At 67.6% G+C, this 55,253-nt stretch carries 64 protein-coding genes and 1 pseudogene (2 of these 65 cut by a window edge); 18 read left to right on the top strand and 47 right to left on the bottom strand.

Annotated elements, in window-relative coordinates; all coding sequences use genetic code 11:
• Positions 1–1,341 carry the 3' portion of a wax ester/triacylglycerol synthase domain-containing protein gene (locus EJG53_RS16825; protein WP_125045535.1) on the top strand. It extends 18 nt beyond the left edge of the window, so only the last 1,341 of its 1,359 coding nucleotides appear in the window; its start codon lies off the left edge, out of view; it ends in the stop codon at positions 1,339–1,341.
• Between the two features lie 53 nt (positions 1,342–1,394).
• Positions 1,395–2,267, top strand: coding sequence for an alpha/beta fold hydrolase (locus EJG53_RS16820; RefSeq protein WP_125045534.1), 873 nt, complete (start codon positions 1,395–1,397; stop codon positions 2,265–2,267).
• A 957-nt stretch (positions 2,268–3,224) separates the two neighbouring features.
• On the opposite strand, the gene EJG53_RS16815 is transcribed toward EJG53_RS16820, so the two are convergent.
• The 10 genes from EJG53_RS16815 to EJG53_RS43355 all read right to left on the bottom strand — a co-directional run bounded on the left by EJG53_RS16815 (position 3,225) and on the right by EJG53_RS43355 (position 8,912).
• Positions 3,225–3,824 (bottom strand): hypothetical protein, encoded by a 600-nt coding sequence (locus tag EJG53_RS16815; RefSeq protein ID WP_125045533.1) that lies wholly within the window; start codon positions 3,822–3,824, stop codon positions 3,225–3,227.
• A gap of 54 nt (positions 3,825–3,878) precedes the next feature.
• Positions 3,879–4,046: a hypothetical protein gene (locus tag EJG53_RS40635; RefSeq protein ID WP_154806376.1), complete on the bottom strand. Its 168-nt coding sequence runs from the start codon at positions 4,044–4,046 to the stop codon at positions 3,879–3,881.
• Between the two features lie 98 nt (positions 4,047–4,144).
• Positions 4,145–4,618, bottom strand: coding sequence for a phage tail protein (locus EJG53_RS16810; RefSeq protein WP_125045532.1), 474 nt, complete (start codon positions 4,616–4,618; stop codon positions 4,145–4,147).
• 646 nt (positions 4,619–5,264) lie between these two features.
• Complete coding sequence (locus EJG53_RS43890; RefSeq protein WP_371858695.1) at positions 5,265–5,687, bottom strand: DUF6087 family protein; 423 nt, start codon at positions 5,685–5,687, stop codon at positions 5,265–5,267.
• Positions 5,684–6,265: a GNAT family N-acetyltransferase gene (locus EJG53_RS16805; protein WP_218041920.1), complete on the bottom strand. Its 582-nt coding sequence runs from the start codon at positions 6,263–6,265 to the stop codon at positions 5,684–5,686. Before EJG53_RS16805 ends, EJG53_RS43890 begins: the two co-directional genes overlap by 4 nt.
• Positions 6,262–6,630, bottom strand: coding sequence for a DUF6415 family natural product biosynthesis protein (locus EJG53_RS16800; RefSeq protein ID WP_125045531.1), 369 nt, complete (start codon positions 6,628–6,630; stop codon positions 6,262–6,264). Before EJG53_RS16800 ends, EJG53_RS16805 begins: the two co-directional genes overlap by 4 nt.
• Before the next feature lie 61 nt (positions 6,631–6,691).
• Positions 6,692–7,543, bottom strand: a complete 852-nt coding sequence (locus EJG53_RS16795; protein WP_125045530.1) for a helix-turn-helix domain-containing protein — start codon at positions 7,541–7,543, stop codon at positions 6,692–6,694.
• 24 nt (positions 7,544–7,567) lie between these two features.
• Positions 7,568–8,092: a DUF6879 family protein gene (locus EJG53_RS16790; protein ID WP_125045529.1), complete on the bottom strand. Its 525-nt coding sequence runs from the start codon at positions 8,090–8,092 to the stop codon at positions 7,568–7,570.
• Positions 8,061–8,306 carry a hypothetical protein gene (locus tag EJG53_RS16785; protein ID WP_125045528.1) on the bottom strand — a complete coding sequence of 82 codons (246 nt, stop codon included), beginning with the start codon at positions 8,304–8,306 and terminating at the stop codon, positions 8,061–8,063. The genes EJG53_RS16790 and EJG53_RS16785 overlap by 32 nt, the downstream gene beginning before the upstream one ends.
• A 477-nt stretch (positions 8,307–8,783) precedes the next feature.
• Positions 8,784–8,912 (bottom strand): hypothetical protein, encoded by a 129-nt coding sequence (locus tag EJG53_RS43355; RefSeq protein ID WP_280526774.1) that lies wholly within the window; start codon positions 8,910–8,912, stop codon positions 8,784–8,786.
• Between EJG53_RS43355 and EJG53_RS16780 the strand changes: the two genes are divergently transcribed.
• Entirely contained in the window at positions 8,911–9,534 is a 624-nt protein-coding gene (locus tag EJG53_RS16780; protein WP_244955175.1) for an SCO4651 family lipoprotein, read from the top strand. The genes EJG53_RS43355 and EJG53_RS16780 overlap by 2 nt on opposite strands.
• 123 nt (positions 9,535–9,657) lie before the next feature.
• Here EJG53_RS16780 and EJG53_RS16775 read toward each other — a convergent pair whose 3' ends face one another.
• From EJG53_RS16775 to EJG53_RS16740, 8 genes are all read right to left on the bottom strand, one after another.
• On the bottom strand, positions 9,658–10,239 hold the full coding sequence (locus tag EJG53_RS16775) for a hypothetical protein (protein WP_125045527.1): 582 nt from the start codon (positions 10,237–10,239) through the stop codon (positions 9,658–9,660).
• Complete coding sequence (locus EJG53_RS16770; RefSeq protein WP_435844622.1) at positions 10,227–10,706, bottom strand: XF1762 family protein; 480 nt, start codon at positions 10,704–10,706, stop codon at positions 10,227–10,229. Before EJG53_RS16770 ends, EJG53_RS16775 begins: the two co-directional genes overlap by 13 nt.
• Positions 10,696–11,295, bottom strand: coding sequence for a VUT family protein (locus EJG53_RS16765; protein WP_174856418.1), 600 nt, complete (start codon positions 11,293–11,295; stop codon positions 10,696–10,698). Before EJG53_RS16765 ends, EJG53_RS16770 begins: the two co-directional genes overlap by 11 nt.
• Positions 11,274–11,594, bottom strand: coding sequence for a hypothetical protein (locus tag EJG53_RS16760; protein WP_125045526.1), 321 nt, complete (start codon positions 11,592–11,594; stop codon positions 11,274–11,276). The genes EJG53_RS16765 and EJG53_RS16760 overlap by 22 nt, the downstream gene beginning before the upstream one ends.
• A gap of 65 nt (positions 11,595–11,659) precedes the next feature.
• Positions 11,660–11,860, bottom strand: a complete 201-nt coding sequence (locus EJG53_RS16755; protein ID WP_125045525.1) for a hypothetical protein — start codon at positions 11,858–11,860, stop codon at positions 11,660–11,662.
• On the bottom strand, positions 11,857–12,906 hold the full coding sequence (locus EJG53_RS16750) for a major capsid protein (protein WP_125045524.1): 1,050 nt from the start codon (positions 12,904–12,906) through the stop codon (positions 11,857–11,859). Before EJG53_RS16750 ends, EJG53_RS16755 begins: the two co-directional genes overlap by 4 nt.
• Positions 12,903–13,331 carry a head decoration protein gene (locus EJG53_RS16745; protein ID WP_167515122.1) on the bottom strand — a complete coding sequence of 143 codons (429 nt, stop codon included), beginning with the start codon at positions 13,329–13,331 and terminating at the stop codon, positions 12,903–12,905. Before EJG53_RS16745 ends, EJG53_RS16750 begins: the two co-directional genes overlap by 4 nt.
• A 102-nt stretch (positions 13,332–13,433) precedes the next feature.
• Positions 13,434–14,102, bottom strand: coding sequence for a hypothetical protein (locus EJG53_RS16740; RefSeq protein WP_125045523.1), 669 nt, complete (start codon positions 14,100–14,102; stop codon positions 13,434–13,436).
• Between the two features lie 592 nt (positions 14,103–14,694).
• On the opposite strand from EJG53_RS16740, the gene EJG53_RS16735 reads away from it, so the two are divergent.
• Positions 14,695–15,306 (top strand): peptidase inhibitor family I36 protein, encoded by a 612-nt coding sequence (locus tag EJG53_RS16735; RefSeq protein ID WP_167515121.1) that lies wholly within the window; start codon positions 14,695–14,697, stop codon positions 15,304–15,306.
• A gap of 590 nt (positions 15,307–15,896) precedes the next feature.
• Here the strand turns inward: EJG53_RS16735 and EJG53_RS16730 are convergent.
• The 3 genes from EJG53_RS16730 to EJG53_RS16720 form a co-directional block, all read right to left on the bottom strand.
• Positions 15,897–17,627, bottom strand: a complete 1,731-nt coding sequence (locus EJG53_RS16730; protein ID WP_125045521.1) for a hypothetical protein — start codon at positions 17,625–17,627, stop codon at positions 15,897–15,899.
• A gap of 434 nt (positions 17,628–18,061) precedes the next feature.
• On the bottom strand, positions 18,062–19,600 hold the full coding sequence (locus tag EJG53_RS16725) for a terminase large subunit domain-containing protein (protein ID WP_125045520.1): 1,539 nt from the start codon (positions 19,598–19,600) through the stop codon (positions 18,062–18,064).
• A complete protein-coding gene (locus EJG53_RS16720; protein ID WP_125045519.1) occupies positions 19,587–20,135 on the bottom strand; it encodes a hypothetical protein in 549 nt (182 codons plus the stop codon). The genes EJG53_RS16725 and EJG53_RS16720 overlap by 14 nt, the downstream gene beginning before the upstream one ends.
• A 269-nt stretch (positions 20,136–20,404) precedes the next feature.
• On the opposite strand from EJG53_RS16720, the gene EJG53_RS16715 reads away from it, so the two are divergent.
• A complete protein-coding gene (locus tag EJG53_RS16715) occupies positions 20,405–21,016 on the top strand; it encodes a ScbR family autoregulator-binding transcription factor (RefSeq protein ID WP_125045518.1) in 612 nt (203 codons plus the stop codon).
• A gap of 627 nt (positions 21,017–21,643) precedes the next feature.
• A complete protein-coding gene (locus tag EJG53_RS16710) occupies positions 21,644–23,656 on the top strand; it encodes a hypothetical protein (protein ID WP_125045517.1) in 2,013 nt (670 codons plus the stop codon).
• A 726-nt stretch (positions 23,657–24,382) separates the two neighbouring features.
• On the opposite strand, the gene EJG53_RS16705 is transcribed toward EJG53_RS16710, so the two are convergent.
• From EJG53_RS16705 to EJG53_RS16675, 7 genes are all read right to left on the bottom strand, one after another.
• Positions 24,383–24,721, bottom strand: coding sequence for a YidB family protein (locus EJG53_RS16705; RefSeq protein WP_125045516.1), 339 nt, complete (start codon positions 24,719–24,721; stop codon positions 24,383–24,385).
• The gene (locus tag EJG53_RS16700) at positions 24,718–25,092 is read right to left on the bottom strand and encodes an RNA recognition motif domain-containing protein (RefSeq protein WP_125045515.1); all 375 of its coding nucleotides are present in this window, start codon (positions 25,090–25,092) and stop codon (positions 24,718–24,720) included. The genes EJG53_RS16705 and EJG53_RS16700 overlap by 4 nt, the downstream gene beginning before the upstream one ends.
• A 296-nt stretch (positions 25,093–25,388) precedes the next feature.
• Positions 25,389–25,943: a hypothetical protein gene (locus EJG53_RS16695; RefSeq protein ID WP_125045514.1), complete on the bottom strand. Its 555-nt coding sequence runs from the start codon at positions 25,941–25,943 to the stop codon at positions 25,389–25,391.
• 157 nt (positions 25,944–26,100) lie between these two features.
• Positions 26,101–26,367 (bottom strand): nuclear transport factor 2 family protein, encoded by a 267-nt coding sequence (locus tag EJG53_RS16690; protein WP_125045513.1) that lies wholly within the window; start codon positions 26,365–26,367, stop codon positions 26,101–26,103.
• Between the two features lie 339 nt (positions 26,368–26,706).
• A complete protein-coding gene (locus EJG53_RS16685; protein WP_125045512.1) occupies positions 26,707–27,192 on the bottom strand; it encodes a hypothetical protein in 486 nt (161 codons plus the stop codon).
• Positions 27,193–27,235: 43 nt separating this feature from the next.
• Entirely contained in the window at positions 27,236–28,678 is a 1,443-nt protein-coding gene (locus EJG53_RS16680) for a methyltransferase domain-containing protein (protein ID WP_125045511.1), read from the bottom strand.
• Positions 28,675–29,337 (bottom strand): ParB/RepB/Spo0J family partition protein, encoded by a 663-nt coding sequence (locus tag EJG53_RS16675; RefSeq protein WP_218041919.1) that lies wholly within the window; start codon positions 29,335–29,337, stop codon positions 28,675–28,677. Before EJG53_RS16675 ends, EJG53_RS16680 begins: the two co-directional genes overlap by 4 nt.
• Positions 29,338–29,564: 227 nt before the next feature.
• Between EJG53_RS16675 and EJG53_RS16670 the strand changes: the two genes are divergently transcribed.
• Both EJG53_RS16670 and EJG53_RS16665 read left to right on the top strand, forming a co-directional pair.
• On the top strand, positions 29,565–30,293 hold the full coding sequence (locus EJG53_RS16670) for an HNH endonuclease (RefSeq protein ID WP_125045509.1): 729 nt from the start codon (positions 29,565–29,567) through the stop codon (positions 30,291–30,293).
• A gap of 94 nt (positions 30,294–30,387) precedes the next feature.
• The gene (locus EJG53_RS16665; protein WP_125045508.1) at positions 30,388–30,582 is read left to right on the top strand and encodes a hypothetical protein; all 195 of its coding nucleotides are present in this window, start codon (positions 30,388–30,390) and stop codon (positions 30,580–30,582) included.
• 598 nt (positions 30,583–31,180) lie between these two features.
• Here the strand turns inward: EJG53_RS16665 and EJG53_RS16655 are convergent.
• The 5 genes and pseudogenes from EJG53_RS16655 to EJG53_RS42500 form a co-directional block, all read right to left on the bottom strand.
• The gene (locus EJG53_RS16655) at positions 31,181–31,849 is read right to left on the bottom strand and encodes a DUF6461 domain-containing protein (RefSeq protein WP_125045507.1); all 669 of its coding nucleotides are present in this window, start codon (positions 31,847–31,849) and stop codon (positions 31,181–31,183) included.
• Positions 31,850–31,925: 76 nt separating this feature from the next.
• On the bottom strand, positions 31,926–32,834 hold the full coding sequence (locus EJG53_RS16650; RefSeq protein WP_125045506.1) for a NucA/NucB deoxyribonuclease domain-containing protein: 909 nt from the start codon (positions 32,832–32,834) through the stop codon (positions 31,926–31,928).
• A gap of 461 nt (positions 32,835–33,295) precedes the next feature.
• Complete coding sequence (locus EJG53_RS40630; protein WP_154806374.1) at positions 33,296–33,823, bottom strand: LbetaH domain-containing protein; 528 nt, start codon at positions 33,821–33,823, stop codon at positions 33,296–33,298.
• Positions 33,824–33,964: 141 nt separating this feature from the next.
• Positions 33,965–34,909, bottom strand: a complete 945-nt coding sequence (locus EJG53_RS16640) for an XRE family transcriptional regulator (RefSeq protein ID WP_244955637.1) — start codon at positions 34,907–34,909, stop codon at positions 33,965–33,967.
• A 249-nt stretch (positions 34,910–35,158) separates the two neighbouring features.
• Positions 35,159–35,356 (bottom strand): annotated as a pseudogene (locus EJG53_RS42500) (helix-turn-helix domain-containing protein); the annotation flags it as partial.
• A gap of 197 nt (positions 35,357–35,553) precedes the next feature.
• Here EJG53_RS42500 and EJG53_RS16635 point away from each other — a divergent pair.
• Genes EJG53_RS16635 through EJG53_RS16615 form a run of 5 tightly spaced genes read left to right on the top strand, consistent with a single transcriptional unit; the run spans position 35,554 to position 39,916 of the window.
• Entirely contained in the window at positions 35,554–36,288 is a 735-nt protein-coding gene (locus tag EJG53_RS16635; protein ID WP_167515120.1) for an LbetaH domain-containing protein, read from the top strand.
• Between the two features lie 5 nt (positions 36,289–36,293).
• Complete coding sequence (locus EJG53_RS16630) at positions 36,294–37,598, top strand: UDP-N-acetylglucosamine 1-carboxyvinyltransferase (RefSeq protein ID WP_125045502.1); 1,305 nt, start codon at positions 36,294–36,296, stop codon at positions 37,596–37,598.
• Complete coding sequence (locus EJG53_RS16625; protein WP_125045501.1) at positions 37,598–38,629, top strand: serine hydrolase domain-containing protein; 1,032 nt, start codon at positions 37,598–37,600, stop codon at positions 38,627–38,629. The genes EJG53_RS16630 and EJG53_RS16625 overlap by 1 nt, the downstream gene beginning before the upstream one ends.
• A 14-nt stretch (positions 38,630–38,643) precedes the next feature.
• Positions 38,644–39,687 carry a UDP-N-acetylmuramate dehydrogenase gene (locus EJG53_RS16620; RefSeq protein WP_125045500.1) on the top strand — a complete coding sequence of 348 codons (1,044 nt, stop codon included), beginning with the start codon at positions 38,644–38,646 and terminating at the stop codon, positions 39,685–39,687.
• A 4-nt stretch (positions 39,688–39,691) separates the two neighbouring features.
• Entirely contained in the window at positions 39,692–39,916 is a 225-nt protein-coding gene (locus EJG53_RS16615; protein ID WP_125045499.1) for a hypothetical protein, read from the top strand.
• A 128-nt stretch (positions 39,917–40,044) separates the two neighbouring features.
• Here EJG53_RS16615 and EJG53_RS16610 read toward each other — a convergent pair whose 3' ends face one another.
• The 10 genes from EJG53_RS16610 to EJG53_RS16565 form a co-directional block, all read right to left on the bottom strand.
• Positions 40,045–40,344, bottom strand: coding sequence for a hypothetical protein (locus EJG53_RS16610; protein ID WP_125045498.1), 300 nt, complete (start codon positions 40,342–40,344; stop codon positions 40,045–40,047).
• Positions 40,344–40,541 (bottom strand): hypothetical protein, encoded by a 198-nt coding sequence (locus EJG53_RS16605; protein WP_125045497.1) that lies wholly within the window; start codon positions 40,539–40,541, stop codon positions 40,344–40,346. Before EJG53_RS16605 ends, EJG53_RS16610 begins: the two co-directional genes overlap by 1 nt.
• A gap of 127 nt (positions 40,542–40,668) precedes the next feature.
• Entirely contained in the window at positions 40,669–41,010 is a 342-nt protein-coding gene (locus tag EJG53_RS16600) for a VRR-NUC domain-containing protein (protein ID WP_125045496.1), read from the bottom strand.
• Positions 41,007–41,264: a hypothetical protein gene (locus EJG53_RS16595; protein WP_125045495.1), complete on the bottom strand. Its 258-nt coding sequence runs from the start codon at positions 41,262–41,264 to the stop codon at positions 41,007–41,009. Before EJG53_RS16595 ends, EJG53_RS16600 begins: the two co-directional genes overlap by 4 nt.
• 210 nt (positions 41,265–41,474) lie before the next feature.
• Positions 41,475–41,675: a hypothetical protein gene (locus EJG53_RS16590; RefSeq protein ID WP_125045494.1), complete on the bottom strand. Its 201-nt coding sequence runs from the start codon at positions 41,673–41,675 to the stop codon at positions 41,475–41,477.
• A complete protein-coding gene (locus tag EJG53_RS16585; protein WP_125045493.1) occupies positions 41,672–41,947 on the bottom strand; it encodes a hypothetical protein in 276 nt (91 codons plus the stop codon). Before EJG53_RS16585 ends, EJG53_RS16590 begins: the two co-directional genes overlap by 4 nt.
• Positions 41,948–41,983: 36 nt before the next feature.
• Entirely contained in the window at positions 41,984–42,226 is a 243-nt protein-coding gene (locus tag EJG53_RS16580) for a hypothetical protein (protein WP_125045492.1), read from the bottom strand.
• Between the two features lie 145 nt (positions 42,227–42,371).
• On the bottom strand, positions 42,372–42,605 hold the full coding sequence (locus EJG53_RS16575; protein ID WP_125045491.1) for a hypothetical protein: 234 nt from the start codon (positions 42,603–42,605) through the stop codon (positions 42,372–42,374).
• Positions 42,606–42,675: 70 nt separating this feature from the next.
• Complete coding sequence (locus EJG53_RS16570; protein ID WP_125045490.1) at positions 42,676–43,653, bottom strand: ParB/RepB/Spo0J family partition protein; 978 nt, start codon at positions 43,651–43,653, stop codon at positions 42,676–42,678.
• Between the two features lie 644 nt (positions 43,654–44,297).
• Positions 44,298–45,002 carry a beta-ketoacyl-ACP reductase gene (locus tag EJG53_RS16565; RefSeq protein ID WP_125045489.1) on the bottom strand — a complete coding sequence of 235 codons (705 nt, stop codon included), beginning with the start codon at positions 45,000–45,002 and terminating at the stop codon, positions 44,298–44,300.
• 215 nt (positions 45,003–45,217) lie between these two features.
• On the opposite strand from EJG53_RS16565, the gene EJG53_RS16560 reads away from it, so the two are divergent.
• Positions 45,218–46,147: a helix-turn-helix domain-containing protein gene (locus EJG53_RS16560; protein ID WP_125045488.1), complete on the top strand. Its 930-nt coding sequence runs from the start codon at positions 45,218–45,220 to the stop codon at positions 46,145–46,147.
• Here the strand turns inward: EJG53_RS16560 and EJG53_RS16555 are convergent.
• From EJG53_RS16555 to EJG53_RS41120, 3 genes are all read right to left on the bottom strand, one after another.
• Positions 46,129–47,013 carry an MBL fold metallo-hydrolase gene (locus EJG53_RS16555; protein WP_167515118.1) on the bottom strand — a complete coding sequence of 295 codons (885 nt, stop codon included), beginning with the start codon at positions 47,011–47,013 and terminating at the stop codon, positions 46,129–46,131. The two genes, EJG53_RS16560 and EJG53_RS16555, sit on opposite strands and share 19 nt — an antisense overlap.
• 123 nt (positions 47,014–47,136) lie before the next feature.
• Complete coding sequence (locus EJG53_RS16550; protein ID WP_125045486.1) at positions 47,137–48,075, bottom strand: recombinase zinc beta ribbon domain-containing protein; 939 nt, start codon at positions 48,073–48,075, stop codon at positions 47,137–47,139.
• Positions 48,076–48,365: 290 nt separating this feature from the next.
• Positions 48,366–48,557 (bottom strand): DNA-binding protein, encoded by a 192-nt coding sequence (locus EJG53_RS41120; RefSeq protein ID WP_150249860.1) that lies wholly within the window; start codon positions 48,555–48,557, stop codon positions 48,366–48,368.
• A gap of 174 nt (positions 48,558–48,731) precedes the next feature.
• On the opposite strand from EJG53_RS41120, the gene EJG53_RS16545 reads away from it, so the two are divergent.
• The 4 genes from EJG53_RS16545 to EJG53_RS16530 all read left to right on the top strand — a co-directional run bounded on the left by EJG53_RS16545 (position 48,732) and on the right by EJG53_RS16530 (position 54,710).
• On the top strand, positions 48,732–50,360 hold the full coding sequence (locus EJG53_RS16545; RefSeq protein ID WP_167515117.1) for a tyrosine-type recombinase/integrase: 1,629 nt from the start codon (positions 48,732–48,734) through the stop codon (positions 50,358–50,360).
• Positions 50,361–52,181: 1,821 nt separating this feature from the next.
• Entirely contained in the window at positions 52,182–53,315 is a 1,134-nt protein-coding gene (locus EJG53_RS16540) for a putative T7SS-secreted protein (RefSeq protein ID WP_125045484.1), read from the top strand.
• A gap of 8 nt (positions 53,316–53,323) precedes the next feature.
• A complete protein-coding gene (locus EJG53_RS16535; RefSeq protein ID WP_125045483.1) occupies positions 53,324–53,800 on the top strand; it encodes a hypothetical protein in 477 nt (158 codons plus the stop codon).
• 625 nt (positions 53,801–54,425) lie between these two features.
• Positions 54,426–54,710, top strand: coding sequence for a hypothetical protein (locus EJG53_RS16530; RefSeq protein WP_125045482.1), 285 nt, complete (start codon positions 54,426–54,428; stop codon positions 54,708–54,710).
• A gap of 342 nt (positions 54,711–55,052) precedes the next feature.
• Here EJG53_RS16530 and EJG53_RS16525 read toward each other — a convergent pair whose 3' ends face one another.
• Positions 55,053–55,253: the 3' end of a hypothetical protein gene (locus EJG53_RS16525; protein ID WP_125045481.1), read on the bottom strand. It continues 309 nt past the right edge of the window; the window shows 201 of its 510 coding nt (coding positions 310–510); the start codon falls outside the window, past its right edge; its stop codon occupies positions 55,053–55,055.

The following is a 55,253-nucleotide window of genomic DNA, read 5'->3' as shown; positions in this document are numbered from 1 at the left end:
CACCGACTCCGCGCCACCGCGTCCGGCACGGACATCATGAGCAGCAAAGACCACCTGACCTGGCGCGTGGAGAGCGGCACCCGCGCAAAACCGATCATCGTGGCCGTAATGTTCCTGGAAGACCGGCTGCCTTGGGAGCAGTTCGTTGCCTGGCACGGGCACCTGTGCGCGGGCATGCCCCGCATGCAAGCCCGCGTCCACGAACCCCCCACCGCCTTCCGCCGCCCCCACTGGGACCCGGACCCCGACTTCCGCCTCGAACACCACCTGCACCACATCACCGTGGGCGGTAAAGGCACCCGCCGCGACGTCCTCGACACCGCCGCGACGCTGGCCGAAATCCCCTTCTGCCAAAACAGGTCCCCCTGGAACGGCTACCTGATCGACGGCCTGGACGACGGACGCTCCGCCTACATGCTCAAGATCTCGCACAGCATCGCCGACGGCGTCCGCCTGCGTGAGATGTTCCTGCGCCAAGCCGCCGCCCAGCAGCCGGCCCCACCCCCCGCTCCGCCAGCCACCACCGGCCCGGCCACCGCCTCCGAACGCCGTATCGCCCGACCGGTCGCTATGGCACGCCGTCTGCGCAAGGCCGCCCAGTTCGCCGCCCAAGCCCTGACCGACATCCGCGACCGGCCCTACCCCGTGCCGCCGAAGAAGACCCGCTTCGCCCGCCGCTACTACACCACCAAGGTGCCCACCGCCCCGTTCAAGGACGTCGCCGTCGCCGGCGGCGGCACCGTGCACGACGCGCTCGTCGCCGCGGTCGCCCACGGCTGCCACCGATACCACCAGGCCCGCGACATCCAGCGCCCCCGCCTGCGCGTCTTCTCCCCGTACGCCCGGCCACCGCTCACCGGACAGCGCCCCTTCGCCCCGATGGGCAACCACTGGTTCATCGTCCGCTTCACCCTGCGCGCCGACCAGCCCGACGCCCGCCGGCGCATCAGCGAAGTGCGCACCGCCGTCCAGGGGGCCTACCACCGCGACGCCGCCGACTGGATGGGCGCCGTCGCCCGCATCAGCCCCCTGCTGCCGCTGCGCTGGTTCGAGACCGGCTTCCTGCGCCTGTGCGCCTCCCATGACTTCGGCATCAGCAACATGCCCGGGCCCCGCACCCCCCTGTCCGTCGGCGGCGTCCGCGCCCAGGAGATCTACGCCATCGCACCGGTCATGGGATTCGCCGTAGCCGTCACCCTGCTGTCCTACCGCGACCACTGCCACGTCACCGTCAATATCGACCCCGACGTCATCGCCGACCCCGACCTGCTCGCCCAGCACATCCACGACAGCCTCGGCGACCTCGCCACCAGCGCAGAACACCACCCCGGCCGCACCTGACCGCTCCCCGTCCCCCGGGCAGCGGCGATTCCCCAAAGGCCCCGGGAGTCTGTATGACTGAACATTTCGCCACCGGCAACGGGATCAGCCTCTGCTACGAGACGATCGGAAGTCCGGGGAACCGCCCCCTTCTCCTGATCTTCGGCATGTACGGACAACTGATTTGGTGGGACGACGTCCTGTGCCGCCAGCTGGCATCCGAAGGCTTTTTCGTCATCCGCTTCGACAACCGCGACAGCGGCCGCTCACAGCACCTGACCACCCCACCACACCTCCTGCGCACCGCGCTGCGCCTGACCCGGCCGGCCTACACCCTCACCGACATGGCCGAAGACGCCCTCGGGCTCCTCGACCACCTCCACATACCTGCAGCTCACATCGTCGGAGCGTCCATGGGCGGCATGATCGCCCAGGAACTCGCCCTCCGGCACCCCCACCGAGTGCTGTCCCTGACGTCGATGATGTCCACACCCCACGCACTGACCATCGGCCGCCGCACCGACCTCACCCTCCTGCCCTACCTCCTGCGCCGCCACCCCACCGACCTGGACGGCTACATCCGCACCAGCATGGCCATGCTGCGCAAGCTGTCCTCCCCCCACCTGCCCTTCGACGAAAACGGCACGCGGACCCTCCTGCGCCGCAGCCACGCCCGAGGCATCGACCCCGACGGCACCCACCGCCAGATGGCAGCCGTCCTGACCGCGGCCGACCGCACCAAAGCCCTGAAGAAGCTGCGCCTGCCGGCCACGGTCCTGCACGGCACCCACGACCCCCTCGTGCCCGTCGCCTGCGCCCGGGCAACGGCACGCGCCATCCCCGGAGCACGATTGCGGGTCATCCCCGGCATGGGCCATCACTTTCCCCCCGAGGCGTGGCCGCACTTGCTCGACGGGCTGCACACAGCAGCACAAGGAGCCCTCTGACGCTGCCGTGCCCAGCACCGTGCAGTTACACGGCCACCGCGTCCGCTGTCGAACGATGCACCGTGCCCCGGTGCTCACCGATCAGGGGAACAGGTACCGCATGCCCCGATCAGGTCAGTGGCTGCTCCGAGGAACCTCGGCCCCACCACGGCCCCGACCGCTGCCCCCGTACCGCGATCGCCTGCCCCGAAAGACGCCGGCAGCTGCTTGTCCTCCAGCTTAGGCAAAAGTGCATTCACCTCAGCTACCACAAATGGATCATTCATATTCCGGTTGTAGCGCACACCAAGGCGCGCACGGCGACGCCATGCTCAAACGTGGCACTTCGGACTGGTGACTCGCTGCCGGCCAGCGAAGCACACGGCCGCCCGCGAACTGCAGGAAGAGACCAGACCGCAAGCCAGCACCGGCCGCACACCGGGCCCCAGCCTTCTTACCCGACACCAAGCGCAGCATCCCCGCCTGGCAACGGCGTGCGGCAAGCAAGAAGCAGCGGCAGGTGGCAGCTGTGGTTCCCGCTGCCACGGCGCCTCGCGCCGGGGCGGGCCCGCAAGCCACCACGACACCCCATGTCGAGACGCGCTAAGCTCCGCCCCGGCCCGCACCAGCACGGAGCGTGCGGGATAGGCCCCGGTCCCCGTGACGGGACAGAGTACGGCCGGGGCCACCCCACCCGCATCCGAGATGCACGGCCCTAGGGGGCGATGGGGCCATTCTTCTTGTCCGGGTGTGCGGCCAGGACGTAGCGGGTGGCGGAGAGATTGGACAGGCCGAAGAGTTGCATCAGCCGGACGGGGTCGGCGCTGTGGCGTGCTTCGTCGTAGATCCGTCGATGCGCAGGACGCTGGGCGGCAGCCCGAGCCGTCGGCAGGTCTTGTAGACCGTGTCGCCACTGATGCGTAGGCTTTCATCGGGCTCTCGATCCGGGGCGGTCGGATGGTTTCGTCACCCTCGACGCTAGGACCGGGAGCCCTCCTCCTCGCCGGTGCGACGCGACATGGCGGAGTCTTTGCCCGGCTCCGGCACACGCTCTCGCCCTGCCGCGTCCCGCGACGCGAACAGCCCCGGCGACACTTCCATGACCCAGCCTCGTTCACGCAGCCGCTTCAGCTTCGACCGGAACCCCTCCACCTTGGACTTGTCCGTCGACAGCCCCAGTACGGAACACAGTTGATGGGCCCGCAGCGGATGCACCGCATCGGCGAGCACCTCCACGATGTCCGCGTACGCGCGCGGCAGGGCCTCCACCCCGAGCTCGGCCGACCAGGCCGGCACCAGCCGCACCCCCACCGGCGAGCCGACCGCAAACCCCTCGGCGGCCGCCGCCGGAGCCGCACCTCCGGACTCTGCGGGCTCGGCCGTGCCGTCCGGCTCGGTGACCGGACCGTCCCCAGAAAGGATCTCCGTCATTGTCTCCCGCGTGATCTCCAGACGGGACACGGTGGCCTCCTGCTCGGCCAGGCTCGTCGTCAACTCCTCGTTCTGCTTTCGCAGTTCCGTGATCCGCTCCCGTGCGCGAGCCTCGCGACGCTCCAACTCCTCCAGCCACGAAACCATCGCCGCCCCCAAGAACCCGAACTCTGGACACGACGATCCGGCAAACCGACGCGATCAGCAACGACCCACATCGGAAAGGCTCACTCCAGGAGAGTCACACCCAAGGGCGATGACGACCCCCACATGCGCAAAGATCGCCACGAGGAACAGTGGAAGCTCCTCCCCGCCGGGCATGGCAGCGATGGATGTCTCCCAGTCCTGGGTGAGCAGCCAGCGTTCCATGGCGAGGGCGTACGCCTCGCCGTCCTGAGGATCGTCCAGGGTGGTGCCCCTCCACTGGACCAGGTCCCAGTAGGACTCCTCGCGTCCCTGCCTGCTCCCTAATCGGTGATCTCAAGGGTGAAGTACCTGATATGAAGTGCCTGACCCGAGCCGTTGCTATCGATGCGCTCCACCCATGCGCCCCCAAAGTTGTACCGCTTCATCACCCACCCCTTATCGTCGTACACCACGACGGACATGCTCTTGAGGCGCCCTTCGCGGCCGGCTATCGCGTCGTCAATCCAGCGGTCGACTACAGGGTTGTGGTACGACCCACGTTGCAGGACCAGCGTGTGGGTGTTGGTGTCCCAGCCGTTGACGGATGAGATGAATTCAACGGAAACACCGTCGAATTTCATGATGAAGGTGCTTGCACCTGGGCAGTAATTAGGATTGCAGGGGTTGTCTTCAGCGACGGCAGTGGATGCAGCGGCCGCCTCAGTCGCCAACGTGGCCCCCGTTAGCGTCAGCAGGGCCGCACTGGCGACAGCCGCCCCACGCATCGCCCAGCGCCCGCCACGAAGCACGTTCATCTCGGTCCCCTCCCGTAAAACATGTCGGATGCATGTTTCTACCCTGCAATGACGCGCCAGGCGTATACTTTTTCGGTCAATATGCCCATAGTTCTAGCCGGTTACCACCCGACTGCCCGGTTGGCGACAAGTACGCAACGTGCACAGCGGTCCCCGCTGATCGAAAGCCGCGCGAGCTTGGGACCGGCTCAGGCCAGGAGCCCGAGTTTCTGTAGGAACCGCCGCCGACGTCCTGCATGAAGTGGCACGGAGCGCGGCGTGCCTCGTCGCACAAGTAGGCCAGAACAAGCACGCGGAAGGAGCGCGCCCTCAAGGGCGCCCTCTCCGAGGACCCGGCCCGGTGCGGCAAGGACGCCTGCGATCAGGCGCTGCCGGCGTTCTGGTCGGCCATCGTCATCGACTTCATCCACGTCCTGGAGAAGGTGTGGGCTGCGGACCGGTACTTTCTCCGCACCGGAGACAAGAGCACCGAAGACTTAGTGACCGCACCTGCGCAGCAACAGCAACTTCCTCCACTACGACCAGGCACTCTCGGCCGGCTGGCCCATCGCCACCGGAATCATCGAGGGAGCAGTCAGGCACCTCATCGCCGACCGCCTCGACATCAGCGGCGCCCTCTGGGGCCTGGCCGGCGTCGAAGCTGTGCTCAAACTCCGCGCCGTCGCCGCAAACGGCGACCTCGACGCCTGCTGGTAGCACCGCCTCGCCGGCGAACATCAACGGAACTACCCAGCTGACCAGCATCGATACGCGCCCACGGCCTGACCCCGATATCACTCAGGAAGAGCCACACCCAAGCCGAATCGCGTTGTTCCACCTGTCCGTGAAGAAGTTGCTGGGCTGAGGCGTAGTCGGCAGCCGTCGTCAGTGGTGTCCACTGGTAGCCGTCGTGGCGCAGGATGAGACGAGGCGCCTCGGGGTACAGGTGAGCGGCACGTACCGGGCCCAGGGCGAGTACGACGGCACGCAGCCGCCCCACCATGCGCTGGCGGGCGTGGTCATGCCGGGCGGCAACATGTTCCAGAGAGTCGCCGGAATCATCATGCGGTCGTGGGGGCTCGCTGCTCATCGCGTCGGCTCCTTGGTCAGGAGGGGCTGGAGATCGGCGCGCAGCAGTGGTTCGGTGACTGTGGCCGGGGCGATCGGCACGGCACGGCGGGCCAGGAGGTAGACACGTTTCGTGGTGCGCTGGACCTCGCGGACCAGGTGGAAGTGCTGCGACTGGTAGTAGCGGACCAAGGCGGGGGCGAAGCAGCCGCGGCGCACCCACCGCTTGTTGTTCAGGGCGGCCCGGTGGACGGCCCACCAGGCGATGAGGGTGCCGGGCTGACGGGCGGAGTAGGCCGGGTCCGTGCACGTCGTGTACAGGTGGTCGGCCGGCTCGGCCAGTTCTCGGTCTGTCCAGCCCCAGGGCGGGCAGAAGGGCTGAATGGTGGTGCAGCCGACCAGGCGGCCACCCTCTTCCTCCAGGACCCACATGTGCCCGTCGCCTGCCTGGAAGGTGATGTTCTCGACGGCGTCGCGCCAGCTCGGCAGGCCGCGGTCTTCCAGCCACCGGCAGCGGTTGAGGATCATGACGGTGAGGGCGGGGGCGTCGGCGGCGCTGGCCCGGCGCATGGCGAACACGGATGCCCCAGCCCGGGTCACCCGTGCGTTTCCTCGTCCGAGGGTGCGGCCGGGGGGCGGTGCGGTTCGAGGAGGATGAGGCACACCTGCGCCAACGCGCGGGCGCGAGTGCGCGCCGTCCCGGCGTTGTCGGGCAGTTTCAAGAGCTTGGTGGCGTCCCGTGCGGCGGCCTGAGTCAGGGGCGCCTGCCCGGCCAGGTCCGGGGGGATGAGCAGTTCAAGGTGACCGCGCAGCGCCCGTGTCAGGTCCGGCAGGCCCGGGGCCGTCGCCCGCTGCAGGCCGAAAGCGCGGGCGCAGGTCGCATCGATGGTCGCGACGTCGATCGGCAATGCGTCGGCCTTCTCGGCGGTGACCTCGGGGACGGACGACGCGGCGACCTCGTTCATGCCCTGACGCTACGGCTCGGCGGGTACGGGCCTCCAGCAAGTTCCACAAAGTTCCACGTCTTCACCCGAGAGCGGCCAGGGCCGTTGTGATCCGTGCGCTGGCGCTGGCGCCGTAGAGGGCCAGTTGTGCCAAGTCGGCGAAGGCGCGTGCGTAGGCGGAGACTTCGGAAGGGGCGGTGACGGTGACTCTGGCCGTCAGCAGTTCCACATGCACCCGGGCCTCATCGAAAATCATGAACGTCTCCAGTGGCCAGATCTTCCGGGCCCGATCGCCGAACGGCAGGATGCCGAGGCAGACCGTGGGCAGCGCCATCACCTCCAGCAGGTACCCGAGCTGCTCGGCCATCGCCGCGGGGGTGCCGACACCGCTGTGCAGTACGGCCTCCTCGATCAGCAGCATGAACCGCCGGCCGCTGCCGTGCAGGATGCGGGAGCGGGCTGTGCGCGCGGCGACCGCCGCGGGGACGTCGTCGGGAGTGCCCTGGAACGCGGTGATGGCGGAGAGCAGGTCGGTCGCATAGCCGGGGGTCTGGACGAGGCCGGGCATCACGGTGGAGCAGTACACCCGGAACAGGCGGGTGCGTTCGTACAGTGGCCGGGAGGCTTCGTGAACCTGCCGTAGCCCGGAGCGGTGCAGGCGGCGCCACTGCACGTACAGCGTCTCGGCGTGCCGGGCGGCGGCCAGCAGGTCTTCCGTCTCGTCGGTGGCCTCGCAGGCGCGGCACCAGGCCCGGATATCGGCATCGGAGGGCAGGGTACGGGCGTTTTCGATGCGAGAGGTCTTCGACTTGTACCAGCCGCACCGTTCGGCCAGTTCCTGGCTGGTCAGCCCGGACGCCCGGCGCAGGTCGTGCAGCCGGGCGGCCAGGGCCTCGCGGGCCTGCTGGGCACTGGAGGACGGTGAGCTGGGCACGAATCCAGTAGGGAAATCAGTGGTTCAGACGGTGTACTCGTCGTGCGGGACGGCCCGGCGCCAGACGGCCTCGAAGGCGTCCTGGCACAGCTTCGCGACGTGTGGTTCGTCGGACACCTCCGGCCCGGCCGAACCGCCGTCGCCGGTGAAGTGGTTGAAGCGCACCACCGTGCCGTCGAACAGCCAGAAGTCGTTGCCCGGCAGGGCGAGGTCCGAGGCTCGGCGACGCGGAAGCCACCGCACCTGCTCACCAGCCTCGACGTTCAGCCCGGTGCCCTCGTACTCGAACCGGATGTAGGCAGTGGCCGGCTCGGACACAATCCGCGCCCGCCGCATCACCACACCTCGGCTCACAGCGGCGCGCACCAGATCGAACCAGGCACGCCGCGCCTCACGGTCGGAGGCAACAGTCCAGGTACCCTCCCGCCAGGCCCGGAAGGTGCCGTCTTCGGATTCGATGCCGTACGCGTCGCGCATCTCCAGGTGCACCGCCGAGTGCTGGGCGGCCTCCAGCATCTCAGCGAAGCTCGGCACGTTGGTCTGCGGCATCGCACGCCTCCCTGACAATCGCCGTCATCCGCGCCGGAATCCGCATCACAGCCTCGTGCGCGGGGATCGAGCCGACTTCCCTGCACTCGTCGGTGGTCTCCCGGTCGGCTTTCCACCCCTGAAGCACCAAGTCACCGTTTTCCTCGTCGATCCACACGGTCGGGCTCTGGTCGGAGCCGGTGTTGGGGTCCTTGGCGATGAACCGTAGTGCCATCCTGCCTCCTGCGTCAGAAGGGGCTGAACCGGCCGGCGGGAAGCGTCAGTAGCGTGCCGCCGGTACGGCCTGCGCCAGGCCAGACTCACCGTAGCGCGCTGGAACGCCCCGGTGCCCAGCGTCTGCGGACGATCTCTGCTTCCACTGCGGGCATGGCGCCGCAGGGGGCCGGGTGCTCGGGCTGACAGCGCCCTGGCGCGGTACCGCACAGCGGCGTCGCTGCGACAACCGCCCGTTCGATCGCAGCGAAAAGTAGTTGTCAGTCCCATGCACTACGGTGCACTGTGCACGGAAAGTGCGTGACATAGGTGGACAAACAGGGTGAGGGAATGGGCAAGGGCATCGCGCGACGCATCGGCGTCCCGCTGGCGACCGCAGCCGTACTGGCGGGCATAACGAGCTGCCACAACGATGAGACCAAGGCCGATGGGGGAGCTCCACTGCCCGTCGCACTCCGGCGCAGGCGCTCACCGCGGCTTACAAGAAGACCACCAGCGTGAAGTCGGCGAAGGTCACGATGACCATGTCGGTGCCCGACGGGATGCCGGACAGTGGCGAGACGAAGATGACCGGCACCATGGCCTGGAATCCCACGGCGCTGGACATGACCATGAGCGACGGCGGGGCCAAGGCGAAGTCGGGGGACGACGAGCCGAAGCGCATGATCTGGGTCGACGGCGTCGCCTACATGGACATGGGCGACTTCGAGGGCAAGAAGTGGGGCAAGCTCGATCTGAAGGCCGCCGCCAAGGAAGCCGGCGACGAAGAGATGACCAAGGCCGTGACCGCCGGCCTCGACGACGCGGAGCAGGACCCGGCCCAGCAGCTCGCGATGTTCCTCGGCTCGCCGAACGTCAAGCACCTCGGTTCCGGCCAGGTCGACGGCGTACGCGCCGAGCACTACAAGGGCTCCCTGACGGTCGAGGAGGGCCTCAAGGGCGCCAAGACGGTCAATGCGCTGAAGCCCGAAGACCGTGAGAAGCTGCTCGCCAACGTCAAGAAGAGCGGCATCAAGGGCTACGACTATGACGTGTGGGTCAACAGCGACGACCTGCCGGTGCGGATGACCGTGGACGTCAAGACGCCGCTGGGCACCGTCAGCACCTCCGCGTCCTACTCCGACTACGGGACCACGACGGCCATCAAGGCACCTCCGGCCAGTGAGACCACGGATCTGCTCAAGATCCTGAAGGAAGCGGCTGAACGGAGCCACAGCAGCAGCATCTGACCGGCGGATCGTCGACGTGTGAAGGGCGGGCCCGCACACGGACCCGCCCTTCACACGTGGCCTGGCGGACCGCGGTGTGATGACGAGGCATGCTCGCTGACTCGTACGGCCGGGCAATGTCCGTCACCAGGCCGAAAGACGCCGAAGGTTGGTGTCGGGTGCGTAAGCCAGGAACGTGCCGTCGGCTGAGCCGCAGCCCAGGGAACGGGCGTAGCGGTAGCGGCGGGCGGAGTTCACGCGGCCCATGTGGACGCCCTTGCCCAGTTCGAGAGCCTGAGCGGTGAGGTCCCGAGCGTCTTGGCCGAGTTTCCAGTCGGTGGTGCCGGCGAGGAAAAGGACGTCGAAGTCGTCCCACGGCAGGGCCATCGACTCGGCACCGTCTTGGGCGGCGAACGCGGCGCGGTAGCCGAGTGCCCTGATGTGTGGAAGCCAAGGAGCTGACTCCCGCAGGGTGGCGCGGGCATCCATGGGCACATCGGGAGCGACCGCGAACAGGCAGGTGGAGGCGCGGTCGGCATGGGCATCGAGCCAGCGCAGCCATCGGTCGAGACCGGGCCAGCCCTTGCCGAAGCGCCCGTTGTCCGCCGCCCAGGTCACGTCGGTTGGAAGCCGGTTGCCCTGGCGCGGAGTGTTCATCCACCCCAGTCGGCCGTCCCGCATGGCCTGGCGTATCGCCGGGCTGGATGGAGTGCTCAGGTAGAGCACGGCGCCTCCCACAACATGCGGGGGATGCCGCCGGTGCCGTGGTCGGTGCGTGGCCGCGAGGGGCAATGCCAGCCGGGGCGGGCGGGGCGGCGGGCGATGACGCGCCAGCCGGCGCCGCGCAGGCTCGCGCCGGACTCACCCTGTTGGGTGTAGGTGATCAGGCGGCTGTAACCGAGCGCGGATGCGGCCCGCCACGCGGCCGCGTAGAGGAGCGAGTTGGCGTTGCGGGTGCCGTCGCTGGCCAGTCGGGTGACTTCGAGGGTGGAGCCGTTGTCCAAGTAGCGGGCGACCGGCCTGCCCACAATCGCCACGGCGCGCAGAACACCAGAATCGTCGGCGGCGCCGATGGAGAACACGTGGCCTTGAGGCGGACGGTGGTGGCGGTGCCACATCTGCACGAACGCGGCTGCGTCCCGGAAGCGGACAGGGACCAGATGCAACTGCGGCTGCTGCACGTCAGGGGTCACCCGGTGACCCAGTTGTGCACTGCGCGCCGTGACCTGACCGCCCAGAGGCGCAGGCGGGGGTACGTCCGAGCAGGGCGAGGAGGACGGGGACGGCGATCGCCCAGCCTTTGCCGATCACCTGCCCCGGCACCGCCGCCCACACCGGCAGCCCGGCGAGGGACAGGAAGACGACGCTGTCCAGCAGCGCCCCGAGCGTCGTCGCGGGCAGGACAGCCCGCGCCCAGCCGTGGCGCCGCAGCGGCGTGTAGAGGGCCATGTCGGCCAGTTCGGCGACTGCGACCGCTGCCGCGCTGGCCAGAGCCAGGCCCGGCGCAGCGATGAGAGCAGACAGCAGCGATCCGGCGAGAACAGCCGCCACGACACCGGTGCGGCCAAGCTGGTCCTGGAGGACGTTACGGATCATCAAGGCGACACCGGCCAGCAGCGTCCCCGCGGTGGCGCGCTGCCCGAAGCCGACCGGGACCATGCCGAACGACGCGGTCAAAATGTTCGCTGCGAGCAGGGCAGCGGCGTACCCGCACAGCCACCCGCTGTAGCGGGCGGCACGGCGGATGGGCGTGCGAGCGGTCACCGGCGGCGGCGCGGGCACAGCTCGATGGTGCTCAGCAGGCTCCGGTCGACGGCCGTGGGGTCGTCGGGGGCGGGTTCGTCGGCGAGCTGGGTGATGGTGCGTTCGAAGGCGGTGACGTTGGCGGAGGTGTCGATGGTGGCGACGCCGTTGACGGTGACCTTCAGCGGCTCGGCCAGCAGCGCGGCGCGGCGTTCGTGCAGCACTTCGAGGACGACAGCGCGCGCGGAGTGCAGGCGCTCGTAGCGGGCGGTGAGATCGGTGGTGTCAGTGTCGGGGCCGAGCTGGGCAAGGAGCCAGCGCAGGACAGCAGCGGGCACGAGAGGCGTTCCTGAAGAGAGAAGTAGGGGCGGGGAGCGGCGGCGGCAGCTCCCCGCCGAGGTGGTCAGTCCTGGGTGGCCTTGGTCTTACGGACCGGTGTGTCCGGTGCTGTCGGCGGGCTGGCCCAGCAGGCCGGGTTGGTGATCTGCTCGGTGACGGCCGGGTCGGCGACCTCGGTGCCGACGGTCAGCACCAGCGGTTCGCGGCTGGCGGGGTCGAGGACGTGGACCGTGGCGGCCAGCACCTGCGGGGCGGGGGTGCTCACAGGACGGTCGCGGTGATGTGGCAGTCCGGCGAGTACAGGACCGGCATGGCCATGGCGGCGCCCTTGGTCCAGATCTGCACCGGGTCATCCTGCACGTCGCGGGTGATGACGATGCCCGGCGCGTCCTCCCGCTCGACCTGCGGGTTGGTGCCGCGCGAGAGGGCCAGGGCTTCGGTGGTGGTGCCGTACTGGGTCTGGCCCCACTTCGCGCGCTCCGGCGGGAGCATGATCCACCGGTCTTCCGGCAGAACCCGCTTCGAGACGTCGTTCTGCCACACCTGGGCCTTGTAAAAGGTCACCGGCGGCAGGCCGTAGGTGCCGCGCACCGAGTTGACCTGCTGCGGGTTCAGCGTCGCGGTCGGAGTCTGGCCGCCGGCCGGGGTGCCGTAGTAGGCGGCCCGGTAGGCGCCGTTGGAGGCGAGGTGCGCGTACGCCTTGCGGGAGGTGAGCACCATCTCGGGGGCCGGAGCGCCGATCGAGTCGAGGTAGTCGATCCACCGCAGCTCGTCCGCAATCGGGTCGGCGTCCGGCGAGGACCACGGCTTGGGGGCGGTGGGCATGTTGGCCTGCGGCACCCCGTAGTCGGCCTCCACCGTCAGCCCGTTCTCGCCGGTCAGGGTGAAGCGGCCATCGAGCAGGACGTCGGCGGCGGCCAGCTCCAGGCGCGAGCGGATCGCTTCGACGTGCCGCTCGACGTCGTCGTAGAGCAGGTCCACGAGCCGGTCTTCGTCCGCGCCGCGGGAGGCGTCCAGCAGGAGCTGTTCCATCTCGCCGACCAGGAGCTTCTGTCCCAGGGCCGGTAGGGTGCCTTCGGTCTGCGTGGTCTGGGCCTGGCGCTTGGCGAACGGCACGCTCGCGTCGTACGCGCGGTACATCGCGGCGTTGACGCGCCGCTTGGACTGCCGCACCCGCCACTTCACGTCGTGCACCTGCGTCTCGGGGAAGACGCTGCTGGTGAGCAGGAAGTCGTCGGGAGTGGGGATGGCGCGGGCGTAGACGGTCAGGTCGGCGACGCTGACGTTCTTGAGCAGGTCGGCGATGCTCATGCGTCCACCGCCCCGAGGAAGCGGATCTGCGCGCCGTGCGGCGACGGGGCGATCTTGGCGGGGTCGAGGCCGCCGGGGATCTTGTCGGTGTGGACGGTGCCGTGCCAGAACAGGGCGGCCGGGACCTTGCTGGTACCGGGGGTGAACGGCGCCTCGGCGTAGACCAGGCCGGCGAGCACTGCGCGGCCGTCGTCGGCCGTGGGGTCGTAGGCGCCGTACAGGCCGGAGGCGGTGATCTGGCCCACCGGGACGCCGGAGCGTACGAAGCCGTGCGGCTGGCTGGCCGTGGGCTCTGCGTAGTGGGTGCCGCGGGTCAGGTGGGACAGGTCGAGGGTGATGGTCTCGGTGGCGTCGGTGCCGTGCCGGGAAGCGAGCCAGTCCCGGTCACCGGTCACCGTCACGAAGGTGGTGTACGGCTGAATCAACGCCGCTGCTCCTGGTGATGCTGGAAGCGGTCACACACTCACCGGCCGGTGGCGTCGTCCACGAGAGGAAGGGGCGGGGCGTGGTCCCCGCAGTACAAGGAGTCAGGCCGGAGGCAGCAGGCCGCGGCGCCGCGCCATCTCGGCCCCGGCGGCTCCGGGCTTGCTGGCCGCGGCGCCGGGACGCGGCGGCGGTACCGAGGCCGGGGCACCGCCCGGGGCGGTCGGCGGCAGCGCGGTGCCGGTGGGCGGCACGGTGAACAACTCAGGCCGGCGCGTCTTGAGGTCCTGCACGGCCTGGCGGACGGTGGCGTCGTCCGCGTCGTCGTCCACGCGCAGCAGCACGGCGGCGTCCTCCAGGTCCTGGCCCACTGCACCGACACCGGCCAGGGCCGCCCGGCGGGCCGCGTCGCGCTCGCGGGCCAGGGCCGCGGCCTCGCGTGCGATCGCCGCCTTCTCCCGCGCAGCAAGCTCCTGCTCGCGGCGCTGTGTTTCGGTCAGCTGCTCCTGTTCGGCCTGCCGCTGACCAGTCACGTAGTCCGCGAGTTCGGTGGCGTTGGCGAAGCCGAGCTTGTCGGCCAGGGCCCGTACGGCGGCCCGCCCGCCTTGATCCTTTTCGCGTGCCAGGAGGGTGTTGAGCTGCTTCTGGCTGATGCTGACGGCGGCTTCGTCGTTGGACGCGTCGTCGGAGGAGGCACCCAGGATCGGGTAGATGGGCCGGCCGTCCTTGCGGTAGCCGAGCACGGTGCATGAAGCGGGCAGGCTGCGGGTCATCAAAGAGTGCTACTCCCATGACGGCCCCGCGCCGAGAATTGAGTCTACGGAACCCAACTCCGCTCCCCTAGAGCCGTCGCTCAACGCCGCTTGTTCAGCTCCGGCGCGATCCACGCAGCTTAGTGCGGAACTGTGAGCTGTTGGAAAGACGTCCGGACGGTGCTCGCAGCGTAGGCAGCGTTGCCGCGCGCTTGTCTGTTCTGGAGTCGCTGCCCGGCCAGTACGCCCTTGCCGGTGGAGCGTGAGGGCGTTGCCGAATGTTGAGATCGCCTGGCATTTCCTAGAGTGAAGCTTCGCCTGTCACGAGCTCCACTGGAAAGTGGAGACGTTCCGTCCGGTCCGTCGAAAAATGGAAACCGTTGCTCCATGTCACAGATTTAGCCGCACCGATTCCAGATGTGTAGATGAGTGTGGCGAACGGTGCGAAGTGCGGAACGTGTGCGAAGCTTGCTTTCGAGTTGCTTCATGTGAAGGGAAGGTTGTTTCGGTGTCCACTCGTCATTTATGCCGATCGGCAACCACTGCTCTTGCTGTGCTGGCGTTCTGTATGACTGTATTCCCCGTTCCTGCTGCTGCAACTAGAGGAGACTCGTTGCAGCAGCAGATTGATGAGGTCTTAGCGAAGACTGAAGGCGGAGTTCAGATCAGTAGGAATGAAATCGCTTGGGAAGAAGGGAGCGTGATCGAGGCTTTCCCGCTGCCGGGAGAGACGCACGCGCCTCCGAGTAGTCAGGCAGCTCAAGAGCTGCAAGCGAAAGCATCAGGTCTGCCCGTCGGTACTCGTGAATCTTCTGCAGCTATGCGCGCCTACGACGCCCCGCTGACAGCTGAAGAGGAGGAACCCATTCCCAGCGGCGAGGAGGAGCCGCCGGGTACAGGGGCAGTTGCAGCGGACAACTGCCCCACGGTGATATTCGGCAAGGACTGGTACTGCTTCTACCAATACAAGAACTTCGGAGGGCGGCGCCTGCAGTGGCGAGCGTCCTATGTGGGTCCGGCGGTCATGTTCTCCAAGTACGACTTCGTGAACCGGACTTCATCCTGGTCAAATAAAGGAGGTCTGAAGATTCACGTGTACGGTCGTACGAGGCCCGGTGACGATAGTAGCTGCTTCAAACACTACTGGACAGAAAATGAGCATGAGCGAAGCGGTGGGGCCTACCCCGATAACGCGGCCGATTGCTTCAGGACATCTCTCAGTTAGGGGCGGAATTGTGACGTCTGGCTACGCCTTCAGACGTAGCCAGACGAAGTTTGCCTAGCTTGGCAAGTTTTTGAGTTTTGCGTACGTGCGGGTGATCAAGTCGGAATGCTTTTGGCTTGATTCAATGGCTACGTAGAGCCTCCTTAGTTCTTCTCTGAGGGCTAGCGCGTCACCTTCTTGCGTGGAGTGTCCTTGAGGGGAAGCGCAAGCAGCCTGAACAGCTTCATGCTCGGAAGTGCCAAGTTCTGAAACGTCAAGCCGATGGCCTTCGGTTCCCTTGGAATGCATCTCCAATCGAACGGTGTCTAGTTGGGCCCCGTAACCGCCGTCTGGTTGTTCATGCCAGTCAAGGCCCCCACTTTCAGTTACTAGAACGAGATGGTTGACGAATTCTACGAGTTGCGTCATGCGCCCCCCTGTGGTGAAGGTACGAGAAGAGACTAAGGACCGCTCTCTGAAGAGGGAAGACAAGGGACTAAGCGGAGCAGCAGACTCGACTCGTACCAGTCAGTGCCTCGTGGGTCCTTTTGGCTGCAACCCGGCACCCTGCACCTTGCGGGCTCAAGGGGTGAGCCCCAGTCCAGTGAGGCTCACGAGGCTGGGGACCACTGCTTGTCGTGGCTTCGGCGCGAAGTGATGCGCTCGACCTCCTGGCGCGCGTCTTCAATGGGATACCCGACGTCTAGCAACATCCGGATGCCGGTCTCCAGGGACAGCACGCCGGCGCCCACACCCTTGACGACATCGTCCAAGACCGCGGTGCAGTCGGTGGGTGTATGGGGACCGAACACGAGCCGTGCCGGAAAGCACTCACCCTCGGGCCAGCCGTGGGCGCGCCCGGCCTGGTGGATGCGCTGCACCATCTTCAACAGCAAGCTGTACTTGTGGGCGCGGGCCAGCCGCATCGCATCCACGAGGGAGTCCAGCGGTCCCAGCGACAGCTGGAGGGCGTAGCCGCTGGGAACGTCGGACGGATCGACGGTGCCCAAACTAACGGCGGGGATGCGGGCGTTGACTGCGGCCCGGTCCCGGACTTCTTCGACGCGAGCCCGTAGCTCAGCGAGCTGGTTGGAGGTGTCCAGCACGTCCATACGCCCGCCATCAGCGAGCTGGAACACCGTCCCCGGTGCCACGGCCAGCGGCTTCGGGCGGCCGGTGAGCCGGTCCACTTCGGCGTGCGACCCGGCCAGGCCGATGATCGGAGCGCCGGTGGTCGCCGAGGCGCGGGCGGAATCGGTATCGGTCTCCGCTAGCTCATCGAGGACCTGCATCACCTTGGCCAGCGCGGACATCCCGAAGTGTTCCCCGTCGGCGACCGTGTTGGTGATGTGCACCAGCGGCAGGAAATCAATCCGCAGATCCAACCGGTCAAGGACCGCGCCATCGGAGCGGGTACGAAAGACGGCCTTGTCCAGCGGCAGATCATCGAGCTGCTGCCCGTACCGCAGGCTGTCGAGGTCCCACTCGGCATCGGTGAGGTAGCAGGTCTGCGCGGACGGTCGGTCCGGCGCCCACGGATAGGCGCGGTGGACCATGCCGGTGACCTCGTCGTAGAACTCGTCCGCGGCCAGCACCGGCCCGCTCGCACCGGCCGTCTCCGGTTCCGGCTGCCCGACCATGGCGGGGCTGACGTGGGCTGGTTCGACGGGGCCGAGCTCGTAGGTGATGCGCCGCACCTTCGCCTTGATGCCGCGGCGCGGATCCTCGGGAATCTCCCAGGCCAGGTGGACACGGGAGGGATAGTCGCCGGGGTCGGCGTCGTCTTCGAGCACCGGAAAGTACAGGCCCGGATCATAGGTTTTCAGCCGCACCCTGCCCTTGGCCGGATCCCACGCCAGCAGGTACACCCCATCGCCCAGCAGCACGGCCTTGCGCTCACACGCCTGCATCCTCAGAGCCAGCAGCTCGGATTCGGCCCACTGCCGCAGCCGTTCCTGCGCCCGCGCGGCGGCCACCGCCTCAGGGGTGGCCTGCTCGTCCTTGGCGTGCTCGGCGCCCGGCACCACGACCTGCTGCGTCTTACCCAGCAGGTGGGCCAGCGTGGTGTCCACCAGCGCCGCCGGGTCGCCGAACTCGCGCCGCTCCGACGCTTCCTCGTTGCCGGCGACGACAGCCAGCTCCCCGGCCTGGTTCGAGTCGTAGGCGGCCAACACCTTGTACGCGGCCAAGCGGCGCACCGCTTCGTCCGGCAGCCACGTGGACTGGACTTGCGGTGCCAGGGCCCGGTGCGGACGACCGTCGTACGAGGCGGCCATGACCGGCTTGTAGTTCAACCACGACCAGGCATCGATGAGGAAACGAGGCAGACCCACCAGCAACATCCACAGCGTCAGCCCCGCGCCACTGATCAGCGTAGGTCACCCGACGGAACCCACCCGGACCCGCAGAAACGAGCAGAAAGGGCTCCAGGACGGCCTGTACCGGCCCCTGAAGCTCGCAAATGATCTCCCGGCCCCCGTTCCGCCCGCGGGGCGCTCGTAGGCCCCGCACAGGCGTCCTGACGGCGACACTTCCCGAAGTCTCAAGGCTGGATTCCCCCGCATCGCTGCGGGGGTAGGGGGTGCTTCTGTAGTTATTGGTTATAGGTACTTACTAGAACCCCCGATCCACCTGGTTCCGGTGAACCGAACCCCGGTGAACCGAACCCCGGAAACCCGTTTTCGGTCGCGCCCAGGGAGCCTTCGCCGAGTCATGGAGTCGGTCCCGAAGGTGCTGATGCGACAAGTTCGTAGTCCGGTGAACCCGGCGACGGCGGTCAGCGGCGCCCGGACAGCCTCCCGTCCAGGTACGGCGTGCCGCCCGTGCCGCTGGGGTCTGTGCCTGCGAGCTGCGTCAGCCCGTGAACCGCGGCGTCCATCCGGTCCGGACTGTCCATCCCGGCGGCCCAGGTCACCATCTGCTGTTCGAGCTCGGGCCAGGCCCCGACGTGGTGGATGCGGCCCTGCTCGTAGAGCTGCGCGATCGGCTCGGCCCTGAGCCGTTTGCCGTGCTTGGCCGTCACCGACAGCACCGCCGGCATGGGCAGGCCCTCGGTGCGCTGCTCGCGCTGCAACTCCTGCCACGCCTGGCGCAGAATCTGGCGGGACATGTCGCCGCCGTAGTTCGACTCCACCGTGATGGCGTCCGCACGCAGTTCGATCGCCAGCAGGCACGCTTCCCGGCCCCACGCGTCGGCTCCGCGGTTGCCGGAGCGGTCGTCGAGGACGTACAGGTGCCCGGCCCGGTCGCGGGCGACTGCCACGATGCCGGTCTCGTCGCCGACCGCCGACTCCCCGCCCGCCGGGTCGACGGCGACGACGATGCGCGCCAGGTCGATGCCGCGAAAGCGAGCCGCGCTGATGCGGTGGTCAGTGATCCACGGCCACTGCCACACCCCACCCTCCTGCGGGCGCGGCTGCTGCATATACAGCGACCACCACACCCGCTCGCCCACGGAACGACGGATCTCGGCGAGTGCCGCCTCGTCGTACCGCTCGGGCCACAGCGCGGCCCCCACCGGCCGGCCGAGCGCGTCATCCTCGGACAGGGCGAGAGCGGGCAGGTTGATGACGGTCCAGCGGTCCGCCTCGTCGGCAAGGATCCGACCCGCCAGGTCATCCTCGTGCCAGCGCGTCTGGATGAGGATGACGGACCCGCCCGGCTCGATCCGGGTGAGCAGGACCGCCTGCCACCACTCCCACAGCCGGCGGCGCATCGTCGGCGAAGCGGCCTCGGCGGCGTCCTTGATCGGGTCGTCCAGGACTGCCAGATGCGCGCCCTTACCCGTCAGACCGCCACCGACACCGGCAGCGGCGAAGCCGCCCTCGGTCCCGGCGATGTCGAAACGGTTCGCCGCCGAGGACCCCGGCCGCAGCCCGATGCCGATCTGCGGGCCGTACGAGACGATCGCGTCCCTGATCCACCGGCCGTGATCATCAGCAAGGTCGGAGGAGTACGAGGCGATCATCACCCGGTGCTCCGGGCGCCGCCGCAGGTACCACAACGGCGCCCACCGCGCGGCCCGCCTCGACTTGCCGTGCCGCGGCGGCATGGTCAGCAGCAGCTTGGTCGGCCGCCCGGCCGCCACCCGCTCGAAGGCGGCATCGATCTGAGCCAGGTGCGGGGCCTGCATCTCCCGGCCCTCGGTGAGCACCGCGGCCATCGCACCGGGGGAGCGGTCCAGCGCCATCCCGCGCTCGATCCGCGCGAGCTGGGCCCTGAGCTGTGGAGTGGAGGAGGCGGCGATCTCGCGGCGGCGCTGCGCAGGCAGCGACCGGTACAACCGGAGAACCGCCGCCTCGTCAGCCCTCCGCATCCTCGCCCGAACCACCGGCCAGGCCGATCAGGCGCTCCAGCTCCTCCAGCCCCGCCGTCTCCACCTGCACCGCAGCACCATCCGGCCCCGACACCTCCGTACGGGACGGGCGGTCCAGGCCCAGCAGGCGACTGCTGCGCTCGATGATGCGCACCGCACGGTCCACCGCCTGCAGATCACCGCTGCGGATCGCCGACCGGTAGACCGGGAAGAACAGCCGCTCCAGCCGCTCGGCCATCACCTGACGCAGCTCGTCGGTGTTCGCGTCGAGCGCCGTGCTGCGCTCCCGCAAGGCTTTGGTGACGTCCTTGCAGGCCAGCTCGATCAGCCGCTTGTCGCTCGGCGGCTCCAGCCCGCGCTTGTACTTGTCGATGCCGTACCCCTGCGGGTAGGCGACGCGGTCGGAGTTGATCGCCGGGTCCGCGGCCAGCTTCCGGCCGATCGTCAGCCAGTCCACCCCGGCCAGCTTCAAATCGATGGCGTCGGCGCGGCGCTGGGTGATGGCGGCCCGCGTGGCGCGATTGGGGCGGCCCATGCACAACTCCCTGGGCCCCGCGCCGTCCCTCCATGATCTCTGACTGAAGCCACCAGCCGCTGACCTGCGGACTTCGAATGTTCAAACGCGACAGCGGCACTGACTGACCTCTTGATCGACTCGCGCCACAGGGCCAGAGGTGGCGACCGCGAGACGGAGACGCGAGACTGCACAGAATGATCGACTTTTCCGCTTGGGCCCTCAATGCGACAGAACGCTCGGTTTTTTCGTACTATCCGTAGGGTTGCCGAGGGAAATGGTGTAGTGCGGTGCAGGAACGGGCGGTCAAGACGCGGGAGGCGATCCTTCAAGCGGCTGCCGAGCTAATCGACGAGTACGGATTCAGTGAAGCGAGCGTCAACAAGATCATCAAGCGCGCCGGGGTCACCCCAGGGGCCCTGTATTTCCACTTCGAGTCCAAGGAAGCCCTTGCCCATGCAGTCATGATCGGTCAGGGCGACGGGCTGGAGGCGCCGCCCGGGGAAGACGGCCTCCAGCGGCTGATCGACCAGACGCTCTACCTCGCTGGCGAGCTTCAGACCAACCCGAAGCTGCGCGCCGGAGTGCGCCTTGCGATCGAGCAAGGAGACTTCGGCCTCCAGGATGCTTCCCCGTACAACTACTGGATTGATGAATTCGCCGAGCAGCTGCAAGTCGCGCAAGCCAAGGGCGAAGTGCTACCAGACGTGGACGTACGAGAGCTGGCCTGGACGCTGGTCGCCTCCTACTCCGGCACCCAACTCCTGTCCCACATCTCCACACGTCGCACTGACCTGTACCGCCGCGTCACCAACCTGTGGAAATACCTGCTGCCGGCGGTCGCTGCCCCGACTGTCAGGCCGCTGCTGTCCTTCAGCCGCCAATGGGACCGGGCCGCCTGAGCCTGCGATCCCGAGGCCGACTTGAGAGGCGTACGGCGACCACATGACCAGCAGTAGTGAGCAGATGATTCCAGCGGCGACTTCGAATGAACTCCGATGCCTGTCCGGCGAGTAGCTGAATCCGTGCAGCGGACGCAGTGATAGGCGTTAGTCATGCCAATTCCGGGTGTCCCAGCCTGAACAGGCACGGTGCCTGCGCTTCGTTGGGCGCAGCGCAGCGCACCGCTCGCCAACCAACCGCATTCGCCAGCCCCTCATCACGTAGATGACGCCCGCCGCTAGGCCTTAACATTTCCACAGGTTGGGGATAGCGCGATCCCCTGGAGGTGGAACTCGTCTGCCCGAAGACTCGTCGCTGAAGTCAGCGGCAGACACAGCCGTCGACGCCGAAGGGCGGCGCCAACCGGTGAAGCTCTCAGAGCACAGTTCACCGTGTGGGGCCGCCGTACGCCGGCCGGCTTGCCCGGCCTGCCCGGCGGTGTGTTCGCGCCAGAGGTGTGCGTTCATGTCAACTATCGGGTGGTTTACGGGCTTCTCCGCCCCTGGGGGCCGGCAGCCGGTCAGGCTGGGAGCTGTCTCGTTGGCGGGTGCGTCCGGTGTGCCGGGCGCCGGGAGGGTGGTTTGGCCATGGCGGATGCACAGTCGTCGCAGGCGGAGCGGATTGAGCGGTTGAAGGCGTTGCTGACCGGTCGTAGTGCGAGCAGCCGGACGGTGGCGGCGCTGGCGTCGGGCGGAGTGGGCAATCTTCTTTTCGGGGTGGCGCTGCATGGTGCGGGTGCCCAGGGCAGCCGGGCTCTGACGGGTCTGGAGCAGGTGCTGGTGGATGTGCTGGCCACGGTGGTGGAGGGACAGGAGCTTGAGGAGTGGGGGGCGGCGTACCGGCAGACGGTGCAGGGCGCGGCGCCCGGGACGCTGACCGTGCCGGCGGTCATCGCCGAGCGCCCCCTCTCGTCCGGGTTCGCGTTCGCGGATCTGGAGAAGGTGCTGCCGCAGCTGGCGCAGGAGGCGCTGGAGGCGCCGAACGTCTCGCTGCTGAGCGTCGAGGACATCGCCGCGGGCCGGATCGAGGAGGATGCGGCGTTCGTGGCGGCGATGGGTGAGCGGGGCTTCGCGGTCACCGGCGTGGCCCGCTACCCCGACGCGGGCAGCGGCGCCCGCGCCGCGGCGGCCGACGCCGGGCCGGCTGCTGAATCGTGGCGGGTGAGGATGCAGATGGAGAGCTTCTACGTCGCCCGCGCGGTCGGGGACCAGGGCGGCGGCAGGGACGAGATCTACTTCACCTCCGCCGCCAGCGTCGGCGGCGACAACGGCGGGCAGACCTTCGTCTCCGAGGAGTTCGGCGCGGTCAAGCAGGGCCAGACCCACACCTTTTCCGCCAGCAAGAAGGTGTTCCTGGACAAGCAGTCCAGCGGCGACTTCATGGTCGCAAGCCTGCAGGTGTGGGAGGCCGACCAGAGCAACTCCAAGTGGTACGACAACCTCCAGATGGCCCTGAACACCGCGGTCGGGACGATCGACTCGTCCCTGAACAACCCGGTCGCGGTCATCACCGACCCGATCCCCGCACCGGTGGCGATCGCCTTCGAGATCGCCAAGATCTTCATCAGCCTCATGGACGCGCTGCGCAACAACGACGATCTCTCCTGCAGCCGCACCTTCGTCCTGACCCGCGACGACATGGCCGTCCTGCACCACCAGCCGGAGCTGGAGTGGAACTTCAACGGCGACGGCCACCACAAGCTCCGCGTCAGCTACACCGGCGAACGCCCGGTCTACCCGACCGGCAGCATCACGGTCATCAGCCGCCCCCAGGGCCCGGACCCGTCCGATGCGGGCCCATGGAGCGCGCCGGTCCCGCTGGGCTGGAAGACGAAGGCCACCCCCGCCCTCGCCTCCTTCCGCGGTGAGCTGTACACCGTCTTCTCCCGGGCCAGCGACAACAGGATGATGTGGAGCCGCTACGACGGGACCGCGTGGAGCCGACCGGCCCTGATCGCCGCAGCCGCCAGCGACCAGCCCAGCGCGCTCGCGGTCCACAACGACCGGCTGCACTGGATGTACACCGGAGGGGACCGCCGCCTCTACCACGCCTGGTTCAACGGCCAAGCGTGGAGCACCATCCAGCAGGTCCCCGTCTGGGAGACCTCCCTCGGCCCGTCCCTGGCCGAAGTGGACGGCGTCCTGTGGTCCGCGCACACCGGCGGCAACAGCTTCTACGTCGCCACTTACCGCGGTAGCTGGAGCGCCACCGAGCGTTTCGCAGCCCTCTTCGCCCCCCACAGTGCCCCCGCTCTGACCTCCCGGGCCGGCGCGGTCACCATCGACTACCGCCTGGAGAGCGGCCAGATCATGTCCTGCGTCCGCAGGAACCCGGCCGGCAGCGGCTGGGCCGGTGGGTTCGTGCCCGAGGAGATCCGCACGAACCACGCCCCCACCGTGCACAGCGCGGGCGGCTACGCATGGATGGTCCACCGCGGCACTGACCGCCGCCCCTACCTGGTCTGGCGCGCCGACAACGGCACTGCGTCCTATACGCTGCCTGCGCAGCCCATCACGCACGGCTCGTGGACCTGCACCGCCCTGGCCGCGCCCTCCCTGACCACGCACGACGGCCGCATGTACGCGATCTACCACGCCTGACCACCACCGGCGGCTACAGGCCGGGGGGGCCGGACGAGGAACGGTTCCGAACACTCCCTGGCCGTTGGTGGCGCTCGCCGGCTGCGCAGATGTCCGGTCCTCTTCGCTGACCGGTCGCCCCGGGGGCGGGCCGGCGAGGCCAGCAGCGTCGTTCGCGGTGGTGCGGCGCTCCGCCGCACCACCGCGAACGACGGGGCCTCAGGTCCTGGTCAGCTCGTCGAAGGTGCAGGCCGGGAAGCTCTGCTGTGTCCCGAAGGGGTCGTTGGGGTCCTGATCCGGTTCTCGGTGCACGGCCACCAGCCGGGTGGCTATGTACGTGAGTAGCGGCTCTGGTCCGCTTCTTGTGGGCTCGGCCGAAACGGCGGCCGCCCCACCGAGACCGCCCTGGTACCTGCAGGTCAGGCTTCCGCCGGAGGCGTACCTGAGCGCGCCAGACCAGCTTCACAAAAAGTGGACCAGAGCCTGAGTAGCGATGTCGTTTCGACGCCGAACCGGAAGTCGCACGCCCACGCGAATAAGCGATGTATACGCGAGAACGGGAGTCACCTGCACCCGGTCGGTGGCTGTCCTGTGGCAGCGAAACTTGATCGCGTGCCATCGAAGTTTGATCGACGGTCCGGGCTGCGCGGCGCGGGGCTTCTTCGAGTCCTGGACGAGGCGTGGCTCTGGCCGGCTGGTTTCGCCGGGCCAGAGCACATTTTGCGGACCTGTCAGTGCATGCAGGGGTCAGGCGCCGCCGGTTGCACCAGCGAAAGCCCACAGGGCATCTGCGTCGTGCTCTTCTTCGGGCAGTTCACCGTGGGGGCTCAGACCGTCCACGAGGGCAGGAAGTTCCTCGGCCAGGTAGTCGGCGTACTCCTGAACAGAGAGGCCCGCCTCGGACGCGGCGTCAGCCAGCGCGTCTTCGGTCAGGGCGCCGAGCAGTTGCTTGCCGGTGATCGGCAGGTTGGTTACGTCGGGGCTCATCCAGGAGCCCACCTGGTCGGCATAGCCATTGTCGGCCAGGTGCACGAGCAGGATTTCCAAGTCGTCTGGAGCATCGGCTCCCGAGTCGTCGATGCTCACTGGCTCTTTCCCTTCTGGGAGGCGGCGCGGCCCAGTTCGCTCAGCCTGCTGCGGGCGTCTTGGGCTGTCCCGGTGCGTCCATGGCGGGAGGCAAGCGACCGGCCGACCTTCCCTGACATGGTGGCGTTCGAATGGGCGACGCTCACCGTGATCTTGCGCCCCTCGTGGAGGCTGCCGTGGAGTTCGGCGATGGCCTTCTCGGTCCCCTCGGCCGTGAACATCTCCACGAATCCAAACCCTCTGGTCTGGCCGCTGATGGGGTCCGTCATGACCTTGGCGAAACTCACTTCCCCACAGCGGGTGAAGAGCGTCCACAGACCAGCGTCGGTGACGCTGTAGGCAAGACTCCCGACGTACAACCGTTTACTCACGAAAGCTCCTGACCGATAGAGCAACATCGATGCGCGCCGACTCTGCCCGCCCGCGGAAGCACACAAACGGCACGGAAGGAACTGGCCGCATGCTGGCGCAAACCTGGTCAAACTTCTATGGAAGGCGATCAAGATTCGCTGTCGCAGGACATCCGGCGGCGTGCGGCGCTCCCGGCCCTTCCTTGATAGCTGCGGGCCCTGCCGTGTCCAGGTAGAGCGCCGCGGCGGACGACCTGGAGGAGCGGTGAACGACGGCCACACTCGGCTCCCAAGGAAGACCGCAGTGACTCCCGAGCTCATCGCCATTGATCAAGCGACGGGGGCCGGAAGCGACTCCCGAAGTCACGTCGAAACGACTTCGCTTCCGCGTGCACAGCCAGCCGGGCGCGGTCGTTGTCGGAATCCCGCATGCGGATGCTGCCGGTGGCGTGGTCGACGGAGATCCAGCAGTCGCCCTTTCCCTCGATGCTCATGCGCAGGCGGAAGGTCATGCCTCGGTCGTCCACCGCGGCCTGGTTGATGCCCCGCATCCTCCAGTCGCCCTGCGGTGCGAAGTAGTAGTCCCCGCCCCGGCGCATGTACGGCGTCCTCCAGTCGTCGTGGCCCAGGCGCCACTGGAGCCCGCCGCTGCGCTTGAGGGCGTCGGCGTCGAGTTGGGCCGCGGCCGTGTCGAACCGGAACTGCACCAGTCCGGAGGACTCCCCGGGCTGGGGCGAGAAGTCCTCGCCAGTGAGCCCCACCGGGTGCATCCTCCGGTCGTCGGCACCGTTCTCCCAGTACAGGACGAACGCCATGCGGCCTCGTAGCGGCAGCTTCTTGCCGCCGGGACCGGTGTAGTGGATGAACGCCATGCTGATGCCTCTTCCTCACAGGCCGCGGTCCCGGCCGTGACCGGCCGGACGGCGACAGTGCGATGGGGCGCCGCCATGAATCCCGAGCCGCGACACCAAGTCAACAGTTCATCCCATAGAGTGACTGGCGTTCGGTTGCGGGGGAAGAGGTTCTCTCTCAGGCTTGTCCCGTCTCGAAGTGGCTCACCTTGTCGCCGTCGACCATGAACTGCCAGCGGGTGCGCATCGTCCCCCAGGTGTTGTTGCGGTAGTCCGCCACCAGACAGAGGCCGTCGTCGGTCTCGGACTCGATGTCCATGTGGCCGTTTGAGGAGAAGACCTCCTTGTCGGCCCACTGCTGCAGGCACCGGTCCGAGCCGTCGTCGGACATCGTGGCGCCGGGGCTCAGCGCGGCGGCGAAGGCCTGCCAGCCGTTGGCGTTGATGGCGCTAACGAGGCTGCGTACCGCGGGGTGGGAGAGCTGGTCGGCCGGGAATGGCCATGGCTGCGCCTTCGGTGAGGGCCCGCGCGCTCGCGGACCGGGCCCTCAACAGCTACCACCCGTCCACCACCCCCAACCCCCGGGTCACGGCCTCAATCCCGCACGTCCGCTGCAGTGGGAGGTTGAAGCCCCCGGATCGCGGACTCCCCGGGCCTTGCTGACCAAGCCGACGAGTTGGCGGAACGCATACACCAATGCCTCAAGGGCCATGAGTAGAGGATCTGCCTATTGTCGAAAAGGGCCGGAGCCGCCTTCGGGCCCTTCGGAGGCGGCGCCTGCGTGTTAGCCCAGTGTCAACTGTTGTGGTCCGTCGGCCGCTTCACCCCGCGGAGAGGGCGGGGCATCGGGCACGTCGCGGTGTGTGCGGAGCCACCAGGCGAACTGCCAGTTCCGGCAGGTGCGGTACCGGTACGACAACCGCCGGGGCGCGTCCTGCGGAATGCTGTGCTCTCCCCACCCGGTGACCGGCACCGCATTGGTGAGCCGTACGCGCAGGCCGCCCACGAGGGCGTCACCCTCCCACGTCGCGCCCGGTGCATACTCAAAAGCCAAATGAGCGTTGCGGGCCCAGTCCCAGGGGATGGGCAGAGCACACAGATACCAGGCGGCAGGGGGAGTTTCTGCCGGCAGGTGCAAGGTCTGGGTGCGCCGATTCGGGTTGACATTGTACCGGTCGCACTCTGCGAACGTCTTCAAACAGTGTTGGGACAGGTCGAGTTGACGCACGCCGGCCAGCCACATGATGCGGTAGCTGGCGCGGCTCTCCATCTCTATGCGAACCCTTTTCGAGTCCGCCCGTGATTCCATTCCTCTACCCCTCCAAAATGGCATTCCTATTCTTGATCAATTCTATCAGAATTCCCACAATTCCCTCATGTTTATTGTGTCGGAATTCATTGGGGTAGGGCATGTTGAACTCGTTATCGAGGGCTTCCTTGTAGTCCTCGATCGGGAAGGGACGCGGCTTGCGGCACACCGCCTTGAGCGTGGCCCGTGTCGTGTCGCTCAGCTCCACTTCCTCGAAGTAGCGCGACAGCAGCCCCCGCAGCGACTCGGGCGTGTGATACCGGATCCGCTGCCACTTCCCCCGTGTGAAGCGCATGTCCACGTTGTGCGCATCAAGGAAGCTCAGCCGGGTCGAGTCGCGGCTGATGGAGTGCTCGGAATTCTCGTAGGCCAGCTCCCGGTCCAGATTGCGCGTGCCGATGCACACCTGCCCGTCCGCCGCACACAGCGCGTTGACCGCCAGCAACACCCAGTGCTGGTACTCCAGGGACGTCGTCGCGTTGATCACCGAGTCCAGCACCACGACCTCGAAGAGGCCGTTCGCACGCAGGTCGCGTTCCAGGCCGCGGATCTGCCCGACGATGCTGCGAATATCCAGCGCGTACTTGCCCTTCAGGGTGCGGTACGGCTCGTAGTCCTGCACCCGGTAACCACTCGTACGCAGGTGCCGGGCGTAGTCGCCATGGCCGGCACCGAAGTCCACCACCCGGTGCGAGGTCGTCAGCCACGGCAGCACCAGCCGCTCCCACACCTCCGACTTGTAGCGCACCTGGTCCTTCTTCGCCTTCGAGGAGTGCTCGCGAAGCCGGTTGGGCTGAACGATGTGCTGGTTCCACACCGGCGCCTGCTCCTCCAGGCCGGACCAGTCGTACACGCCGTACTCACCAGTGAGGTCTTCGACGAGCTGCCCAGCGTCGAACGAGGCCACCGTCCACGCCAGCACATCGAAGCGTTGCGTCTTGGCGACCGCCGCGTACTCCGCGTTCAGCACGACGCGGCCCTGGTCATCAATGACGACCGACCCCCACGGCCCGTGCGCCGCCGTCATGAACGCGATGGCCTGCTGGAACGGCAGGTTCTTCGACTCCTCCACCTCGATGGTCTGCCACGGAATCCAGCACCACTCCCCAATCGGCCCCGGCTCCGCGTAGACCACTGACGACTCGGTCTCGACCCGGTTGTGAAGGAGGTTGAACTTGATCTCGTCCTGCAACCTGACCTTCTGCGGCAGGATCATCGCCGGTGTCGTCGTCTGCCCGATCGCCTTGAGACCCTTGGTCCTCTGGTGGCCGGCGACCAACGTCCCGTCCGCATTCAAGATCACCGGCTTCACCACACCGTGGCGACGCAGCGAACCCTGCAGACGCACGAACGACTCCTCGGACAGGTGCCGCGGGTTGTAGTCGGCCGGGCGCAGCTTTTCCAGCGGATACGCCGGTTCGAAGCGCACGTCGAGACGGTTGCTCACGCCACGTCCCCCTCGCGGGCCTGGTGCTCCTCATTGAGCACGTGCCAGCCGAAGCCCATGTCCGAGTCGTGCGCATCGACGAACTGCCGGTACAGCGCGTCCAGCAACTCGACCTCGGCCTGCGTGATCCGCACCCGCGTCGAAGACCACTGAAGATAGCCCCACTGCAAGTAGTCCACCGTGGCCGCAGCCCCCGTCCCGGCCCCGTCGGTCGGCAGCTCGATCGGCGCCGGCAGGGCCGTGTCATCGAGGAGCTGGTCCAGCTGCGCCTGGTCGTACCCGGTGCCCTGGAGGTCGGGCAGGTCGGTGAGGATGTCGGCGAGCAGCGCCGTGTCGTACCCGGCCAGGTCGTTGGTGCGGTTGTCGACGATGACGATCTTCGCTGCCGCGTCGGCGTCCACGTCGAGCCAGGTGACCGCGATCTCCTTCCAGCCGAGCCGCTTGGCCGCCTTCAGTGTGTGGTTGCCCGCCAGAACCTCATTCGGCCGCCCGGTAAGCGAGCCCTTGTTGACGACGATCGGCCGGTACTGGCCGTTCGTCGACAGCGACTCGGCGATCGCATCGAGATCACCGGTGCGCGGGTTGCGGTGGTAGGCGGCGAGCTGATCGACAGGTACGGCCAGGTCCGCGAGCGAGGCCGGGATGCGAGAGGTGGACACGGAACTCCAGCCCCACGCCCGCATTCGAGCCTAGGCGACCAGAGCGTTCCCTCGCTCGGCGCCTCATCTGTAGCACCCCTCGTGCCGGGAGCGGGCGCTCGGTGCTGTGCCCTGCCGCTCGGCGCCGTGGGGCTGCCGTAAGCTTGCCGCGAGGCTGCCGCGGCAAGTAGTGTGCCTGCCGTGCACCGAAAGTGCGCCATGGAACAAGCTGGAACGGAGGAGCAAGGGTGGATGCCGCGCGAAAGCCGCCGGACTGGCGTGACACCAAGGCAGGCCTCAAGGTGCGCGCGGCGGCTTGGCTCGCGACGACCGTAGGCGAGGGGAACACGTTTTCGTGGAAGCAACTCCACGATGCGTTCCCTCAGGCAGCGACCATCGACCGCCGCTTGCGAGATCTCCGAACGGAACACGGCTGGGACATCAAGGTCTTCAGGGGCGCCCCCGAAGGGGCAGAGATGCAACTGGCGAAGATCGGCGACCCGGTGTGGGATCCAGCGCACACCCGGAGAAATCGTCGCTCCTCGGCGGCCGAGCGAATGGCCATTTTCGAACGCGATGGCTTTCGCTGCACCTCGTGCGGCATCTCAGCGGGGGAACCACACCTTGACTCGGGCGTCCCTGCGCAACTGGAGGTAAGTTACGTAGCTCCGATCTCGGAGGGCGGCAAGGCGAGCGAAGAAAACATGGTGACCTTGTGCAACAGGTGCCACGCCGGTACTCGCGCCCTCGGTAACAGTGCCGCCCAGCTGGAAACGGTTTCTCGCTACGTCTGCGACCTGCCTGCTCGCCAGCAGACCATCCTCCTGGCGTGGATGGCTAAGGGAGAGCGTTCGCCCTCGCCGGTTGAGCGGGCTTGGGCCATGTACCGGCACCTTAGCCCCGAGCAGCAGAAGACCGTGCGGCAGAAGCTCGCTGACGAGGTCGAGCGCACCGCTGACGTCGAAATCGAGCTTTAACCTCAAGCTCCGCCGACCCCGCGCACCTTCCACAGCAACACGGGGTCGGCGGCCGTCACACACCCGTCGCAATACGAGAGGAGGTGACACCTCCATGATGACCTATCCCTCGCAGGGGCTCCCCTTGCCGGCCCCCCGGCTGTTGCTGGCGCTACTGCTCCTCCTGATCGCGCTGTGCATCCTGATTCTTATGGGAAGCTACAGTCCCGAGCAGCTTGGCCAGTTCCTGGGCGCTCTCATCGCCGCGCTGCTCCCGAGCGCGGTAACGGCACGGATCCGGCTGTCGTAACTCCAGGTGGTGGCAGTGAACCACATCTCGGGGAACTGCCACCACCGTCACTTTTAGCGACGTCGACTCCCTTGGGGACTGATCGTTTTCGCAGGTACGGGGCTGGGGGAGCCGTTGCCGATGGAGACGCTTCGGCGCAGGGCGAGGCGGATGCCGATGCCAGCGGTATGAGGCGCGGTGATCACGCTGTCGGCATCGACGGCACGGCCGGCTGGCGATGCGGCAGTGGGAGCCGATGGCGGTGCCGGGGCCGAGGCTGATGTTGTTGCCGGTCTGGCAGTCGTCGCCGAGGATGCCGCCGAAGCGCGGAGCAGCGGTAGAGGCCGTCCGGTACCCGAAAGATGATCTCGCGGTCGGGGCGGCGCAGGTCGGCGTTGCACAGGCTGATGGCGGCGACGGTGAGGCCGGCGTACAGGTACGCGTCGGTGCCGACGAGGGTGCAGTTGAGGCTGGTCCAGGCGGCGGCGCACAGTGCGCTGCCGTGATGCGGTCGCGCACGCCGGCCAGGGCCCGGCGGTGCAGGCCGGGTCAGCTCTGATGAACGCTGTGGTTGGTGGCCTCCAGCTTTCCGTAGGGGCTGTGCGTGAGGTGCGTCAGGCTACTGATCAGTTGGAGGAAGCACGAGGCTGCCCAGGGGGCGGCCTAGCTGCTGACTGACTGCGGGGTGAGGTCGAGGTGTCGGGTCGGGGGCTCGGCTGCTGTCGTCGAGCCATAGGGTCAGCAGTGGTCCGTGGAGGGTCAGCGTGTCGAGTACCGTGCTGGAGTGGTCGGCTATCGCTTCGAGGACCGGAACTAGGCCGGGGTACTCCTCACCGGAGGCATCGAGTCGGCCTTGCACTCGGTCCCACCAGGGGTGCGGTGGGTTTGGCTTGGTGTTGGAGAATCCGGGCTCGAACCGTTCGGTGCATTGCGAGTCGCGCCAGTGGGCGAAACCATTCATGCCATCGCCACCCATAAGGACGCTGAGGGTTTCCGTACCGTGGGAAAGCGCAGACAGAGGGCCTGGCATCGCGCCCATGACCCCGTAATCCTCGAAGCAGAAGGACCACTCGCCCAGAGGCCCGGCCCGCAGCACTGAGCCATCCGGCGGGCTGTCCTTGCTGAGCACGGCGGCTTGCTGCCGGTCAAGGAGCTGGGCGGTCTGGTGGTCGGCCCCGTATCGGCTGAGGACATCGTGCGGACTGATGCCGCGGGTGAAGGTCAGGCACCACATCACGGCATTCGGATCTTGAGCCCACTCCCACGGGGTGGTCGTGAAGTTGTTCATGGCGTCTCCATCGGTCTTACGCTAGGGCCCCGAAGAGATGGTCCTCGGGGCCCTAGGAGTGCTGTCGCGTGATGCGTCAGGCGATGACGCTGACGTTGTACTTCTCGGTGTCGATGATGCGCTGCTGCTTCACGAAAGAACCGTACTTGCCGCCGGCGGACTTGTTGGCCCCCAGAGCGACGTGCCCGCGCACGCACGGTTCCTTGTAGGTGACCGGCTTGTCCTTGCGAGCCTCATAGATCTTCCACTGGCCGTTCTCGTACAGCGGGACGATGTCAGCACACAGGGCACCGTCGGTTCCGCCCTCGAAAGATCCGGCGAAGGGGAACTCGTCGCACGAGTCGTCAGGAACCGTGGTGGGAATAGGCACGAACGGGTCACTACTCTTTTCGCCGCACGTGCGTTTCCGATTGGCGTCGCCGAGGCCGTCCGCTCGGCTCAAGGGGGCCCAGTTGCGCAAGTTCTGCTGGGCGAAGCCATAAGTAGCGGCAGCTGCTCCGTGTGTCGGGTCGGAGAGGGAGTACTGCAAGGTGGCGCGGCGCTCAGGAATGACACAGCCGGACGTGGCGAACATGGCGTCGCAACGGATCTTTGCCTCGGGCAGGCTCTGCCAGTTCACGTTCGGCTGGGTAGGAATACTGCCCGTGGTGGTGACGTACATGTGGTACTTCGTCTGAACGTTGTCGACGCCGCCGGATGCGACCTTGTCTGTGTAGGCCACTGACCCGGACGCCTGCGCGCCCTTGCCCAGTGACTTACCTCCAGTCCAGGGACGGCTGTTTGTTGCGGAGCAGGACGAAGTGCAGCCCACGTCGAAAGCGATGTTGAGGTTCTTCACTTGACCGGTCACTGCGGTCACCTGGACAGTGATCAGTTCTTTCCAGCTGGTGCTGGCCGCGTCAAGAGCCATACTACTCTTGACGTTCATCACGCCGGTGCCCAGCACTTTACCCTTGTCGTCGCGGAGGGTATAGGTGGTCTCCATACCGTTGAGACACATGCCGCCAGTCCGAGTCCAGGTCCAGTAACCCGGCTTGGTGATGTCACACGCCTCATTCGCGGCCAACTGACCGGACGTCCGTGCTAAAGCGGAGCTTGGTCTCGTCAGAGGTTTGGTCGACACGCATGCCTTGGTCGCTCCACTGTGGGCGGCTTGTTCCGAGAGCGCGATGGGGGAGCATGACTCACTGCTCCCAATTTTCACTCCGCCCTGGCTGGGGTCTGCGGAGGGCAGACTGGCGGCTTCGACGGTGCCGAGCACCTGGTGATCGTTCGTGGGCTGCTGAGAGTGGTCCGAAGCGTGGACACTACCGGCCAAGGCCAGGGAGGCGACTGCTGCCAGCGATGTTGCTGCCGAAAGAATCCGCCTACGGTGGCGATTCATTGACTTCCTCGATCTGTCGGAACTTCCCAAACCCGCCCTGATGTGCGGGAGGTGTAGAGATCTTATGGAGGCAGCAGGGGCATGCGAGGAGCGACAACGACCGTGGCGCTAGTCGATCGGTACTTGGCGTGCATGGTGGTCTTGCGCACTCGCTGAAAGTTGTGTAGTTGGCGTTGGCTCCCGGTGGTGTTTCTCGGAGAAACGCGGCGAGGGCGCTGATGCCAGATGTGAGTGACTTCCGTAGGCGGCGCGGTGATGATGCGGTCGGCGAGGGTGACGCCGCTGGCGATGCCGGGGCCGAGGCTGATGGTGTCGCCGGTCTGGCTGCCATCGCCGATCACGCCGCCGAAGCGGGAGGTACCGCAGTGGGAGAGGCCGTCCGGCACCCGGAAGATAATTTCGCGGTCGGGGTGGCGCAGATCGTTGTTCCACAGGCTACTGGCGGCGACGGTGAGGCCGGCGGACAGGTGGGCGTCGGCGCCGACGAGGGTGCGGTTGGTGCCGATGCGGTGCCCGAGGACGGCCCGTTCGCCAAGGAAGCAGCGGGTGACCTCGCAGTTGAAGCCCGCTTGGGCGCCCGCGCACAGCACGCGTGCGCACCCCGTGCGGCCCCGGGGAGCCGATGCGCTGGCGCACCGTGTGGCGCATGGCCCGCCCGCCGCATGCTATGGGCTGGAAGCAGGCGCTGTGAGAGTCGCGAAGTGGCGGTGGTGTCCCAGCTTCTTGTCGGTTCAGGCTAGGACGCCTGAGCGTGCGGCGAGACCACGTAGTTCCGGCGTGGTGCGTCCGGAGACCAGCAGCCCGGAGATGAGCGACTTCACAGCGGGGCGCGCGTGGGTCTCTTCCGGCGCTTGCTGTTCGGCGGCCAGGAGTGCGCGTACGCATTCGTCGCGGCGGCCGCGGTGAGCGAGGGCGGTGGCAACGTCCGTGTGGTAGCGAGAGCGCCGCTCGTCGCTGGGCAGGGCCCTGGGCGAGAGGACGCGGGCCGCGGCGAGCGCGGCTGCTGGGTCGCCGGCGGAATTTTCTGCGGAGACCAGGTGAAGCTGGACGGTGACGGGGCTGAAGCCGCCGCCGTGGTCGCGAAGCAAAGTGGTTCCTCCGAGCCCGTCGGCGATGGACGCGGCTTCGGCGGTCAGGTCGCGCATGCCGTCGCGGTCGCCGTTGCGGGCGGCGGTGTAGGCCGCGGACTGGATGAGCAGGCCGCGCTGAGCAGCGCCCCGCCGTCCGGCGGCGCGGAGGGCGGGGTCGTCGGCGGCGGCCAGGGCGAGGGAGAGCGCCTGATCGTGCCAGTGGGCTTTACGTGCCAGGACAGCAAGATTTCGGGCGGCCTCTGCTACCGCGAGTGGGTCATTGGCGGTGGTGGCGAGTTGGCGGGCGCGGTCGGCGGCCATCCAGCCGAGCTGCTGTTCGTCGAGTTTGATGAACATGCGGGTGGCCAGGGTGTAGCAGTGGGCGAGCAGCAGGTGATGCTGGGGGCTGTCGCTGCTGGTGGTCAGCGCGTGCCCGGCTTGGATGAGCCGGGGCAGCCGGATGGCGAGGCTGGCGTACTGGCAGGTGTGGAAGTCGGTCAGGGCGCGGGACAGGTCCCGGTCCAGAGACTCGGGGCGCACGTCGGGGGGCCGCTGGCCCAGGCCGAGCATCGCATCCCGTAGACGGCTGACGAGGATGTCCCCCAAGACTGCATCGTTGGTGGGGGCCGTATCGCCGCTCAGGAGCGGGGCGCCAGCGGCTGCGGCGGCCGTGACCGCCAGGTTCGCCAGCAACTGCCGTCGCCGCACTGCTGCTTCACCATCCTCCTGCCGGGGGCTGCCCACTGTATGGGCGGGAAGGCGGGGGTACGCCGAGATCGGTGCGACTACCTGGCCGTGTCGTACCTCGGCCACAGGCGCGGGAGCGGCGAGACCGAAGGACTTCAAAGGGATGCCCAGGGTGTGGGCGAAGCACCGCAACACGGCCACATCTGTCATGGGGGAGATGCCGCGCTCATAGCGGGATACCTGAGCCGTGGAGTATCCGGTGAGCCGCCCGAGGCGCGCGAGGGTCCATCCCTTCTCCTTGCGCGTTCGCCGTACCAACTCCCCCGGTGAGAAGGCTGTAGAGGCAGGATCTGAGGTAGTGGCCATCACACACCCGTCCGCTGCGAGAGCCGAAGCCGCGCTGTCGCCGTAGAGATACCCAGCCGGTGCGGCAAGACCCTTTGCATCGCATGCAAAAGCGTTTGCATCCCCCGGCATCACCCCTGCCGACACCTTCCCCCGTGCGGTGACGTGGACGTGCGGCGGCCGGCACCCGGCAGGCCGCCCCTCGAACCCTGGAGGAATTGGTGCAGCCCCTCTCCGCCACAGCGCCCGCGAGGCCGGCCGCCGACGCCCGCCTCGCCCCGTCGTACTTCACAGACACCGACGCTCTGCCCCCGGGCCTTGCTGGTCTGCTGGCTCAGTGCCGCACCGTCTTCGACATCAAGGCCGCCCTGGCCGCTTTCCTCGACGCCCCCGACCCCGCACACCCCTTGGCCCGCGGAGGCGGGCACATCGAAGACGGCGCCTTGGTGCACGGGCCGGTCACCGTGCAGCCGGGTGCGCGCATCGAGGCAGGCGCCCAGGTCATCGGCCCCGTGGTGGTGGGGGCCGGGGCCATCGTCGCCGCCGGGGCTCTCGTCCGTGACCACAGCGTCATCGGCCCCGGCTGCCGGATCGGGTTCGGCGCGGAGATCACCCGCAGCCTGCTGATCGGGCACGTGTTCATGAAGCACCCCAGCTTCATCGGCGACTCGGTGGTCGGGCGGCGCGTCAACGTCGGATCGTTTTGCTCCACCACCGCACTGCGGTGCGACCGTGGACCGGTCGCCGAACCGGCCCTGGACGAAATCATCGTCACCCTCGACCGGCAGAGGATCGGCACCGGCCAGACGAAATTCGGCGCCGTCATCGGCGATGAGGTAGCCCTGCCCGCCGGAACCGTGCTGGCCCCGGGCACGCTCATCGGCCCCGGTACGGTCCTTTACCCGCGCGATCACATCGGCGGCTTCCTGCCCGCCGGCTCCCGGATCCGGTGAACGCGATGCCCCTGACCCCTGTCTGCGCCGCCCACGACACCGCCGTCCTGCGCGTGACCGGCGGCCACCGGCTGACCGGCCGAATCCCCGTCCAGGGCAGCAAGAACATCGCCCTGCACCTGTACGCCGCGGCGCTGCTGGCCGACACCCCCGTTCGCCTGACCGCCGCGCCGGACATCCTCGACACCCAGGTATGCGCCCAGATCCTTTCCCGCACCGGAGCCGCCACCACCGCCGACATCGGCCGGTTCACCGTGACCCCGGCCACGACGGTCCGCCCGGTCATCGACGCAGACCTGGGCCACCGCGTGCGCACCACCGCCGTCCTGGCCGCCGCCGTCCTGGCCCGCGCCGGGCAGGTCGTCTTCCCCTACCCGGGCGGCGACGCCTTCTGCCCACGCCTGATCGACCGGCACCTGGCCGCCATGCAGGCCGCCGGCGCCCGCGTCACCGCCGACACCACCGGCATCCACGCCCGCGCCCCGCACGGGCTGCGCCCGTTCACCGTCGATGTGGCCACACCGTACGGCCCCAGTCTGGGCGCCACGGTGACCGCCCTGCTGCTCGCCGCCCGCACACCGGGCACCAGCCGCATCACCCACCCGTCCGTTGAACCCGAAGTCACCGAGACCGCCCGCTTCCTCGCCGAGCGCGGCGCCACCGTTCACGCCGACCAGGACGGCCTGCACGTCACCGGCAGCGACCGGATCGCCGGAGGGACGTTCGCGGTAGCCGGTGACCGCATCGAAGCAGCCACCATGATCATGATGGCCGCCGCCACCGGCGGCAGCATCACCCTCGACGGCATCAGCACCGCAGACCTCCCCCGCGGGCTCACCGACGTCTTCGCCGCCGCCGGCCTTAAGGTCGCCGACGGCGCGGACGGCGCCCTGCGCGCGCACCACCACGGCCTGCGCGCCGTGCAGGCCGCCACCGGACCGCACCCCGGCGTGCCGACCGACACCGCACCCCAACTCGCCGCCCTGCTCACCCAGGCACGGGGCACCTCGCTGATCACCGAGCGGGTGTACCCCCGCCGCGACACGCACTGTGCGGGACTGCGCGCCCTCGGCGCCGACCTCACCTCCCGCGGCCCGGCAATTCGCGTCCGCGGGCCCGTGCGCCTGCGAGCGGCGCAGGTCGCTGCCGGGGACATCCGTGCGGTGACCGCGCTGCTGATCGCCGCCCTCGCCGCCGACTTCACCTCTACGATCCGGGGAACTTTCCATCTCCGGCGCGGCTACGGACACCTGCTGGCCAACCTCGCCACGCTGGGAGCCGACATCACCCTGACCACGGAGGCGCCCTGATGCCCGTACCGTTCCCCGCCGCCGACACCGCCCGCCTGCACGAGACCCTGACCGCCGTCGTCGACGACGGCGCCAGCCCCGGCGGCGTCGTCATCTGCGGCACCACCGACGGCCAGCAGCGCATCCTGACGGCCGGCACCGTCGCCCCCGAATGCGGCGACGCACCCCCCACCGCCGAGACGGTCTACGACATCGCCTCCCTGACCAAGGTCGTCGCCACCTGGCCCCTGACCGGCCGAGCCCTCGATGCCGGGCTCCTGAACCTGGACGAACCAGTGTGCACCGCCCTGCCGCCGACGACCGGTGAAGCCCCCAGCGGCAACCCGACCATCCGGCAGCTGCTCACCCACACCTCCGGCCTGCGCGCCTCCACCCGCCTGGACCACTACCGCAACACCAACACCCCGCTGCACGAACTGCTGATGCGCGAACCACTGGAGACCGACCCCGGACCGCACCGCTACATCAACCGCGGCTACATCCTGCTCGGCCTGGCCCTGACCCACCTCCACCAGACCCCCCTGGACATGCTCGGCCACGAACTGTGGACCGGCCTGGGCATGCACCGCACCTGCTATGGCCCCGTCACCCGGTCCCAGAACGTCGCCCCGACCGAACAGCGCCTGCCCGGCGCCCCCCGGATCTGGGGTGCCGCCCACGACGACAACGCCGCCCTGATGGGCGGCATCGCCGGCCACGCAGGCGTCTTCTCCACCCCCGGCGACCTCGCCACCTATGCCCACGCCCTGATCACCGCCTACCAGGACGGCGGCGCACTGGGCGGCTGGCTACGGGCCAGCCTGGTCCCGCACGCCCCAATCGAGCCGGGCCTCGACCGCGGCCTGTCCTGGGTCCTGGCCGACGGCGGCCGCACCGCCTACCACCACGGCTTCACCGGAACCAGCCTCTACCTGGCCCCCGACACCGGCCGCTACCTGGTCATCTGCACCAACGCCGTCTACCACGGCGTCGCCCGCACCCGCATCGCACCCTTGCGATCCCTCGCCCTCAAAACCATCTCCGCCATCTGACCGGGAGGGCCCCGATGAGTGAGCTGCTGGCCGACCACACCACCTTGCGCCTGGGCGGCCCCGCCGACCGGCTGTTCACCCACACCGATCCCGCCCACTGGGCCGACCTTGCACGCGGCCTTCCCACCCCGCCGTTCATTCTCGGGGGCGGCAGCAACACCCTCGCCGACGACGCCGGACACCCCGGCACCGCGGTGCGCATGGCGACCCGCGGCATCACCTTCCGCCGGCACGGGAACAACATCGTGGAAGTCACCGTGCAGGCAGGAGAACCGCTGGCCGATCTCGTCGCGCACTGCGTCCACGAGGGCCTGTCCGGCGTCGAGTACCTTGGCGGCATCCCTGGCACCGCCGGCGCCGCCCCGGTGCAGAACACCGGCGCCTACGGCCAGCAGATATCCGACACCCTTGCCCACCTCACTGTCTACGACTGGCAGCAGCGCACGATCACCGAACTCCAGCCCGGTCAGTGCGCATTCGGCTACCGCACCAGTACCTTCAAAACCCGGCCCGGCCGCTGGACCATCCTCCAGCTCACGCTGCACCTGACCCGCGCCCACCGGGCAGCACCAGTCACCAACCCCCACCTCGCTGACGCCCTCGGTACCCGCCCTGGCGCGCGCCCGCCCCTGGGGGAAGCCGCCGCAGGCGTTCTCGCCGACCGCTGCCGACGCGGCCTGAGCCTGCCCGACACCGGGCCGGACGCACGACAGGCGGGCTCGGTCTTCCTCAACCCGCCCCTCACCCACGCCCAGGCCCACCTCGTCCGGACGGCCGGCGGACCGGTCTACCGCGACGACTTCGGCACCCTTCGCACCAGCGCCGGTTGGCTGCTCCAGCTGACCCACCACCACCCCGGCAAACGGATCACCCCCGGCATACGCTGCTCAACCCGCCGTACCTTGACCCTGACCGTCCAAGGGGCGACCTCAGCCGCGTTCACCGCAGCGTTGCAAACGCTGGCTCGCCAGGTTCGGGAAGCCACCACCATCCACCTGCACCCTGAACCCGTCCGGCCCCCTGCTACGTCCACCGTGAACGGCGCACCCACACGATGAGGTTATGTCCGTACCACCTGTCATCGTGCATCCGCCGTCGCCGACTGGCGGCCGACGCGTCACCGTACGCGGAGAGATCGCTGGACTGGCGCACGACAGGCGGGACGTGCAGGAGTTCTTGCGGCGTGCAGGAGTAGCGGAGGACGCCGACGCGATCCCGCTGGACGACCCGCGGCTGGTGGAGTGGAGGGGCGGCGGGCCGGAAGAGTGGGGCGGTGCCGAGGGCTGAGTTCGTCGTCCGCTACCGCCTCCGGCCGGTCGCTGCCGCCTGCGCACCTGACGAAGCGAACAGCGCCCGGACGCAGCGAGACCCCGCGGACGGGGGATACCGCGGGGTCTCACCAACGAGCGTACATCTCATACAGGTGCATGGGGCAACTGTCGTGAATGGCCGCTGGTGCGCGGGCCGACGTAGCGGGCCCAGACCTCGGCCCCTCCGTCTTCGGTGCCGTGCGCCTTGGCCTCGAAGGCGCCTGCGGGCCGGAAGGCGGCGAGCTTGCCCGTACGCACCCGGTGCGCCTGGTTGGAGGCCCGGTTCATGGTGTCGTGGGTGTCGATGTGGGCCCAGTCGCCGGGGCGGCCTCGCAGGGCTTGCGCGGTCTCGTGGGTCTCCTGGCTACGGTGGGGGATGGGCGGGGTGTCGAACCGTACGTGCATCAGGATTTGCGTTCCCCTGGGTGGTCGGTAGGTGAGGTGACGGTCTCGGCGAGGTGCCGGATGCGGTCGGCTACGCGCCATTGGCCGTCAGCTAGGTGCTCGCACAGCTCGTTGGCGAGCATGGCGATCTCAGCCAGAGCTGCGCCGAGGTCGGGCGGGGCCTGCTGGCCGGGGGTGATGCAGGTGGTGTCAGCCATGGAGCGCGCCTTGGTGGTCAGCGATTGTTGCAGCGGCAGGTGTTGGTGATCAGGTTGAAGTAGCTGTCACAGCTGTCGCACCAGGTGCCGGGTGCCGCCGTGGTGTCCGTGGTGGGGTCGGTGGCTGTCACTGTGTGTTCCTTGTCCATGATTCGGGTAGTTGGGCTCGGGGCCCGGTGGGGGCGAGGGTGGCGACGATGAGACTGAGGTCCCTGGGGCGCCACAGCGCGGTTTCGAGACCGCTGGCTGCGAGGTGGGTGAGCCATTCACGCTGGGCTGGCCGGATGCGGCCGGTGTCCGTCTTGAGCTCGACGAACAATGTCCGCCGTGTCTGGGGATGTCCGTAGACCTCGTCGGGCCATCCCGCGTCGGAGCGGCGGCTGTTGTGCGTGTGGTACGCCAGCGTCCAGCCGCGTGCGGCTGCGAGCTGGCGGACGTGCCGACGGAACTGCTCTTCGGTGACGCTCACGCCGCTTTCGTCCCTCGCTGGGCGATGGCCGCTTCGAGGTCGGCTCGGTGCCGGGCTGCGTCCGGGTCCGGCGTCGGGCTGTGCAGCGGACGGTTCGCTGCTGTCGGCGCGGGGCGGCGGTGGCGTTCCTTGAGGAGTTCGGGCAGGGGCGCCCGGTGGTGTTCTTGAAGGATCTCGCTCATGGGGCGGCCGTATCGCTCGGCGATCAGTGCCTCATACAGGTCTGAATCGTAGGTGGTGGTATCGGCAGGCATCTGGTTCTCCGTGGATGGGCCGGGGCCCGCTGTCGGAGGAGCGGGCCCCGGCCGGAGGGGTGGCCCGTATCGGACGGGCCATCCGGGCGGGCTGGGCGCGGGGGGGCGCTGCCCGTCCGGAGGTCGGGTTGTTGTGCGGGCCGTGCCTCGGGCCTGACAACGATCACGAATCTAACATGACCAAAGGCAGCGGCCTATTTGAGCCTGTGGTCAGTCGAGAAGGGCGAGATCGTCCGGGTGATGGGGGATGTCCGTCGACGCGCCGGGCCAGCGCACCAAGACCAGCGTCTCCCCGGTGATGGGGTCCTCGGCGTGCCCGTTCACGTACCCGAAGGGTCGCGGGGTGCCCGACTGCCAGCGGACCGGGGTTACGCCGGCCCGTATGCGGAAGTCCGCGCGGACGTCGTTCACTTCGTGCCCCCTGTGTGGCGCGAGGCGATCAGGTCCAAGCCGCGCCCCCATGTGGCGGAGACGGGTTCGTTGAACGCGCAGGCGCCGTGCTGGCCCTCCTGGAGGCCGGCCCGCCAGTCTTCCGGGCCGCCTGGTGGGTTGCGAGTGAAGTGCTGGATCGCGCCATCGGCCAGTGTGGCGCTCAGGTGCAGAATCCCGCCGGGGCTGGCGGTGACGTTGGTGCGCTGTCCGGTGGTGAGGGAGTGATGGGCGAGTGCGTCGCCAGTTCGCATGGTTACATCCTGCGTAAAGTAGCGGCCTATTTTAGGTTAATGAAGCGAGCCGTAGCCGTTGCAGGTCTCGCACGTGTCCTCGGTGACGGGGTCGGTGCCGTCGGAGCAGTGGGGGCATGGGTGCCGCACTCCGGTGCCTCGGCACTGCTCGCACTCGCGGATTTCCTCGTGGGGCCCGCGGTGGAAGGTGACGACGGCGCGCCCCTCGCACTCGTCGCATTCGCCGGGTGTGAACCCGAGGGTGCTGTAGCAGTCGACGGTCGCGAATGTGGCGAGCATGGGGTTCCTTCGGGTGTCTGACGTCTCTTCGGTAAGTAAGTTCTACTATGCCTGGTGGGAGTGTCCAGTACGCTCTCCCGCCGGCCGCAACCCCACTGGAACGGGCGGGGCGGTCGCGGCAGGCGGCACGGAAGGTGGCGCCCACTCAGAAAAGAGGCTCCTGCCCCTGGGTGTCCTTCGGTTCGCAGGAGTGTGTGTGTCCGGCCCGCGAGGGAGGCGCGGCCTCTCCGAAAAGAGCGGGGGTGCCGGACGCGTCGGGGACCGCCGCGATACGCGCCGGTCCGGTAGGTATGTCGAGTGTCCACGTGCTGGGGAGGCGGGCATCGAAGTCGGACTTGGTCATCATCTGCCACTGCGGGCGCTCGGCGTGAGCGGACATGGAGGGGGCACCTTGCGGTCGGGAATGGTTTCTGAGGCGAGGCGGGGCTCGCGGCCCCGCCTTCTGCGCGTCAGGCTGCTGCCGGCTCCGACTCCGATTCCGCGACGGCTTCCGGGTTGACCTGGACCAACTCCTTGGCCTCGGAGTGCGCCTTGGCCTGCTTGAGCTGGAAGCGCGCCTTCGTCAGGGACTCCGCTACGCGGTCCAACTGCTCCAGGCGTGCCCCGACGCCGCCCTCCAGGGCCTGCGCGAGCTTCAGCGGGTCGCTGGCGCCGATCTCGTCCAGCATCGCGCGGACCTGTTCGATCTTGTCGAGTGCCGTACGGGTCTTCTTCTGCACTGCCGCGCGCTCGGTACGCTGCTCCTCCGTCAGCTCCTCGGTGATCATCAGTACGGCCTGCTCCTGCTGCTGGCGCATGGCGTAGGCAAAGTGGACGATCTCATTGTCCGAGGCCAGTTCGCCGCGGCTGAACTTGGCGAGTACGGCGGCCTGGTTGGCGTGGCTCAGGGCTGCGATCTGCACTGCTGCTTGGGTGCCGATGGTCTTGGACTCCACGAGTTTGGCGACATCTTCGCGCAGATCCAGCAGGGCCAGGCGGAGCTTGACGTACGCCGTGGTCTTGCTGAAGTCGGCGGCGACGGACTCCGGGGTGGCGCCTTCTTCCTCGTCCAGGATGCGCTGGAAGGCTCGCGCCTCCTCCAGGGGAGTCATGTCCTCGCGGTTCACGTTCTCGCTGACCGACCGCTTGAAGCGACGGAGTTCACTCTTCTCGCTGGTGATGGTGGCGCGGATCTTGGTGCGCTTGAGCAGCTGGTGGGCGCGCCACCGGCGCTCGCCGGCGACGATCTCGTATCCGCCGCGCTCGTTGTCGGGGCGGACCTCGATGGCCTGCATGAGGCCGTATTCGTCGATAGAGGAGGCGAGTTCCTGAAGGGCCGCCTCGTCGAAGTGCTCGCGGGGCTGGCGGGGATTGCGGTGGACCTGGCTCATCTTCAGGACGCGCTGCACGGGTTTCTCCAAGAGGTAGGTGGTGAGTTCTTCCCTCAACCAATAGCTAAATTCTACTACGTTAAAGGGGGGTGTCTACTCGCGGAGCCGCAGTCAGATGTTCTCTGACCTGTGCCAACACCGCACCAGCCCAGCCGCTTTGAGGAAAGCAAAGCGCCCGTGAGGCGCCGGTTTCTTCCGGCGCCCCACGGGCTCCCCTTCTACCGCGCCACGGGACGCGAGCGCCTAACCCCCGTCTACGCGCTCACGCCACCGCCGCACCTCAACGGGCGCACCCGCTGCCAGGGCGGTAGAACACTCGCGGGCGATCGGGCACTGGCCGCACACCTCGGCCGAATCGCCTTCTCTCACCTGCATAGACGAATCAACCTGGCTAGCTGTGACACACAGGGCCGCGCTCCAGCGGATCGGCATCGCCAATCTGTCCGTCTCGCCGTGCAGGTAACTCAGGACACGAGCAGTCGCTGCAAGGCCCCGCTCTTCACTGCCCGGTCGACCGCTCCGAGGCTGCTTCGACAGCGCCAAGATGCGCTGTTCATCGATCACTTCACTCCTCGCCAAGTCAGGCCGCTTGTCGCCTGCCCCTCCGTTTGACGCGCCCAACCCCCGTCCGCGATCACCAAGCCCGAGCGCGGCGCCGGGTGACTGTAGGTGCTGCTCTGCTGATGTGGCCGAGCTGCCGCTCAGTGGCCCATGCCGGCGCCGCCGTCGACCGGGATGACGGCCCCGGTGATGTACGACGCCTCATCGCTGGCAAGGAAGCGCACCGCCGCGGCGATCTCCTCCGACTGGGCGGCCCTGCCCGCGGGGATCTGCTTGATCATGCTGTCCTTGATCTCTTGCGGCAGTACCGCGGTCATGTCCGTCTCGGTCAGTCCCGGGGTGACCACGTTGGCCGTGATTCCCCGCGAGCCCAGCTCACGTGCGATGGAGCGAGAAAATCCGACCAGTCCGGCCTTGGCTGCCGCGTAGTTCGCCTGGCCCGCTTCGCCGCGCAGGCCGACGGTCGAGCCGATGAAGATCATGCGGCCCTTGCGGGCGCGCAACATGCCGCGGGTGGCGCGCTTGGCCAGGCGGTAGGCGGCGGTGAGGTTGGTGCCGATGACGTCGCTGAAGTCGTCCTCGGACATGCGCATCAGCAGGGTGTCGCGGGTGATGCCCGCGTTGGCCACCAGCACCTCGACCGGGCCGTGCGCCTCTTCGATTTGCCGGAACGCCGCCTCGACCTGTTCCGGGTCGGTGATGTCGCACTTGACGCCCAGGACGCCAGCGGGCGGTTCGCCCGACCGGTAGGTGACGGCGACCCTGTCACCGTTGGCGGCCATGGCCTCTGCGATCGCCAGTCCGATGCCTCGGTTACCACCGGTGATGAAGACGCTGCGGCTCATGGGTACCTCTCAGTTGGTGCTCTGGTGCTCAGCTCTGCCGTTTGCCGTGACAGAGCGCCCGCGGGGCCGGTGCCCGGCGACCGGACGACCTCCTGCGGTGCAGCAACCCTCGCACAAACGGAACGCTCGCTTTTGAACGTTCCCGGCTACTCAGGGTGACCGGTACGAAATGTAGCGGTAGTTGACAAACTGTTGAAGCGGGGGAAAGGCGATTAATGTCCCATTTTGGGCGGGTCGCGGGTGAAAAGATGATCATGGAGGCACTTGCGAAGGAGCGTCAAGGGGGCGTTAAGTTCATCGGCGTCTTTCCGATACTTTTACCGTCAAGGAGGGGTAGCGCCCCAATGTCCAATAGGCACCGCGTAGGCGATTTTCTCCGAGAGTGGCGCGCCAAGATGGACCCCAACCTCGTCCCCGGCTTCACCGCCAAGTTCGGGCCGCGAAACAAGCCCGGCCTCACACAAGCCGAAATGGCAGTGCTCACTGGTGTGACGGAGAGCTGGTACAGGCGCCTGGAAGCCGGCGGCATCGCGAACCCGAAAACGGATTGGCTGGAGCGCATCGTGCGCATCCTCGACCTCAACGAAGCCAAGCGATACACCCTGTTCGTGTACGCAAAGGGGCAAGAGCCGCCGCCCCTCTACCGCCCGGCCGCAGTCATCGACCCCTCGACAACCGCAGTAATTCAGGGGCAGCCCTGGCCCGCGTACATATCTGACGCGTCGTGGGACATGCTCAAGTACAACGACCTGTGCGTCCAGAATTGGCCCTGGGTCAAGTACGGCATCAACATCATGACCTGGTGCCTGACCTACCCCGAAGCCCGGCTGCAGCTGATCGACTGGGAAGAGTCCTGGGCCAAGCCCATGGCGTCCCAACTCCGCCTCGTACATGAGTCCCAGCCGGAGAACCGCAGGCTCGCCGAAGTCGTAGCCGACATCAAGAAGCGCGACAAGGTCGCAGCCCGGCTCCTTACTGACGACCTCACGAGCGTCACCCACCCAGACGGCCACCGGCGTTGGATGTACCTACCGAACCGCGGTGAAGAAGAATTCGAGGTGATCTTCCGCTGCTACGCACCGCTCAGCGACCGTAGCCAGCGCATGATGTTCATCATGTCGCCCGACTACTCCCTCGCTAGCTGAGCCATTCCCTCAACGAGCCCCATCGTCGTGGAAGGGGCACCTTCTACGCCCGCTTCCTTATACGCAGCGGCAACAGCAGTAAAAAGCCGCTCAGGATGCGCGAGAACGCCGGCGTGAGCCCCCTTGATCAGGCGGGCCGCGTCGGACAACTCGACGCCACTCGAAGCGTAGGAAGTGGCGTCTTCGTGGACACGGGCGAGGCCGTCGCGAAAGGTGACCACGCCTGCCCGGCCGGTGATTTCACCGTGACCCGGTACGAACGTTGTGGCGCCCGTACTCAGTAGCCGATCGCAAACCTCGATGCACGCGCTGAGGGAATCGGACCACACAATCATGTGGGCACCGATGAACAACGTATCGCCGGTAAAGACCACTTCATCCTCGGGGACATGCACGGCCACGTCACCCTCACTGTGTGCGGGGCCGAGATCGATGAGTTCGACCGCCGCCCCGCCAACCTCCAGCTCCAGCGTGCCGGTGAACGTACGCGTCGCACCAGTCACGGTGATCCCGCTGAAGTCGAACCCGCCGATGTGCTCAGCGGCGTACGCGGTGACCGCAGACGTCGGAGCCGCCCGGCCGAGCAGCATCATCTGCTCCGGGCTGATCTCCTTGCACACATGCTCGGCCGACGCAGCCGACGTGATGATCTCGGCGTCCGGCAGGAGCTGGTTGCCCCACGTGTGGTCCCCGTTCTGGTGCGAATTCACCACAGTAGTGATCTCCGCTCCGGGCACGGCCGCCTCGACTGCGTCCAACAGCAGACGCATGCCGGCCAACGTGAACTGGGTGTCCACCAGCAGGGCTTGCCCATCAGAGGCGACGAGCCCGCAGTTGCTGTAGCCCCAGGCGGTGCTGTTGTGCATCCACGCCCACGTGGTGGACGACAGCGGAATGAGGGAAGGGGACGACAAAGCAGGCTCCAACTTGCTGGGCAGGGCGACAGGCATAGCGGTGCGCCCCAGCCGGCGAGGCGCACGAAAAGAAGATCAGTTGGCGGGGGAACGCCAGTCGATAACGATCCGCTCGTGCGGATCGGCGTGCCGCCCACCACCTGACGGCATGACACGCACCTTGGAAACCTCCAAGGCGATGAGAGCTCGCTGAGAGGCCCGCGGAGCGGTCCTCCACCACGCGACGAAATCGGTAACGCCGGAGATCGGCACGTCCGCGATCTGCTCCAGGAACCGAAGCCGGGCCCGGGCCTGCCGCAGATCCTCCTTGGTGGCCTTCTGCGCGGCCAGGAACGCCGAGCGCACCAACAGGCCACGCCCGTACAGGCCGCCCAGTTCCTTGAACCGCTCCTCGGCCCCGTCGACATGCTCGCGCAGACGTCTTGCTTCGGCCCTGACGTCCTCCTGGACTTCAAGCAGCCGCTCGTGGGTTCCCGGGCGCAGAACATCAGCGAGGACCTGCTCGGCTACGGCGTCCTCCAGACGGTTGGCGTTCATGCGGACGCCACCACACGAAGCGCGGCCCTCCTTGGGGGGCGGGCACCGGTAGCCGGGGTCTGCGTCGCCGTTCACCCGAGCCCCCTGCATGTGGAAGGCACACCGACCACACTCGGACAAGCCGCTGGTGAGCAGGTAGTCGAACGGTTCGCGAGGCGGAGTCTGCTCGCCGCGGCGCTTAGCGAACAGTGCGTTCAGTCTTTGGTGCTCGTCCGGTGTGAGGACCGTTTCCCCGAAGTCCTCGATGGGCTCGCCGTTCTTGTCGAGGCCCGCCATGAGCGGGTTGAGGATGGCTCGCACGAATGCCTCGGCAGCCCAGGGGTTCCCGCGCGCGTTGGTGTAACCCTTGTCGGCGAGCTGGCGCACGACCGCGCCTACGGGCTCGTTCAAGAGCAGTCGTGAAGCACCCTCACGCAAGCCCTGGGCCTCCTGCTGGTGCAGCTCTCCAGGACGCACGTAACCCGATAGCCGTGCCATGAATCTCCATCCATCGGGAGTGCGACCGCCTTGCCCATAGCGGCCCCTTAGCTCCTTAATAGGCCAATGTACTCGGCTGACATAGGAGGGCTCTCCGTTCACTTGACGCCGCTGTGTATTTACGCAGGTCAAACATGATGATCGAACACGAAATCGAAAAGTGACCTCCCTCACTCCTGGCTTTTTGGTTGCCTGGGGCTATGGAAGGCACGGGCGAATCGCCGCGTAGCGACCCTAAGAAGGCGGGAGGTGGGCGGCTCTTCGGCAAACAGGCCGCAGCAAAAGGTCGGCTAACGCAGCCCAAGCGCCTCCCAGACGGACGCCGTCGCCACCTTCGTCGTATCGCCCAACGGAATCAGCTTTGCTGGGAACCGGCCCTCCTCGATCAGCCGGTACGCCTTGTCCGCCCCGATCTTGAAAGCACGCGCAGCCGTCGCCACGCTGATCGCAAGCGGAAGCGCCAGAACCTCCTCCACGGACATGTCCCCACGCTCAGAGGAAGGCGCAACAGAACCAATCGCAGATGTGGTCATAGGTGGTCAAATCCTTTATCCCCGCGCCACCTGACCGGAAGCATACGAGACCCAAGGAAGCCCGAACTCCGCTACAGAAAGATCAGGACACGCAAGGAAACCCCAGCTCAAACAGGAGCCTGCGTGTTCGACGGAACCACCTACAAGCGATGCTCGTGCACGGAGCCGGTACTCGACGACGCCGGCCGACCGGTGCTCAGGCCCGACGGCAAACCCAAGCGCCGCGAGATCGGCTCGGCCTGCCCAGACCTGAAAAAACGGGACCACGGCTCCTGGGCCTACTACCTCAACCTCCCCGACGGCCCACGCGGCGAACGACGCCGGCCCCGCAAGAGCGGCTTCCGAACCCAGACCGACGCGAAGGAAGCGGCACAGAAGCTCTGGGACGAGGCCCAGGGCGGCGTCGACATCGACTCCAAGGAGACGGTCGCTCAGTACCTGCGCCGCTGGCTGCGCCAGCGCGTCGACCTCAAACGCAGCACCCGCAAGGACTACGAGGACTACGTCGAACGGATCTTCATACCCGCCCTCGGCCACCTCCCCCTGCGCCAACTGCGTAAGCGCCACGTCCAGGAGATGTTCGAAGAAATCTGGGCCCTCAACGAATCCAAGGCAGCCAACAGGCTCGCAGCGCAGCAGGCCAAAGCCGAATGCGACGACGCCCACCGGGCATGGAAGTCCGCGCCCAAGCCCCGCCCACCACACCTGCGCCAGCGATGGGACGAGGCCAAAGCAGCACTTCGCGAGGCACGCCAGAAGCCCCGCAGAGAGACAGGCCCGGGCACACAGAAGAAGTTCAAAGACACCCTCTCTGCCGCACTCGACGCCGCAGTCGCCGAAAAGCTGATCACGGAGAACTTCACCAAAGGCGTCGTCCTCCCCAAGTACGAGCGCCCTGAAGCTCTCGTCTGGACGGACGAACGTGTCGCCCGCTGGCGCGAAACAGGAGAAATCCCCGGCCCCGTCATGGTCTGGACTCCACAACAGACCGGACAGTTCCTCGACGGCGCAACCGGGCACCGCATGTACCCCATGTGGCACCTCGCGGTCTTCAGAGCGACACGACGCGGCGAAACCGTCGGCCTCCCCTGGACAGAAACAGACCTGGAAGCCGGAACGATCAAGGTCGTCGAGCAACTGGTCAAGGGCCGCACCTACAGCGAAGTCTGGGAAGACACCCCCAAGAGCCGCAGCGGACGCCGCACCGTCACCTTGGACGACGTGACCCGCGCACTGCTCCGAGCCGTACGCCAGGCGCAGAGGACCGAGCGCGAAGCCTGGGAGGCAAAGCACCTGGCCGAACCCGAGAAGTACGGCCCCTACGTCAACTCAGGCCGCGTGTTCACCACCGAGGACGGAAGCCCCCACAACCCGGACAACGTCTCGCAAGCCTTCGACCGCCTGGTCAAAAGGCTCGGTCTTCCTCCGATCCGCCTCCACGACCTCCGCCACTGCGCCGCGTCGCTGAGCCTCGCGGCCGGCCTGTCCATGAAGGCCATCCAAGCTCTCCTCGGCCACAGCAACTACTCCCTCACCGCCGACACCTACACCTCGCTCATGCCGCAGTTCGACCAGGCAGCGGCGAACGCACCGGTCACCCTCGTACCGCGAGCCAACGCGACGGAGGACAGTACTGCCCCGAAGCTGACCCTCGTCGTCTCGGCCCCAGAACCAGAAGAGCCTGGGGCCGGCGGGGACGGCCAAGACGGGGGCGACGGCCGCTCCGCCCCCTGCCAGGTGATGTCAGCGTGAGGGCGTGGTTATGCGTGGCGAGCGCGAATGTGAAGCGTTGGACCAGCAGATGTTAGGGCGGCGCTGACCTGCGGGAACCCCTGTTCGCTTTCTGGCGTCGGGCCGGTTCCCAGAAGGAGAGGCGGTCGGGGGCTGTCCGTGGACAGAACGTGGACAGAAGGCCGGGGACAGGCAGGGAAAGATGAGGAAAACCGATGAAGGGCCTGCGGCAGAGCAGGCTCCCCAGACATCTGCTGAGAGGCCCCTGAGCTGGAGAAACGCCCCTCCAGGTGGTGTTCTACCGCTTCTGGAGGGCGGGTTAGGGATCGCTCCGAACCGATGCTTATCCGGCTCGATTCCCACCCGGAATGCTCTTGTAAAGCGTAGGTCGTCGGTTCGAATCCGACAGGGGGCTCAATGAAGGAAAGCCCCAGGTCATCGGTGGTGGCCTGGGGCTTTCTGCTGTTGTTTGATCGGGCGGCGGCGCCGGGCGCGTGTGTCCTTGGTGCTCGTGGTCACAGGCCTGGTCTCGGGTTTCTCGGGTTGTGGCCACAGGGCCTCGCCAGCCTCCCCGTACCCGGATGACTGAGCGTCCGCCGGCTGCTGCCGCGAGCACCGGGAGAGCCAGGGTGTCGGCCAGGTCGGGTGGGGCCTGGGTCTCCTGGGCGAGGGCTGCGACGTAATGCGCGAGCCAGTCCGGGAAGACGCGGGTGGGGAAGCCCGGGAGTCTTGGGGTGGTGGCTGAGGAGGTTGGAGTTCGACCGCGTGCGGGGGACCGTTTCGGCGCCCAGGGCGAGGGCCTCGTGTAGGCCCTCGGCCGTGGTGTCCGGTGTCATCCTGGCCTGCATGGTGCGGGTGCCGGCTTCGATGCTGCGGCGGCGGTGGGCCTTCTGCGCATCGGCAGCACAGTGTCGTACTGCGCAGGCGGGGTCTGGTGTCACGCTGGGCGTCCCTGGACGGAGACAGAACGGCGGTGTGTCCTTGCACGGGAGTGCTGCCGCCTTGGCCGCGGTGGCGTTGGGCTCCGCGGCGTCCGCGGGTGCGCACTCTGCCCGTGCCGGGAGGCGGGCTGCCGCCTGGGCGGTTATCCAGCGCATCTCGGCGAGGGTGGTCGGGGCGTCGGGGATGCCGGAGTGCCCCCCGCAGCCGCTCTTCGCTACCTAGCCCGCCGCACCCGGATCCCGACACGACAATGCCATGTCTCGGTGGCGTTTTAACGTTCGTCGGAATTAGGTGGGACTGCTGCACCGTGGCCTCAGCCATGCCGCTGCCTCCGTTAAGGCATGGTATTGGTTGGTCCTCCCCGCCGCGCCGGGTCCTTGTCGCTGTTAGGCTCCTCCGCCTGTACGGCAGACGGGCGCAGGAGTAAGGGGGAGGGCTCTCTTGCCGGGGACTTTCAAAGTCGATGTGCACGAACTCGGCTCCATCTCGCAAAAGCTCGACGAGAGCGTCACCGGTATGCGGACGGTAACGCGCAAGATGGACCAAGCCACCGCAGGGCAGTTGGGACACGACTCCTTGGATTCTGCCTGCTCGGACTTTCAGTCGAAGTGGAAGTACGGAATCGGGCAGATCGCCGGACTGGCGAACTCCGTACGTGGCTCGGTGGAGGCCACTGCAGAATCGTACCGAGCCTGCGAGACGGGAATTCAGCAAGCGTTCGCCAGGGGCCTTGAGGGGGCTTCCCCTGGCTCCTCGGCGCCGCAATCGACATCCGGTGCCACATCCCGAGTGTTCGGGTAGGCGGGTAGGGGGCGCATGAGTGGCGGCGGGAAGATACCTTCCGAGGCTGCGGGGTTCCCAGGCATCGGCTTCGATCCGACCCCTGGCAGTCTCTCGGCGGTGCGTGCACTCACGGATCAGTCGTTCGAGGCGCACCGAAACCTGAGTTCGGTGTGGCAGACGCTGAACTCCATAACCCGCGACGGAGATGCTTGGAAGGGCGTTGCCGCAGACGCATTTTCCGCACAGGTGAAGGAACTGCCGAAGCTGGTCGACTCTGCAACGCAAAGCTTCTACGACTGTGGCTTTCAGTTGAACGAGTGGTCCGCGAAGCTGAGCAGCATGAAGTCCCGGTCGGCAGAGCTGGAGGCCCGCGCGGTAACCGCCCGTTCTCGTGTGCGGGACGCGGAAGGGAACCCGAATCTGGGGCTGGCGGGGCAGACATTCGACACTGATGAAGAGCTGCACAACGCCGAGCAACGGTTGAACCGGGCAGTAAAAGAGCTTGATGCTGCCAGGAACGCTCTCAACACTCTCATCGAGGACGCCAAACGCCTCAAGCAGCAGCATGATGAGGCAGCGGAGAAGATCGCCGAGGCCGTACGCAAAGCCTCGGAAGAAGCACCCGACGAACCAGGGTTGCTGGATCGGATCGGCGACGCCATCAAGTCACTGGCCGAGGCCAGCTCCCTCCTGGCGCATCAAGCCTGGGACTGGGTGAAGAACCACGCCAACGCCATCGCTGCCGTCGGCGATGTCCTGTCGACTGTCAGTGCCATACTCGGCGCTGCCGGAGTGGGCATCGCTGCTCTCGGCCTTGTCTTCCCTCCCTCGGAGATCGTCCTAGGGCCGTTGGCCGCCGGGCTGGAGGTCACATCGTCCGGTTTCGCGGCAGGGGCGCTCGTGCTGCACGGCACCGCTCGTATGGCGGGCGGCGAAGACGTCGTATCGAACCGGACGCTGGCGCAGGACGCACTGGGCACGGTCCCGTTCGGTGGCGCCGTTCGCGTCGGAGGAAAGCTGGGCGCCGCGATCTTCAAGAGCCGTGCGGCAGACGCAGCGTCCAACTTCGGTCTGGTCGACTCCTGGGCCGGACTGTTCGGTGATCCGTCTGTATTCGAGAACTTCAAGCCGACGAACCGCCGTCAGGTCGTGGAGATGGGAATTCCCGGCGGCGGCCCTCTTTTGGTTGCCATGGAGAACGCGTGGAAGAAGGGCAGCGCGAAAGACCAGGCCACCACTGACGGCGGGTGAGGGAAGACATGAAGGACGAGGCGGCGGTAGCAGCACGATTCGACGGACGCCCGACTGTCGAAGTCGTCTTCACCGGGTTCGGGGCGATGCGCGCTGACCGGGTTACCTGGATCGGCTCGGAGTTGGGCTACGCGCTCGGCGCGGATGAGCCTTACGGACGAGGGCAGCGTCGTTTGCTCTTCACTCGCGACGATAGTCCGGCGGCCCGGCAGCGTGCCCAGGCAACCCTGGCGCGCGTGCAGGCGGCCGGCTCGTGGAGCGCCGTTGCTCAGCCTTGGCCAGGAGCTGTACCCCACGGTCTTTCTGCGGTCACCGACCTGCCGCTGATCCACCCGGAGCGCGCTGCGCGTGCGCAGAGGCAGGTCAAAGCCTATGAGGGGTGCCACCCGGCTCAGTTGATCAGCGTGAGCTGCGTCTTCGCCACAGGGTTCTTCGCGCTGGCGTGGGCCGTACGCGAGACAGCGCCGGTCGCGGTGGGCTCTTGATTTGTCGGCCTTCTGTGCCTGGCCGTAGCCGCCCTCGGTCCGCGATACACGAGGCGTTGGCATCAAGAGAACTTGCGGCTGCTTGAGCGTTACCGCCGCCAGCAGGCAGCTCAGTTCCCTGTCTCGCCTCTTTCCCCTCCTCCCCCTCCCGCAGGGCCGCACAACGATCAGGTGGGTAGCTAGAGTTGGAATGCACCGCACCTGCGGGCTTCACGGAAATTCCCCTAGGGATGACTGCCGAAGAAGCGCGACAGGAACTGATCACGCGCGTGTCACGGGAAGCTCTCGAAGCGAGGCCCGCAGCCTACGAGAACCTGGTGAGCAACCTGCAGAAAGTGTCGCAGGCACTCGAAGAGTCCGGGACGCTGTACGCCGGAACCTGCCTGCGTGCCTACGAAGGTGAACTGTCCCTCGGCACGTTGCTTGTCACGGTGACGCCCTTCGCCTTCGGGGATGCGGCAATCGCGGCGGACGGCATGGTGCGCGCTCTGGTCGCCGCGCGAGGAGATTCCTGGGTCGGGACGGTATTCGACACCCCGGTCGGACCTGCGGCGGTGCTGACGGGCCTGAACGGCTTCCACATCCCCGCCGAAACCTCCGCATCGGGGAAGAGCTGGACCTGCCGATGGCGGAAATGCAGGTGCACCTTCCGGTGCCGGAGGGGGTGGAGGGCCAGGAGCAGTGTGTCGTTTCCTTCAACCTCACGACGCCGCGCGAGGGTCATTGGGACGCGTACTGCTCGGACATCGTGGTGCTGCTGAACAGCGTGACGTTCGACGAGCCGGACCCCACGTTGCCTGAGGCAAACCTTCAGCCCACCTCACCGAGCTCGCCTGCGTCCTCCCCATCGGAATCCTCGCCCGGTGAGACACACGCTGATGGCAAGGCACCCGCGACGCCCTTCGGCTGAAGCCTTCCGCTCACATCCACGAAGACGTCACCCGGCTCGGGGAAGGTGTCCCGGGCGTGTGAGTGGCCCGTTCGGCGTTGGTCCGAATTGAGTACACGGGGGGCGGAGTTGAGGTCGCTGGAGTTTACGACGACCTTGCCATGTTTACGTTAGGTCTGCCGTGGAGCCCGGGGGTGAGGTGCGGGGCCGCAGCCGGGTCGTCCATTAGGTGATGGGGATCGGTGTTCCAGACTGCGACCGTGGACGCCCCGGTATTCGTCTTTCGTGTCGTCATCTGCGACGAGTGCCCCAGCAGGGATGAACACGCCCTGCTGGGGACGGGGGAGGCACCGCAAGAACCCACTAGCGCTTGATCGGCGGGCAGTAACCGGTCTTGTCGCCGATGGTGTTGATCTCGGCGTTGGACCGGGGGTCGCCCGCGTAGTTGATCTGGTTCGTGCAGCTGACGCCGGGCTTCTTGGGGGTGCCGGGGGGCGTGGCGTTCTTCTTCTTGGGCGTCGGGCAGTGGCCGGTTTCCGCGCCGATGCTGTTGATTTCGGCGTT

Source organism: Streptomyces chrestomyceticus JCM 4735 (assembly GCF_003865135.1).
Classification (GTDB): Bacteria; Actinomycetota; Actinomycetes; order Streptomycetales; family Streptomycetaceae; genus Streptomyces; species Streptomyces chrestomyceticus.
The sequence above is the reverse complement of the archived record's forward strand: the minus strand, read 5'-3'. Positions and strand labels throughout refer to the sequence as shown.

Coding starts and splice junctions, on each gene's coding strand:
- EJG53_RS16620 (WP_125045500.1), top strand. CDS start 38,644: ATGAGTGAGCTGCTGGCCGACCACACCACCTTGCGCCTGGGCGGCCCC.
- EJG53_RS16630 (WP_125045502.1), top strand. CDS start 36,294: ATGCCCCTGACCCCTGTCTGCGCCGCCCACGACACCGCCGTCCTGCGC.
- EJG53_RS16585 (WP_125045493.1), bottom strand. CDS start 41,947: ATGCGAACTGGCGACGCACTCGCCCATCACTCCCTCACCACCGGACAG.
- EJG53_RS16575 (WP_125045491.1), bottom strand. CDS start 42,605: ATGTCCGCTCACGCCGAGCGCCCGCAGTGGCAGATGATGACCAAGTCC.
- EJG53_RS16655 (WP_125045507.1), bottom strand. CDS start 31,849: ATGAACAACTTCACGACCACCCCGTGGGAGTGGGCTCAAGATCCGAAT.
- EJG53_RS16740 (WP_125045523.1), bottom strand. CDS start 14,102: ATGACCCGCAGCCTGCCCGCTTCATGCACCGTGCTCGGCTACCGCAAG.
- EJG53_RS16810 (WP_125045532.1), bottom strand. CDS start 4,618: ATGAACGTGCTTCGTGGCGGGCGCTGGGCGATGCGTGGGGCGGCTGTC.
- EJG53_RS16555 (WP_167515118.1), bottom strand. CDS start 47,013: ATGCACAACAGCACCGCCTGGGGCTACAGCAACTGCGGGCTCGTCGCC.
- EJG53_RS16800 (WP_125045531.1), bottom strand. CDS start 6,630: ATGAACGAGGTCGCCGCGTCGTCCGTCCCCGAGGTCACCGCCGAGAAG.
- EJG53_RS16650 (WP_125045506.1), bottom strand. CDS start 32,834: ATGGAGACCACCTATACCCTCCGCGACGACAAGGGTAAAGTGCTGGGC.
- EJG53_RS16820 (WP_125045534.1), top strand. CDS start 1,395: ATGACTGAACATTTCGCCACCGGCAACGGGATCAGCCTCTGCTACGAG.
- EJG53_RS43890 (WP_371858695.1), bottom strand. CDS start 5,687: ATGAGCAGCGAGCCCCCACGACCGCATGATGATTCCGGCGACTCTCTG.
- EJG53_RS16725 (WP_125045520.1), bottom strand. CDS start 19,600: ATGCGGAGGGCTGACGAGGCGGCGGTTCTCCGGTTGTACCGGTCGCTG.
- EJG53_RS16565 (WP_125045489.1), bottom strand. CDS start 45,002: ATGAGCCGCAGCGTCTTCATCACCGGTGGTAACCGAGGCATCGGACTG.
- EJG53_RS16610 (WP_125045498.1), bottom strand. CDS start 40,344: ATGCACGTACGGTTCGACACCCCGCCCATCCCCCACCGTAGCCAGGAG.
- EJG53_RS16580 (WP_125045492.1), bottom strand. CDS start 42,226: ATGCTCGCCACATTCGCGACCGTCGACTGCTACAGCACCCTCGGGTTC.
- EJG53_RS41120 (WP_150249860.1), bottom strand. CDS start 48,557: ATGTCCGTGGAGGAGGTTCTGGCGCTTCCGCTTGCGATCAGCGTGGCG.
- EJG53_RS43355 (WP_280526774.1), bottom strand. CDS start 8,912: ATGTCCAGCGCCGTGGGATTCCAGGCCATGGTGCCGGTCATCTTCGTC.
- EJG53_RS16665 (WP_125045508.1), top strand. CDS start 30,388: ATGATGACCTATCCCTCGCAGGGGCTCCCCTTGCCGGCCCCCCGGCTG.
- EJG53_RS16815 (WP_125045533.1), bottom strand. CDS start 3,824: ATGGTTTCGTGGCTGGAGGAGTTGGAGCGTCGCGAGGCTCGCGCACGG.
- EJG53_RS16535 (WP_125045483.1), top strand. CDS start 53,324: ATGAAGGACGAGGCGGCGGTAGCAGCACGATTCGACGGACGCCCGACT.
- EJG53_RS16685 (WP_125045512.1), bottom strand. CDS start 27,192: ATGGAGAGCCGCGCCAGCTACCGCATCATGTGGCTGGCCGGCGTGCGT.
- EJG53_RS16710 (WP_125045517.1), top strand. CDS start 21,644: ATGGCGGATGCACAGTCGTCGCAGGCGGAGCGGATTGAGCGGTTGAAG.
- EJG53_RS16750 (WP_125045524.1), bottom strand. CDS start 12,906: ATGAGCATCGCCGACCTGCTCAAGAACGTCAGCGTCGCCGACCTGACC.
- EJG53_RS16605 (WP_125045497.1), bottom strand. CDS start 40,541: ATGGCTGACACCACCTGCATCACCCCCGGCCAGCAGGCCCCGCCCGAC.
- EJG53_RS16780 (WP_244955175.1), top strand. CDS start 8,911: ATGACCATGAGCGACGGCGGGGCCAAGGCGAAGTCGGGGGACGACGAG.
- EJG53_RS16625 (WP_125045501.1), top strand. CDS start 37,598: ATGCCCGTACCGTTCCCCGCCGCCGACACCGCCCGCCTGCACGAGACC.
- EJG53_RS16595 (WP_125045495.1), bottom strand. CDS start 41,264: ATGCCTGCCGATACCACCACCTACGATTCAGACCTGTATGAGGCACTG.
- EJG53_RS16790 (WP_125045529.1), bottom strand. CDS start 8,092: ATGCCGCAGACCAACGTGCCGAGCTTCGCTGAGATGCTGGAGGCCGCC.
- EJG53_RS16730 (WP_125045521.1), bottom strand. CDS start 17,627: ATGTTGCTGGTGGGTCTGCCTCGTTTCCTCATCGATGCCTGGTCGTGG.
- EJG53_RS16695 (WP_125045514.1), bottom strand. CDS start 25,943: ATGGCGTTCATCCACTACACCGGTCCCGGCGGCAAGAAGCTGCCGCTA.
- EJG53_RS16785 (WP_125045528.1), bottom strand. CDS start 8,306: ATGGCACTACGGTTCATCGCCAAGGACCCCAACACCGGCTCCGACCAG.
- EJG53_RS16560 (WP_125045488.1), top strand. CDS start 45,218: ATGTCCCATTTTGGGCGGGTCGCGGGTGAAAAGATGATCATGGAGGCA.
- EJG53_RS40635 (WP_154806376.1), bottom strand. CDS start 4,046: ATGGAACGCTGGCTGCTCACCCAGGACTGGGAGACATCCATCGCTGCC.
- EJG53_RS16615 (WP_125045499.1), top strand. CDS start 39,692: ATGTCCGTACCACCTGTCATCGTGCATCCGCCGTCGCCGACTGGCGGC.
- EJG53_RS16550 (WP_125045486.1), bottom strand. CDS start 48,075: ATGGCACGGCTATCGGGTTACGTGCGTCCTGGAGAGCTGCACCAGCAG.
- EJG53_RS16530 (WP_125045482.1), top strand. CDS start 54,426: ATGGCGGAAATGCAGGTGCACCTTCCGGTGCCGGAGGGGGTGGAGGGC.
- EJG53_RS16720 (WP_125045519.1), bottom strand. CDS start 20,135: ATGGGCCGCCCCAATCGCGCCACGCGGGCCGCCATCACCCAGCGCCGC.